This is a genomic window from Polaromonas sp. P3_B1, assembly GCF_056402935.1.
Genome location: NZ_JBFUGK010000001.1, coordinates 169,423 through 224,699 on the forward strand (window position 1 = coordinate 169,423; position 55,277 = coordinate 224,699).

Annotated in this window: 54 protein-coding genes (1 of these 54 running past the window's edge); 16 read left to right on the forward strand and 38 right to left on the reverse strand. The window is 65.5% G+C overall.

Going from position 1 to position 55,277, the window contains the following annotated elements:
- Both AC1DXS_RS00765 and AC1DXS_RS00770 read left to right on the forward strand, forming a co-directional pair.
- On the forward strand, window positions 1-1,386 hold the 3' portion of the coding sequence (locus tag AC1DXS_RS00765; RefSeq protein WP_477735689.1) for an IlvD/Edd family dehydratase. It extends 351 nt beyond the left edge of the window; the window shows 1,386 of its 1,737 coding nt (coding positions 352-1,737); its start codon lies beyond the left edge, outside the window; the stop codon is at window positions 1,384-1,386.
- A 53-nt stretch (window positions 1,387-1,439) separates the two neighbouring features.
- A complete protein-coding gene (locus AC1DXS_RS00770) occupies window positions 1,440-2,369 on the forward strand; it encodes a dihydrodipicolinate synthase family protein (protein ID WP_477735690.1) in 930 nt (309 codons plus the stop codon).
- A gap of 12 nt (window positions 2,370-2,381) precedes the next feature.
- On the opposite strand, the gene AC1DXS_RS00775 is transcribed toward AC1DXS_RS00770, so the two are convergent.
- The 14 genes from AC1DXS_RS00775 to atzF form a co-directional block, all read right to left on the reverse strand.
- Complete coding sequence (locus AC1DXS_RS00775) at window positions 2,382-3,122, reverse strand: GntR family transcriptional regulator (protein ID WP_477735691.1); 741 nt, start codon at window positions 3,120-3,122, stop codon at window positions 2,382-2,384.
- Window positions 3,123-3,131: 9 nt separating this feature from the next.
- Complete coding sequence (locus AC1DXS_RS00780) at window positions 3,132-3,818, reverse strand: cysteine hydrolase family protein (protein WP_477735692.1); 687 nt, start codon at window positions 3,816-3,818, stop codon at window positions 3,132-3,134.
- Window positions 3,819-3,844: 26 nt separating this feature from the next.
- A complete protein-coding gene (locus AC1DXS_RS00785) occupies window positions 3,845-5,452 on the reverse strand; it encodes an ABC transporter ATP-binding protein (RefSeq protein ID WP_477735693.1) in 1,608 nt (535 codons plus the stop codon).
- A 79-nt stretch (window positions 5,453-5,531) separates the two neighbouring features.
- Window positions 5,532-6,221, reverse strand: a complete 690-nt coding sequence (biuH, locus tag AC1DXS_RS00790) for a biuret amidohydrolase (protein ID WP_477735694.1) — start codon at window positions 6,219-6,221, stop codon at window positions 5,532-5,534.
- Between the two features lie 10 nt (window positions 6,222-6,231).
- Complete coding sequence (locus tag AC1DXS_RS00795) at window positions 6,232-7,152, reverse strand: ABC transporter permease (protein WP_477735695.1); 921 nt, start codon at window positions 7,150-7,152, stop codon at window positions 6,232-6,234.
- A 97-nt stretch (window positions 7,153-7,249) separates the two neighbouring features.
- Window positions 7,250-8,332, reverse strand: a complete 1,083-nt coding sequence (locus tag AC1DXS_RS00800; protein WP_477735696.1) for an ABC transporter permease — start codon at window positions 8,330-8,332, stop codon at window positions 7,250-7,252.
- Between the two features lie 12 nt (window positions 8,333-8,344).
- Window positions 8,345-9,466 (reverse strand): BMP family ABC transporter substrate-binding protein, encoded by a 1,122-nt coding sequence (locus AC1DXS_RS00805; RefSeq protein WP_477735697.1) that lies wholly within the window; start codon window positions 9,464-9,466, stop codon window positions 8,345-8,347.
- Window positions 9,467-9,507: 41 nt separating this feature from the next.
- A complete protein-coding gene (gene hpxZ, locus AC1DXS_RS00810) occupies window positions 9,508-9,894 on the reverse strand; it encodes an oxalurate catabolism protein HpxZ (protein WP_477735698.1) in 387 nt (128 codons plus the stop codon).
- Window positions 9,891-11,270 carry an AtzE family amidohydrolase gene (locus AC1DXS_RS00815; protein ID WP_477735699.1) on the reverse strand — a complete coding sequence of 460 codons (1,380 nt, stop codon included), beginning with the start codon at window positions 11,268-11,270 and terminating at the stop codon, window positions 9,891-9,893. The genes hpxZ and AC1DXS_RS00815 overlap by 4 nt, the downstream gene beginning before the upstream one ends.
- Window positions 11,267-11,476 carry an AtzG-like protein gene (locus AC1DXS_RS00820; RefSeq protein WP_477735700.1) on the reverse strand — a complete coding sequence of 70 codons (210 nt, stop codon included), beginning with the start codon at window positions 11,474-11,476 and terminating at the stop codon, window positions 11,267-11,269. Before AC1DXS_RS00820 ends, AC1DXS_RS00815 begins: the two co-directional genes overlap by 4 nt.
- A complete protein-coding gene (locus tag AC1DXS_RS00825; protein ID WP_457282331.1) occupies window positions 11,477-12,298 on the reverse strand; it encodes an ABC transporter ATP-binding protein in 822 nt (273 codons plus the stop codon). It abuts the gene before it with no gap.
- A gap of 151 nt (window positions 12,299-12,449) precedes the next feature.
- Window positions 12,450-13,289: an ABC transporter permease gene (locus tag AC1DXS_RS00830; RefSeq protein WP_477735701.1), complete on the reverse strand. Its 840-nt coding sequence runs from the start codon at window positions 13,287-13,289 to the stop codon at window positions 12,450-12,452.
- Window positions 13,290-13,294: 5 nt separating this feature from the next.
- On the reverse strand, window positions 13,295-14,314 hold the full coding sequence (locus AC1DXS_RS00835) for an ABC transporter substrate-binding protein (RefSeq protein ID WP_477735702.1): 1,020 nt from the start codon (window positions 14,312-14,314) through the stop codon (window positions 13,295-13,297).
- A gap of 65 nt (window positions 14,315-14,379) precedes the next feature.
- Entirely contained in the window at window positions 14,380-16,113 is a 1,734-nt protein-coding gene (gene atzF, locus AC1DXS_RS00840) for an allophanate hydrolase (RefSeq protein ID WP_477735703.1), read from the reverse strand.
- 214 nt (window positions 16,114-16,327) lie between these two features.
- On the opposite strand from atzF, the gene AC1DXS_RS00845 reads away from it, so the two are divergent.
- Window positions 16,328-17,035 carry a haloacid dehalogenase type II gene (locus AC1DXS_RS00845; protein WP_477735704.1) on the forward strand — a complete coding sequence of 236 codons (708 nt, stop codon included), beginning with the start codon at window positions 16,328-16,330 and terminating at the stop codon, window positions 17,033-17,035.
- 46 nt (window positions 17,036-17,081) lie between these two features.
- On the forward strand, window positions 17,082-19,334 hold the full coding sequence (locus AC1DXS_RS00850; protein ID WP_477735705.1) for a malate synthase G: 2,253 nt from the start codon (window positions 17,082-17,084) through the stop codon (window positions 19,332-19,334).
- 20 nt (window positions 19,335-19,354) lie between these two features.
- On the opposite strand, the gene AC1DXS_RS00855 is transcribed toward AC1DXS_RS00850, so the two are convergent.
- Entirely contained in the window at window positions 19,355-19,858 is a 504-nt protein-coding gene (locus AC1DXS_RS00855; protein ID WP_477735706.1) for a hypothetical protein, read from the reverse strand.
- A 371-nt stretch (window positions 19,859-20,229) separates the two neighbouring features.
- Between AC1DXS_RS00855 and AC1DXS_RS00860 the strand changes: the two genes are divergently transcribed.
- The 3 genes from AC1DXS_RS00860 (at window position 20,230) to AC1DXS_RS00870 (ending at window position 23,687) form a co-directional block, all read left to right on the forward strand.
- Window positions 20,230-22,815 (forward strand): DUF1631 family protein, encoded by a 2,586-nt coding sequence (locus AC1DXS_RS00860; protein ID WP_477735707.1) that lies wholly within the window; start codon window positions 20,230-20,232, stop codon window positions 22,813-22,815.
- Between the two features lie 122 nt (window positions 22,816-22,937).
- Window positions 22,938-23,375 (forward strand): OsmC family protein, encoded by a 438-nt coding sequence (locus tag AC1DXS_RS00865; RefSeq protein WP_477735708.1) that lies wholly within the window; start codon window positions 22,938-22,940, stop codon window positions 23,373-23,375.
- Window positions 23,376-23,408: 33 nt separating this feature from the next.
- Window positions 23,409-23,687 (forward strand): hypothetical protein, encoded by a 279-nt coding sequence (locus tag AC1DXS_RS00870; RefSeq protein WP_477735709.1) that lies wholly within the window; start codon window positions 23,409-23,411, stop codon window positions 23,685-23,687.
- Window positions 23,688-23,696: 9 nt separating this feature from the next.
- Here the strand turns inward: AC1DXS_RS00870 and AC1DXS_RS00875 are convergent, their stop codons facing one another.
- Both AC1DXS_RS00875 and AC1DXS_RS00880 read right to left on the reverse strand, forming a co-directional pair.
- Complete coding sequence (locus AC1DXS_RS00875; RefSeq protein WP_413327061.1) at window positions 23,697-24,032, reverse strand: hypothetical protein; 336 nt, start codon at window positions 24,030-24,032, stop codon at window positions 23,697-23,699.
- Window positions 24,033-24,073: 41 nt separating this feature from the next.
- The gene (locus AC1DXS_RS00880; RefSeq protein WP_477735710.1) at window positions 24,074-25,420 is read right to left on the reverse strand and encodes a zinc-binding metallopeptidase family protein; all 1,347 of its coding nucleotides are present in this window, start codon (window positions 25,418-25,420) and stop codon (window positions 24,074-24,076) included.
- A 215-nt stretch (window positions 25,421-25,635) separates the two neighbouring features.
- Here AC1DXS_RS00880 and AC1DXS_RS00885 point away from each other — a divergent pair, with 215 nt between their 5' ends.
- The 3 genes from AC1DXS_RS00885 to AC1DXS_RS00895 are packed head-to-tail and all read left to right on the forward strand — an operon-like array spanning window position 25,636 to window position 28,117.
- A complete protein-coding gene (locus AC1DXS_RS00885; RefSeq protein WP_092132274.1) occupies window positions 25,636-25,827 on the forward strand; it encodes a 4-oxalocrotonate tautomerase in 192 nt (63 codons plus the stop codon).
- 14 nt (window positions 25,828-25,841) lie between these two features.
- Window positions 25,842-27,320 carry an MFS transporter gene (locus AC1DXS_RS00890; protein ID WP_477735711.1) on the forward strand — a complete coding sequence of 493 codons (1,479 nt, stop codon included), beginning with the start codon at window positions 25,842-25,844 and terminating at the stop codon, window positions 27,318-27,320.
- Between the two features lie 2 nt (window positions 27,321-27,322).
- The gene (locus tag AC1DXS_RS00895; RefSeq protein WP_477735712.1) at window positions 27,323-28,117 is read left to right on the forward strand and encodes a class II glutamine amidotransferase; all 795 of its coding nucleotides are present in this window, start codon (window positions 27,323-27,325) and stop codon (window positions 28,115-28,117) included.
- A gap of 12 nt (window positions 28,118-28,129) precedes the next feature.
- Here the strand turns inward: AC1DXS_RS00895 and AC1DXS_RS00900 are convergent, their stop codons facing one another.
- The 3 genes from AC1DXS_RS00900 to AC1DXS_RS00910 are packed head-to-tail and all read right to left on the reverse strand — an operon-like array spanning window position 28,130 to window position 31,015.
- Window positions 28,130-28,762 carry a histidine phosphatase family protein gene (locus AC1DXS_RS00900; protein WP_477735713.1) on the reverse strand — a complete coding sequence of 211 codons (633 nt, stop codon included), beginning with the start codon at window positions 28,760-28,762 and terminating at the stop codon, window positions 28,130-28,132.
- 52 nt (window positions 28,763-28,814) lie between these two features.
- Window positions 28,815-29,771 carry a glutathione synthase gene (gene gshB, locus AC1DXS_RS00905; protein ID WP_477735714.1) on the reverse strand — a complete coding sequence of 319 codons (957 nt, stop codon included), beginning with the start codon at window positions 29,769-29,771 and terminating at the stop codon, window positions 28,815-28,817.
- Window positions 29,768-31,015: a benzoate/H(+) symporter BenE family transporter gene (locus AC1DXS_RS00910; protein WP_477735715.1), complete on the reverse strand. Its 1,248-nt coding sequence runs from the start codon at window positions 31,013-31,015 to the stop codon at window positions 29,768-29,770. Before AC1DXS_RS00910 ends, gshB begins: the two co-directional genes overlap by 4 nt.
- 302 nt (window positions 31,016-31,317) lie before the next feature.
- Between AC1DXS_RS00910 and sigJ the strand changes: the two genes are divergently transcribed.
- Together sigJ and AC1DXS_RS00920 are read left to right on the forward strand one after the other, a co-directional pair.
- Window positions 31,318-32,235, forward strand: a complete 918-nt coding sequence (gene sigJ, locus AC1DXS_RS00915) for an RNA polymerase sigma factor SigJ (protein ID WP_477735716.1) — start codon at window positions 31,318-31,320, stop codon at window positions 32,233-32,235.
- 41 nt (window positions 32,236-32,276) lie between these two features.
- Window positions 32,277-32,765, forward strand: a complete 489-nt coding sequence (locus tag AC1DXS_RS00920; RefSeq protein ID WP_477735717.1) for a carboxymuconolactone decarboxylase family protein — start codon at window positions 32,277-32,279, stop codon at window positions 32,763-32,765.
- Between the two features lie 12 nt (window positions 32,766-32,777).
- Here AC1DXS_RS00920 and fusA read toward each other — a convergent pair whose 3' ends face one another.
- The 3 genes from fusA to AC1DXS_RS00935 all read right to left on the reverse strand — a co-directional run bounded on the left by fusA (window position 32,778) and on the right by AC1DXS_RS00935 (window position 36,334).
- Window positions 32,778-34,883 (reverse strand): elongation factor G, encoded by a 2,106-nt coding sequence (gene fusA / locus AC1DXS_RS00925; RefSeq protein ID WP_477735718.1) that lies wholly within the window; start codon window positions 34,881-34,883, stop codon window positions 32,778-32,780.
- 137 nt (window positions 34,884-35,020) lie between these two features.
- Window positions 35,021-35,725 (reverse strand): glutathione S-transferase family protein, encoded by a 705-nt coding sequence (locus AC1DXS_RS00930; RefSeq protein ID WP_477735719.1) that lies wholly within the window; start codon window positions 35,723-35,725, stop codon window positions 35,021-35,023.
- A gap of 30 nt (window positions 35,726-35,755) precedes the next feature.
- Window positions 35,756-36,334, reverse strand: coding sequence for a methylated-DNA--[protein]-cysteine S-methyltransferase (locus tag AC1DXS_RS00935; protein ID WP_477735720.1), 579 nt, complete (start codon window positions 36,332-36,334; stop codon window positions 35,756-35,758).
- Window positions 36,335-36,467: 133 nt separating this feature from the next.
- Here AC1DXS_RS00935 and AC1DXS_RS00940 point away from each other — a divergent pair, with 133 nt between their 5' ends.
- On the forward strand, window positions 36,468-37,022 hold the full coding sequence (locus AC1DXS_RS00940) for a bactofilin family protein (protein ID WP_477735721.1): 555 nt from the start codon (window positions 36,468-36,470) through the stop codon (window positions 37,020-37,022).
- Between the two features lie 109 nt (window positions 37,023-37,131).
- On the opposite strand, the gene AC1DXS_RS00945 is transcribed toward AC1DXS_RS00940, so the two are convergent.
- From AC1DXS_RS00945 to purU, 9 genes are all read right to left on the reverse strand, one after another.
- Window positions 37,132-37,857, reverse strand: coding sequence for an LrgB family protein (locus tag AC1DXS_RS00945; RefSeq protein WP_477735722.1), 726 nt, complete (start codon window positions 37,855-37,857; stop codon window positions 37,132-37,134).
- The gene (locus AC1DXS_RS00950; RefSeq protein WP_477735723.1) at window positions 37,850-38,221 is read right to left on the reverse strand and encodes a CidA/LrgA family protein; all 372 of its coding nucleotides are present in this window, start codon (window positions 38,219-38,221) and stop codon (window positions 37,850-37,852) included. The genes AC1DXS_RS00945 and AC1DXS_RS00950 overlap by 8 nt, the downstream gene beginning before the upstream one ends.
- A gap of 12 nt (window positions 38,222-38,233) precedes the next feature.
- Window positions 38,234-39,397, reverse strand: a complete 1,164-nt coding sequence (locus tag AC1DXS_RS00955) for a serine hydrolase domain-containing protein (protein ID WP_477735724.1) — start codon at window positions 39,395-39,397, stop codon at window positions 38,234-38,236.
- 191 nt (window positions 39,398-39,588) lie between these two features.
- Window positions 39,589-41,091, reverse strand: coding sequence for an FAD-linked oxidase C-terminal domain-containing protein (locus AC1DXS_RS00960; protein ID WP_477735725.1), 1,503 nt, complete (start codon window positions 41,089-41,091; stop codon window positions 39,589-39,591).
- A gap of 111 nt (window positions 41,092-41,202) precedes the next feature.
- Window positions 41,203-42,411 (reverse strand): S1C family serine protease, encoded by a 1,209-nt coding sequence (locus AC1DXS_RS00965; RefSeq protein ID WP_477735726.1) that lies wholly within the window; start codon window positions 42,409-42,411, stop codon window positions 41,203-41,205.
- A gap of 36 nt (window positions 42,412-42,447) precedes the next feature.
- Window positions 42,448-43,119: a DUF2846 domain-containing protein gene (locus AC1DXS_RS00970; RefSeq protein WP_477735727.1), complete on the reverse strand. Its 672-nt coding sequence runs from the start codon at window positions 43,117-43,119 to the stop codon at window positions 42,448-42,450.
- 233 nt (window positions 43,120-43,352) lie between these two features.
- Window positions 43,353-44,135, reverse strand: coding sequence for a carbonic anhydrase family protein (locus tag AC1DXS_RS00975; protein WP_477735728.1), 783 nt, complete (start codon window positions 44,133-44,135; stop codon window positions 43,353-43,355).
- Between the two features lie 215 nt (window positions 44,136-44,350).
- Window positions 44,351-45,250, reverse strand: coding sequence for a LysR substrate-binding domain-containing protein (locus AC1DXS_RS00980; protein WP_477735729.1), 900 nt, complete (start codon window positions 45,248-45,250; stop codon window positions 44,351-44,353).
- 5 nt (window positions 45,251-45,255) lie between these two features.
- Window positions 45,256-46,104, reverse strand: a complete 849-nt coding sequence (gene purU, locus AC1DXS_RS00985; protein ID WP_477735730.1) for a formyltetrahydrofolate deformylase — start codon at window positions 46,102-46,104, stop codon at window positions 45,256-45,258.
- A 119-nt stretch (window positions 46,105-46,223) separates the two neighbouring features.
- Here purU and aptA point away from each other — a divergent pair, with 119 nt between their 5' ends.
- The gene (aptA, locus tag AC1DXS_RS00990) at window positions 46,224-47,564 is read left to right on the forward strand and encodes an omega-aminotransferase AptA (RefSeq protein ID WP_477735731.1); all 1,341 of its coding nucleotides are present in this window, start codon (window positions 46,224-46,226) and stop codon (window positions 47,562-47,564) included.
- A gap of 24 nt (window positions 47,565-47,588) precedes the next feature.
- Here aptA and AC1DXS_RS00995 read toward each other — a convergent pair whose 3' ends face one another.
- On the reverse strand, window positions 47,589-48,458 hold the full coding sequence (locus AC1DXS_RS00995) for a ChaN family lipoprotein (RefSeq protein ID WP_477735732.1): 870 nt from the start codon (window positions 48,456-48,458) through the stop codon (window positions 47,589-47,591).
- 50 nt (window positions 48,459-48,508) lie between these two features.
- Here AC1DXS_RS00995 and AC1DXS_RS01000 point away from each other — a divergent pair, with 50 nt between their 5' ends.
- Complete coding sequence (locus tag AC1DXS_RS01000) at window positions 48,509-49,621, forward strand: AbrB family transcriptional regulator (protein ID WP_477735733.1); 1,113 nt, start codon at window positions 48,509-48,511, stop codon at window positions 49,619-49,621.
- A gap of 135 nt (window positions 49,622-49,756) precedes the next feature.
- Here AC1DXS_RS01000 and AC1DXS_RS01005 read toward each other — a convergent pair whose 3' ends face one another.
- The 3 genes from AC1DXS_RS01005 to AC1DXS_RS01015 all read right to left on the reverse strand — a co-directional run bounded on the left by AC1DXS_RS01005 (window position 49,757) and on the right by AC1DXS_RS01015 (window position 52,130).
- Complete coding sequence (locus AC1DXS_RS01005; RefSeq protein ID WP_477735734.1) at window positions 49,757-50,038, reverse strand: BTH_I0359 family protein; 282 nt, start codon at window positions 50,036-50,038, stop codon at window positions 49,757-49,759.
- Between the two features lie 155 nt (window positions 50,039-50,193).
- Window positions 50,194-51,279 (reverse strand): DUF3108 domain-containing protein, encoded by a 1,086-nt coding sequence (locus AC1DXS_RS01010; RefSeq protein WP_477735735.1) that lies wholly within the window; start codon window positions 51,277-51,279, stop codon window positions 50,194-50,196.
- Window positions 51,276-52,130, reverse strand: coding sequence for an IclR family transcriptional regulator (locus tag AC1DXS_RS01015; protein WP_477735736.1), 855 nt, complete (start codon window positions 52,128-52,130; stop codon window positions 51,276-51,278). Before AC1DXS_RS01015 ends, AC1DXS_RS01010 begins: the two co-directional genes overlap by 4 nt.
- A gap of 142 nt (window positions 52,131-52,272) precedes the next feature.
- Between AC1DXS_RS01015 and AC1DXS_RS01020 the strand changes: the two genes are divergently transcribed.
- Window positions 52,273-53,256, forward strand: a complete 984-nt coding sequence (locus AC1DXS_RS01020; RefSeq protein WP_477735737.1) for a fumarylacetoacetate hydrolase family protein — start codon at window positions 52,273-52,275, stop codon at window positions 53,254-53,256.
- A 109-nt stretch (window positions 53,257-53,365) separates the two neighbouring features.
- On the opposite strand, the gene AC1DXS_RS01025 is transcribed toward AC1DXS_RS01020, so the two are convergent.
- Both AC1DXS_RS01025 and AC1DXS_RS01030 read right to left on the reverse strand, forming a co-directional pair.
- On the reverse strand, window positions 53,366-54,538 hold the full coding sequence (locus AC1DXS_RS01025) for a toxin-antitoxin system YwqK family antitoxin (protein WP_477735738.1): 1,173 nt from the start codon (window positions 54,536-54,538) through the stop codon (window positions 53,366-53,368).
- Window positions 54,535-55,140, reverse strand: a complete 606-nt coding sequence (locus tag AC1DXS_RS01030; RefSeq protein ID WP_477735739.1) for a MarC family protein — start codon at window positions 55,138-55,140, stop codon at window positions 54,535-54,537. The genes AC1DXS_RS01025 and AC1DXS_RS01030 overlap by 4 nt, the downstream gene beginning before the upstream one ends.
- Window positions 55,141-55,277: the final 137 nt, after the last annotated feature.

The following is a 55,277-nucleotide window of genomic DNA, read 5'->3' on the forward strand; positions in this document are numbered from 1 at the left end:
GTGGTGCTGCTCACCGGCTGCGACAAGACCACGCCGGCCTTGCTGATGGGCGCCGCCAGCTGCGACATCCCGGCCATCGTGGTGACCGGCGGGCCCATGCTCAACGGCAAGCTGGAGGGCAAGAACATCGGCTCCGGCACGGCCGTGTGGCAACTGCACGAGTCGCTCAAAGCCGGCGAAATCCAGCTGCACCAGTTCCTGGCGGCCGAGGGCGGCATGTCGCGCTCCGCCGGCACCTGCAACACCATGGGCACGGCCTCCACCATGGCCTGCATGGCCGAAGCGCTGGGCACTTCCCTGCCGCACAACGCGGCGATTCCCGCGGTGGATGCGCGGCGTTATGTGCTGGCGCAGATGTCGGGCGCGCGCGCCGTCGAGATGGCGCGCGAAGGCCTGACGCTGTCGAAAATCCTCACGCGCGAAGCGTTTGAAAATGCAATCCGTGTCAACGCCGCGATTGGCGGCTCCACCAATGCGGTGATTCACCTCAAGGCCATCGCGGGCCGCATCGGCGTGCAGCTGGACCTGGAAGACTGGACGCGCATCGGCCGCAACACGCCCACCCTCGTCGACCTGCAGCCTTCAGGCCGCTTCCTGATGGAGGAGTTTTACTACGCCGGCGGCCTGCCCGCCGTGCTGCGCCGCCTGGGCGAAAACGGCCTGCTGCCGCATCCGGGTGCGCTTACCGTCAACGGCAGTTCGATCTGGGACAACGTGCGCGAGGCCCCGCAGTACAACGACGAGGTGATCCGTCCGCTGGACAACCCCTTGATCGCCGACGGCGGCATCTGCATCCTGCGCGGCAACCTGGCGCCGCGCGGCGCGGTGCTCAAGCCTTCCGCCGCCTCGCCCGAGCTGCTCAAACACCGCGGCCGTGCCGTGGTGTTTGAAAACCTCGAACACTACAAGGAACGCATCGTCGATGAGAACCTCGACATCGACGCGAGCTGCGTGATGGTCATGAAGAATTGCGGCCCCAAGGGTTACCCCGGCATGGCCGAGGTCGGCAACATGGGCCTGCCGCCCAAGCTGCTGCGACAAGGCGTCAAGGACATGGTGCGGATTTCCGACGCACGCATGAGCGGCACCGCCTACGGCACCGTGGTGCTGCATGTGGCGCCCGAGGCCGCAGCGGGCGGGCCGCTGGCCGCCGTGCGAGACGGGGACTGGATCGAGCTCGATTGCGATGCCGGCCGCCTGCACCTGGACATCAGCGACGCGGAGCTGGCAGAGCGCCTGGCCGGGCTTGACGGCAAAGCCGCAACAGGCATGCGCGGCGGCTACCAGCGCCTTTATGTCGACCATGTTCTGCAAGCGGACGATGGTTGCGACTTCGATTTTCTCGTCGGCTGCCGCGGCTCCGAAGTTCCCCGCCACTCCCACTGACACAACTGAAACCGCTGGAGCACCCAGCCCTGAGCACCCAACCGGATCCCGCCATGATCATGTCCCGCCAGCCGCGCTACCGCGGCATCTTCCCCGTTGTTCCCACCACCTTCACCGAAACCGGCGAGCTTGATCTGCAAAGCCAGAAGCGCTGCGTTGATTTCATGATCGACGCCGGCTCCGACGGCATCTGCATCCTCGCCAACTTCTCGGAGCAGTTCGTGCTGTCGGACGAGGAACGCGAAATCCTCACCCGCACCATCCTCGAGCACGTGGCCGGGCGTGTGCCCGTGATCGTGACCACCACCCACTACGGCACGAAGATCTGCGCCGAGCGAAGCCGCCGCGCGCAGGAGATGGGCGCGGCCATGCTGATGATCATGCCGCCGTACCACGGCGCCACTTTTCGCGTGAGCGAGCCGCAGATCTATGAGTTTTATGCCCGGGTGTCGGATGCGGTGGACATCCCCATCATGATCCAGGACGCGCCCGCCAGCGGCACCGTGCTGTCCGCCTGCTTCCTGGCGCGCATGGCCCGCGAGATCGAGCACATCGCCTACTTCAAGATCGAGACGGCGGGCGCGGCGTCCAAGCTGCGCGAGTTGATCCGCCTGGGCGGCGACGCCGTCGAAGGCCCCTGGGATGGCGAAGAGGCCATCACGCTGCTGCCCGACCTCGACGCCGGCGCGACCGGTTCCATGACCGGCGGCGCTTACCCCGACGGCATTCGCCCGATCATCGAAGCCCATCGCGCGGGTGACCACGACAAGGCGTATTCCCTTTACCAGCAGTGGCTGCCGCTGATCAATTATGAAAACCGCCAGGCAGGGCTGCTGGCCGCCAAGACATTGATGAAAGAAGGCGGCGTGATCGCCTGCGAGGCGCCGCGCCATCCATTTCCGGCGATGCACCCGGACACACGCGCCGGGCTATTGGCGACCGCCAGGCGGCTGGACCCGCTGGTGCTGCGCTGGGGCCGATAAGGTACCGCGCTCTCAGCGCGGCGTTCCGGACCCGGTCTGGTGCGCCAGGTGCGCCATGTGAACCTGGTGCAGGGTGATCTTGCGCACCTCGGCCTGGCTGGTTTCGATGTGGGCGCGCAGCAGCATGGCGGCCTGGTCGCCGCGCTTGGCCTGTACCGCCTTGAGAATCTTGGCATGCTCCTCATAGGTCGCATCAATGCGCGGCTGCTTGATGAAGTCGAGCCGGCGAATGATGCGGATGCGGTCCGTCACGTCACGGTGCACGCGGGCCATCTCGGCATTGCCGGCGGCCGCCACCAATGCGCAATGAAAAGCCTCGTCCCACTGGGCCACCTGTACATGGTCGGCGCTGCGCAGCGCCGCCGGTACCAGCCAGATGGCGGTCAACTCATCAAGCAGCGCCGTGTCCACCGCCTGGCTGCCGGCGCACAGGCGCTGCACCGCAGTGGTCTCCAGCACCATGCGCAGATCGTAAAGCTGCTCGAACTTGTCGAAGTCAAAAGGCAGCACGCGCCAGCCGCTGCGAAACAGCACTTCGACAAAACCCTCTTGCTGCAGGCGAAACAGCGCCTGGCGCACCGGTGTGCGCGAAACCCCCAGGCGGTCACTGATTTCGGTTTCGGTGAAACGGTCGCCGGGCACCAGCTTGAACTGGGATACGTCGCGCTTGAGTTCTTCGTACACCTCGTCGGCTCGCGAACGGTGGGTGGGCGGGCCGGCAAGGCTCGCGGGATGGCTGGAGACTGTGTGCATGGCGAAACTCTAGCAGTGTTGGGGCCGTGCCGGCAGTGCCGCCAGCACAGGGAGCAACTCGGCGCTGGTGGCGGTCCAGCCGACAATGGCGCCCTGGGCGCGCATCATCGCCACGGCCGCCGACTTGAAGGAGGGGAAATAGCTTTCGGTGCAGTCTTCCAGCAGCAGGCTGTCGTAACCGCGGTCGTTGGCCTCGCGCATGGAGGTCTGCACGCAGACCTCCGTGGTGACGCCCATGAACAGCAGGTGCGTGATGCCGGCCTGCTGCAGCAGGTTGTGCAGCGGCGTGGCGTAGAACGCGCCCTTGCCGGGCTTGTCCAGAACGATCTCGCCGGGCATCGGCGCAAGCTCGTCGATGATCTGGTTGCCGGGCTCGCCGGTGACGAGGATACGGCCCATCGGACCCACGTCGCCGATGCGCAAGCTCGGGTTGCCGCGGTTGCGCTTGGCCGGCGGGCAGTCGGCGAGGTCGGCGCTGTGGGCTTCGCGCGTGTGCACCACCAAGCCGCCGGCGCGGCGCCAGGCATCGAGCACGCGCTTGCATGCGGGGACGATGGCTGCCAGCAGCGAGACGTCGTTACCCAAAGTCTCGCCGAAGCCGCCGGGTTCGATGAAGTCGCGCTGCATGTCGATGATGACGAGCGCGGCGGATTCGATGTCGAAGTCGAACGCGAAGGGTTGGGCGGCGATCTGCATTGTGGCTCCTGGTCCAGGGATTGCGGTCAAGCCGGCGATGGCATGGCTTCGGTCGCGACATCGGGTTCGTGGTGGCCGCCGCCCATGTGGGCACCCAGAACATGACGCTCGGCATCCGCCGCGAGCGTCTCGAAAACGACGCGGCCTTCGCTCATCACCACGATGCGGTCGGCCAGCTCCAGCAGTTCGTCCAGGTCTTCGCTGATCAGCAGCACGGCGCCGCCCTTGTTGCGCACGCCGCGGATGCGGGTGTGGATTTCCTTGACGGCCGCGAAGTCCAGGCCGAACACGGGGTTGGCCGCGATCAGCACATTGATGTCGCCGTCGAGTTCGCGCGCCAGCACGGCGCGCTGCACGTTGCCGCCCGACAGGCTCTTGATCGGTGCGTTCTCGCCTTGCGTCTTGACGCCATACGCGGCGATCCAATCCCGCGCGCGGCCGCGCCATTGGCCGAAGCGCAGGCGCCCGCCCTGGCACAGCGGCGGCCGGTCGAAGTCGCGCAGCGCCATGTTCTCGGCAACCGACAGATCGCCGACGCAGGCATTGCGCAGCGGCTCTTCAGGCAGGCTGCGCACTTTCAGGCGGTGGTTTTCTTCGCGGTGCGCGGCATACGGCTGGTCGAGTACGGCGACGCTGCCGGACGCGCGGTCGCGCTGGCCGACGAGGGCTTCGACCAGTTCGCGCTGGCCGTTGCCGGAGACACCGGCGATGCCGAGGATTTCACCCGGTGCGACTTGCAGATCGAGATCGCGCACGGCGAGGGTGCCGCGGTCGCCCATGACGTTGAGTTGCGTGACTTGCAGGTGCGGCGGCTCCTCGCCCCGGCCCTTCCCTCGGGGGCGAGAGGCAGGGACGTCCGGCTCTTCGGCGGCGGCCGACGCGTCGCCGACCATCGCTTGCGCCAGCTTGGCCGGATCGGTGAGCGGCACGCTCGTGCGGTGCACGGCCTTGCCCCGGCGCAGCACGGTCACGTCGTCGGCATAGGCCATCACTTCGCGGAACTTATGCGTGATGATGAGCACGGTGCATTGGCCGCTGCGCGCGAACTGGCGCACGTGGCCGAGCACTTCGTCCGCCTCTTGCGGCGTCAGCACCGAAGTCGGCTCGTCGAGGATCAGCAGGCGCGGCTTCAAGTACAGCTGCTTGAGCAATTCGAGTTTCTGCTTCTCGCCGGCGGCGAGCTCCTGCGGACGCGCATCCAGGTTCAGGCGAAACGGCGTGGATGACAGAAACTCTTCCAATTCCGCGCGCTTGCGTTTCCAGTCGATCACGCCCGGCGTCTTGCCGCCGGCAAGCAGCAGGTTCTCGGCGACGGTCATGCCGGGCGCGAGCGTGAAGTGCTGATAGACCATGCCGATGCCAAGCGTGCGCGCGACAACCGGATTGGCGATGTCCTGTTCGCGGCCGTCGGTGACCACGCTGCCTTCTTCCGGGCGATGGAAACCCGCGATGCATTTGACCAGCGTGCTCTTGCCCGCGCCGTTCTCGCCGAGCAGCGCATGCACCGTGCCGGCGCCGACTTTCATGGTCACGTGGTCGAGCGCGGTGAAGGGACCGAAGCGCTTGGTGAGGTCGTAGGTCTCCAACGACATCGCGCCGGTCGGCGCCGGCATAGGATCGACATGCATTGTCATGTGGCCCCCAGGCTTGTCACTCCGTGTACTGCGCTGTCCCCCGAGGGGGCCTTCGCGCCTTGGGGCGGCCCGGCGGTGCTCATACAAGCGCTTCCAGCACGGCGCCGGACGTCGCATGCGCACCGAACACTCCGCCCTGCATCGTGATCATCTTCAGTGCCGCATCGTGGTTGCCCTTGTCGGTCGCGGCCGTGCAGTCCGACAGCAGCAGGCATTCGAAGCCGCGGTCGTTGGCCTCCCGCATGGTCGTGTGCACGCAAACGTCGGTGGTGATGCCGGTGAGGATCAGGTTCTCGATGCCGCGCGTGCGCAGGATCAGCTCAAGATCGGTGGCGCAGAACGAGCCCTTGCCTGGCTTGTCGATCACCGCTTCGCCCGGCAGCGGCGCAAGCTCGGGGATGATTTCCCAGCCGGCCTCGCCGCGCACCAGGATGCGGCCGCACGGACCGTCGTCGCCGATGCCCACGCCGCCGGTGCCGACCTGGCGCGAGCGCCAGCGCTTGTTGGCCGGCAGGTCCGACAGGTCCGGGCGATGGCCTTCGCGCGTGTGGATCAGGTGGTAGCCGCTCTTGCGCATCGCGGCCATGAGCTTCTTGAGCGGCTCGATCGGCGCGCGCGTCATCGAGATGTCGTAGCCCATTTTGTCGACATAGCCGCCGGGGCCGCAGAAGTCGATCTGCATGTCGATTACGACCAGCGCGGTGTTCGCGGGCCGCAGGTCGCCGTTGTACGGCCAGAGATAAGGATGGGCTTGGACGAAACGTTGCATGGCGTGTGCTCTAGCGTGTCGAAGACAACTCGCCCGGACTGCCCGCGACCACGCTGCCGGGACGGCAGGTGATCACCAGGATCAGCAGGGTGAGAACGTAGGGGACGATGTTGAACAGGTGGTAGCCCCAACCAACGCCCACCGACTGCAGTGCCGGGCCGATCGCACCCGCACCGCCGAACAGCAACGCCGCCCAGACGCAGCGGATCGGGCTCCAGCGCGCGAAGATCACCAGCGCCACGGCGATCAGGCCCTGGCCGCTGGAGATGCCTTCGTTCCAGCTGCCGGGATAGAACAGCGTGAGCGACGCGCCGCCCAGGCCGGCGATCATGCCGCCGGCGGCGGTCGCGGCGATGCGGATGCCCGAGACCGAGTAGCCGAGCGCGCGCGTGGCATTGGCCGAATCGCCCGCCATGCGCACAAGCAAGCCGGCGCGCGTGTTCGCGAATGCCCACCACAGTGCGACCGCCAGCGCGACACCGATCGGCACCAGCGCGTTGACTTGCAGTGCCGAGCGCACGGCCGCCGAGTCGCTCCAGTTGCCCAGCGCGATCGCGGGCAGCTGCGGCGCCTGCGGCTGGATCAGCGGCTTGCCGAGATAGAACGCGAGCCCCATGCCCAGCAGCATGAGCGCGATGCCGGTCGCGATGTCGTTGACGCGCGGCAGCGAGCACAGCACGCCGTGCAACGCGGCCAGCAGCGCGCCGGTCGTGGCGCCGGCGAGTACGCCGATCCAGGGCGAGCCGCTCAGATACGACGCGCCGAAGGCCGACATGGCGGAGAGCACCAGCACGCCTTCGAGGCCGAGATTGATGCGGCCGGACTTCTCGGTGATGCATTCGCCCAGACTCACGAAAAGAAACGGTGCGCCGACGCGCAAGGCGCCGCCGACGATGCCGGAGGCGAAGATGAGAATCTGGTCGGCGGTCATCGCTTGTCATCCCGAACCCGATCCGGGATCCATGCCTCGAATGAAGCCGTGAGCCGGCGTAGATGCCGGGCCGAGCCCGGCATGACATGGTGTGTGTTCATGCGACTTTGTCCCCCATCGAGGGTTGCGCAGGGCTGGGTCCGGCGACACGCGCCCACAGCGCTTTCCAATCCATGTCGCGCAGCGCCTCGCTCGCGAGGATCAGCACGAACGCGATGCCTTGCAGCAACAGCACCGACGCATCGGGCAGGCCGAGCCGGCGTTGCAACAAGCTCCCCGCCGCGCCGAAACCGCCGAACAGAATTGCCACCGGAATGACCGCGATCGGATGCTGGCGCGCGATGAAGGCCACCAAAATTCCTGCGTAGCCGTAGCCCGCGATCAGCGAGGCATTCGCGCTGGTGTGCACGGCCGCAACTTCGATCGCGCCTGCCAGGCCCGCGCATGCGCCGCCCAATGCGCAAGCGAACAGGATCAACTTCGACGCCGGCAAGCCGACCAGTTGCGCCGTGCGCGGGTTGCCGCCGACCACGCGCACTGCGAAGCCCGACGGCGTCAGCTTGAGCCACAGGCCCGACGCGATGCACGCCAGCACGCCGACGATCAAGCCCCAATGCACGTCCGAGCCCGAGATGCCGCCGATGCGTATGCCTTCGGCCAGCGCGAAGGTCGACGGCTTGTTCAAGCTGCTCGGGTCGCGCAGCGCGCCCTCGACCAGATGCTTGAAGATACCGATCGCCACGTAGGCGAGCAGCAGGCTGCTGATGGTTTCGTTGATGCCGCGGTATTGCCGCAGCCAGCCCGCCAGCGCGATCCACAGCGCGCCGGCGACCGCGCCCGCGACACAGACCAGAATCGTCCCGGCCATGTTCGCGGGCAACGGAAATGCCTGCGCGAGCCACGCGCAGGCCAAGCCGCCCAGCACCAGCGCGCCCTCGCCGCCGATCACCGTCAGACCCGCGCGCGCCGGGATGGCGACGCACAGGGCCGTGAGCATCAAGGGCGCCGCGCGTTGCAGCGTGTTCTGCCACGAATACCAGTCGCCGAACGCGCCCTTGAACAGCAGCAGCCAGACTTCCACCGGACTCACGCCGGCGAACCAGACGACCACGCCGAAGATCAGCAGCGCCGCCGCGATGGCCGCGGTGGGCAGGAGGATGTTGGCGAAGTTGTTGCGCATGGTGCGGCGAAACTAGATCGAGCCGTTGACCCCCTCGACCAGATAGTTCATCTTCTCCAGCTCGATGTCGGTCTGCTTGAACGCCTTGCCGCCCGCGATGACTTCCTTGCCCTTGTTGTCTTTGAGCGGGCCCTTGAAGATGTCGAACTTGCCGGCCATCATCTGCGCCTTCACGCCGTCGGCCGCCTTCTTGGCCGCATCCGTCACGGCGGGGCCGTAGGCGGACATCTTCACGTAGCCGTCCTTCAGGCCGCCGCGGATGAAGTTGGGGTGCGGCTTGCCGCTGCGCGCCGCTTCCAGGAAGGTGGTGTAGGCGGTGAGCCAGTTCCACTCCGCGCCTGTAAGGTACGCCTGCGGCGCCAGCTTGGCCTGGCTCGCGTGGTAGCCGCAGACCATCTTGCCGCGCTTGGCCGCCGTCTCCACGATCACCTTGGGTCCGTCGACGTGCATGGTGAACACGTCCACGCCCTGGTCGGCCATGCTGTTGGTGGCCTCGGCTTCCTTGACCGGCATCGACCAGTCGCCGGTGAAGATCACGTTGGTGGTGATGCCCGGCTTGACGGAGCGCGCGCCCATGGCGAAGGCGTTGATGTTGCGCAGCACCTGCGGGATCGGCTTGGCGGCGATGAAGCCGATCTTGCCGCTCTTGCTCATGTGGCCCGCGACGACGCCGTTCAAGAACTGGCACTCGTCGATGTAGCCGAAGTAGCTGGCGGTGTTCTTCGGGTGCTTGCCCTCGGTCCACATGCCGCCGCAATGCGCGAAGCGCGCGTCGGGGAATTTCGCGGCCACGGCCAGCATGTGAGGGTCGAAGTAGCCGAATGAGGTCGGGAATACCAGCGACGCGCCGTCCTGCGCGATCATGCCGGTCATGGTTTTTTGCACGGCCGCGGTCTCGGGCACGTTTTCTTCTTCCACCACCTTGATGCCGGGCATCTTCTTGAGCTCGGCCGCCGCCTGCGCCTGGGCCTGGTTGTAGCCGTAGTCGTCGCGCGGGCCGACGTAGATCACGCCGACGGTGATCGGCTTCTGCGCGAACGCGAGTTCGCTGAACGATCCGAGCGTGCCGGCGGCGCTGAGCGCTGCCAGGGCCTTGAGTGAATCGCGGCGGTTGGGATGGTGCTGGTTGCTCATGGTGGACTCTCTCTCCGGTGGTTAAGTGGTTCAAGCAGGATTCATGCAAGCAGGCTGACGTGCGCGGCGACGACGCGCCAGCCGTCAGGCGTTCGCATCCAGGTCTGGCTTTGCCGGCCGGGCCGGACGCCGCCCGCGCGCTGGAATTCGAGGTTGGAAGTCGCGAAGTCACGGCCGTAGGTGGTGACGACATGGCGCGACACTGCGCGCGCGAGGCCCTGCGCGGGGCGCGCGGCCCGGAACGCCTGGATCGCCGCGTAGCCGTACAGGTTCTCGGTCGCGCCGTAACGCAGCGTGTGCGCGCTGTTCCAGAACAGCGCGTCGAGCACGGCAACGTCGTTGCCCACCAGCGCGTCTTCGTAGAGCGCGCAGACGGCCTCGACTTCGGCCATGACCTCGGGAAGATTGATCTGCGTGCCGTCGATCACAGCGATGGCTCCTTCAGGTGCGCGATGCCCTGCTGCTCCAGCACCAGCGCCGCGCGCAGGGCCAGGCCCTCGCGCCACGGCGCCGCGATCAGCTGCACGCCCAGCGGCAGGCCGGCGCCTGCCTGCGGCCACAGCGGCGCGGCGACCACGGGACAGCCGGCGAAGGAGACCGGCTGCGTAAGCAGGCCCATCGAGGGCCGGCAGGGCATGCGCTGCCCATTGATCTCCAGCCACTCGGTGCCGATGGCCGGCGCGCACACCGGCGTGGCGGGCGCGACCAGCACGTCCCAATCCTGGAACAGCGCATTGACGCGCTCGCGGTAGACGCGGCGAAAGCGCTGCGCGCGCACATACCAGGCCGCGGGCTGCAAAGCGCCCGAGATGAAGCGGTCGACCGAGAGCGGCTCGAAATCGTCGGCGCGCGTGCGCAGGTCGTCCAGATGCAGCGCGCCGCCTTCGCTCGCGCTCACGATGAAGGCCGCCGCCCGCGCCGGCGCGGGATGCGGCCATTCCACAAGCTCGACCACGCCCAGCGCCTTGGCGGCCGTGTTCGCCGCCTCGCGTGCGGCCGGACCGGCGTTCTGCATGAAGTAGCCGCCAAGCATGCCGATGCGCAGGCCGTCGATGCCGCGCCCGAGCTCGGGCACGGCCGGCTGAACGGCAAGCGCATGGCAGCCGGGATCGAGCACGTCGGGGTATTGCAGCGCATCGTAGGCCAGCGCCAGGTGCGCCACCGAATCGGCGAATGGTCCCAGGTGGTCGATGCTATGCACGAAGGGATAGCTGCCGCGCCGCGATAGCCGCCCGAATGTCGGCTTCAAGCCCCACACGCCGCACAGCGACGACGGCACGCGGATCGAGCCGTTGGTGTCCGACCCCAGCGCGAGCGGCACCTGCCGCGCCGCCACCGCCGCGCCCGAGCCGCCGGAGGAGCCGCCCGCGATGCGCGCCAGGTCGTGCGGATTGCGGCTGGGGCCGTAGTGCGTGTTCTCGGTGGTGAAGCCGTAGGCGTATTCGTCCATGTTCAGGCCGCCGACCAGCACCGCGCCGGCCGCCTGCATGCGCCGCACCAGCACCGCATCGGCCTTGGCCGGCGCGTGGCCGGCGTTGATCTTCGAGCCCGCCAGCGTGGGCACGCCTTCCACGTCGAACAGGTTCTTCACCGCGTAGGGCATGCCCGCGAGCCGCGGCAGCGGCTCGCCGCGCGCCCGCATCGCGTCGATGAGGGCGGCTTCGCGTCGGGCGCGTTCGCGGCCGATGTGCGTGAAGGCGTTGACGCGTGCGTCGGTGTCCTCGATGCGCGCGAGGCAGCTCTCCAGCACCTCGGCCGCACTGCGCTCGCCGCGCGCGATGGATCGCAGCAGATCGGCCGTCACGGCTGCGCCTCATCCGGGAACGGCGCCGGGCAATACACCTGCGCCGGCTCCGCATCCACGTCCATCGCCACGCCCTGCAGCAGCGCCGCCATGTCGGCCGTGCGCCCCATGTGCTCGGCCACGCGCTGCGCGCGCGCATCGTCCACGGGGATGCGCAGCATCGCGGCCGCGGCCTTGACGTAGGCGAGGACGTCGGCTTCTTCCATCTAGCGCCTCACCTCGCGCTGGAAGATTTCCAGGCTCAATTTCTTGGTGCTGATGAAGCTGGCCTCTGACAGCGTTTCCACCGTGCGTGGTCGTGCATCGCCATACGGCAAAATTTCGGCCACACGCGTAGGCCGCTTGGTCAGCAGCAACACCTGGTCGGCCAGGTACACCGCTTCTTCCAGGTCGTGCGAGACCAACAGCATGGTGGTGCCGGTCTGCATGAAGACTTCCTGCAGCTTTTCGCGGATGAACAGCGTCATCTCGAAGTCCAGGGCCGAGAATGGCTCGTCCAGGAACAGCACCTCGGGATTGGGCGCCAGCGCCCGCATGATGGAGGCCGTCTGCTGCTGACCGCCCGAGAGTTCATAGGGGTAGCGGTTCAGGTCGAACTTCACGTCGAAGGAGGCCACGAGTTCGGCCATGCGCCTGTCGACCTCGGCTTTGGATTTGCCTTCGAGCTTGAGCGGGTAGGCAATGTTGTCGATGGTGCGCATCCACGGGAACATGGCCTCGCGGTAGTTCTGGAAGACGTAGCCGATCTTGGTGTCCTTGAGCGACTTGCCGTCAAACAGAATCTCGCCCGCGTCGATCGGGATCAGGCCGGCAATCATGTTGATCAGCGTACTTTTGCCGCAGCCGTTGGGTCCGAAGACCGAGACGATCTTGTGCTTGGGGATGTCCAGGTTGAAGTCTTCGTACAGCGGCCAACCGGCGAAGTACTTGGTGAGGCCGCGTATGGTGATGTGCGTGCCGGCCGGACCGGGCTGGAACTCGCGCACCGGGACATCGGCGAAGACAGGGGCGTTGATTACAGCGGACATGACGCGCTCCAGCAAGTTTCACAATTGGAGAATAGGCAGGAAGACCTCCCCTTCAAGCAGGGGCCGCGGAACTGGCTTTGCCAGGTCGCAGGCGCAGCGGCCCCCTCGGGGGGCAGAGAGCTACACGCAGTGAGCGAACGTGGGGGCAACATCATCTTCCACTCCAATGCACGATGCGGCGTTCGGCGATGAGGAACAAAATATTCAGTGCATAGCCCAAGGCTCCCGCGGCCAGGATGGACGCGTACATGTCCTTCACGTTCATGACCTGCTGCGAGTTGATGATGCGGTTGCCCAGGCCGGTGTCGGCCCCGATGAACATCTCCGCGACGATCACGATGACCAGCGCCATGGACACCGCCGAACGCAGGCCGACAAAACTCGGCTGCAGGCTTTCCCAGATCAGCACGTCCTTGAACACCTGCCAGCGCGAGGCCCCCATGACCTTGGCCGCCATCACGCGCTGCTTGCGCGCGTTGATCACGCCATAGGCGCTGTTGAACACCACGATCAGCAGTGCGCCGAACGCGGCAATCGCCACCTTGTTGATGTCCGACACGCCGAAAATCATCAGAAACAGCGGGATCAACGCCGAGGACGGCGTGGAGCGGAAGAAGTCGATCAGGAACTCCACGCTGCGGTAGGCTTTTTCATTGCTGCCCAGCAGCACGCCCAGCGGCATGCCGACCGCAGCGGCGATCAGGAAGGCCTGCACCGTGCGCCATACGGTGACCGCGAAGTCCTTGAGCAGCGGCCCACCGGCCAGGCCGCTGAGCAGCGCGCTCAGCGCATCGATAGGAGGCGGCAGCAGGATGGCCTTGATGAAGCCCAGGCGCACCGCGAGGTCCCAAATGATGAAGAGCACCACCGGGCCGATGAAAGGCAAGGCCTTGTCGAGCGCGGGCTTGCGCTGCGCGGTGGCCGCCGGCGCGGTGTTTGGAGGCGTCCAGGGTTTGGCGGGCACTGCCGTCGCAGGGGAAGTGGTACTCATGACGTTCAGCCCTTGTAGAGCATGGAGTCCACCATGAGGCGCGAACTGAAGATGCCTTTTTCGGAGAACAGGTCGAAGAACTTCTGGAAGTGCGCAACGTCGGCCGGGGTGAATTCGTTGTACATGGTGTAGGCGGCCAGCGGCACCTCGCCCGTGAGCGGGCCTTCAATGGCGGTGTAGCCTTTGAGGTACTGGCGCGCCTCAACCGACTTGCTGCGCACGTAGGCCACGCCCTTGCCGTAGGCGGCGACGAACTTCTTCGCTGCGTCGGGGTTTTTCTTGATGAAGTCCGAGGACAGCGAGGCCGAGCCGCCGAACCACGGCGCCATCGGGTCGCCCAGCACGTAGCGCGCGATCACACCGGCTTCGAGCACGCGGGTGCTGCCGTTTATGCGGCCTATGGTGCCGGTGGGCTCCAGCGTGTAGGCGCCGTCGATCTGGCCGGCGGCGAGCGCGGCCACATGCTGGCCGATGGGCAGCTCCACCACGGTCGCGCCGGCGGCGCCGCCGCGTTCCAGCACGGTTTTGGCCAGCGTCACGTTCTGGATGCCGGGGCCGCTGCCGACGCGCTTGCCCTTGAGGTCGGCCATCACCTTGGCAGGACTGGCTGCCGGAACGATCACCTCGTCGAGCACGTTCTTCACATTGCTCGGGTTGGAGCAGAAGATCTTGAAGGTGCCGGGCTGGGCGATTTCGCCGATGGCGATGTTGGCCGAACCGGTGCCATTGGCGGTGCCGTCGGCACGGCCCGAGAGCACCGCCTCCATCACCTGCTGCGCGCCGGCGAACTTCAGCGGCTCGACGTCCAGGCCGGCATCCTTGAAGTAACCCAGTTCGATGGCCGAGTAGAACGGCAGACCGGCGGCGATGGGCCAGTAGCCGATGCGGATTTTCGGTCCGCCCTGCGCGTGCAGGAGGGCGGGCATGCCCAGCATTCCCAGTGCCGCGCCGGCGGCCGTGGTCTTGAGCAGCGTACGGCGTGCCGGGCCGGAAGAGGCGGATAGCGGTTTTGGAACGGGCTTCATGGAATGCTCCTGCGGGTGATGGATAAGCGGTGGATGAATGGGTTGGTAAAAAAAGAATGGCAAGTTCATACCGGTGCGGCCGGCTCCAGGGATGCGAGATAGGCGCGCCAGCCGCCCAGGTGCGTGATGTCCTTGGCACCTTGCAGGGCGTGCGGTTCGCAGACAAAGCCCTGGACGCTGCCGCCGTCCTCAAGTGCCAGCGTGCCTATGCCCAGCGGTGCGGGAATCAGCGCGACGAAGGAGCCGTAGTGCTGCACCGGCATCTCCCAGATTTCCAATGCGATGCCCGCGCCTTCGCCGGCTGCCACGCGCAGCAGCCCAGGCTTGGGTGGCACCGTGCCAGGCAAGGCGTAAAAGCGATAGTCCGGCGCGGTGCGCGCGGGACCGACCAGCGTGGCGCCGCGCGAGGTCAGCTGGCTGTTCAGCGGCATGCCCGACAGGTGCGCGCCCACAACGGCCAGCCTGACGGTGGCCGGCGGCTTGATGCCCGGCAATGCCGCGGGCGCGGGCAGCGCTTCGTTCGAGGCGCCCTGCGGCAAACCAGTGGCGTGGTGGTAGCGCTGGCCGAGTTCGGCCAGTTGCCAGTCGCTGCCCGCCAGCCCCACCAGCGTGATGCCGAAGGGCAGGCCGTCGGGGCGCAGGCTGCTTGGCACGGAAAGCGCCGCGTAGTCCAGCAAGTTGACGAAGTTGGTGTAGGTGCCGAGGTGGCGGTTCAGCGTGACGGGGTCGCGTTGCATGGCCTGCAGCGTGTAGTGCGTGGGCGCGGTCGGCAACAGCAGCACGTCAATGTCATGCCACATCGCGCCCGCCTGCTGGCCCAGCGCGCGCAATCTTGTCTGGGCCGCATACAGGTCGGCGGCGCTGTACTGCCTGCCGGCGCCGATGATGCTGCGCACCGGCTCAATCACCGCGTCTTCGTGTGCGTCGAAAAAATCGCGCACGGCGGTGTAGCGTTCGGCCACCAGCGCGCTTTCATACAGCAGCGCGGCCGCTTCGGCCAGCGGCGCGAAGTTGACGGGCACCGGCACGCCGCCCAGGGCCTGCATGCGCAGGGTGGCTTCGCCGAAAGCCTGTTCGGCCAGCGCATCACCGTAAAAGTCCAGCGTCGAGGGCACCCCGAAACGAAAGCCGGCCGGAAAGGCCGTGGTGGCCATCGCCAGCGTCCGCGAGTACGGATCCAGCGCGTCATAGCCAATGGCCGCTTCGAGCACCCGGGCGGCCGTGGCCACCGTGCGCGCGAAGATGGAAACGCAGTCCACGCTTTGCGCGGCCGGCACCACGCCGCGCGCACTGATCAAACCTTTGGAGGGCTTGAGGCCCACGATGTTGTTCAGTCCCGCAGGCACGCGCCCGGAGCCCGCCGTGTCGGTGCCCAGTGCGAAGTCCGCCTGCCCGGTCGCCACCACGTAGGCGGAGCCGGAGCTGGACCCGCCTGATATATAGGCCGGGTTGATCGCGTTGGGAACCGCGCCATAAGGCGAGCGCGTGCCGTTCAGGCCGCAGGCAAACTGGTCGAGGTTGGTTTTTCCCAGCAACCGCGCACCCGCATCGAGCAGCTTTTGCACCACGGCGGCGTGCACCGTTGGGGTGTAGGCAAAGGCGGGGCAGGCGGCGGTGGTGGGCACGCCTGCGACATCAATATTGTCTTTGGCGGCAAAAGACAGCCCGGCCAACGCGCCGCTGTCGCCGGGGGAGAAGGACGGTGTTCTGGTAATCCAGGCCTGCGGCGCGAGTGCAATGTCCGCGCCAGCATGCTGCGCCGCCAGCCCAGGCACGCCGGGCTGTGCGGAAGGATTCATTGTTGAGGAGATGTGCACCACTTGAAAGCATCCATACTTGTGTACAAGACGAGATGCAAGAGCTATGCCAATTTATTTAAATCTGTTTTCGGCGGCTTACGAGCGAACGGGTGGGGATATCCGGTTAATTTTTGGATTGAGCACGTTTAAGTCATGGATAAAGCGATTTCGCGTTGATTAATCGCGGTCCATGTATCAAATACAGTAGAGGGCCATGGAAAAGCCTCGCTCCCATCAACCCGCCGCGCTTCGCGCCGTGCTGTTCGACGCCTACGGCACGCTCTTCGACGTCTACAGCGTGGGCTTGCTGGCCGAGCAGCTGTTCCCTGGAAAAGGCGAAGCGCTCGGCCTGCTCTGGCGCGACAAGCAGATTGAATACACCCGCCTGGTGACCACCAGCAACGGCGGCGCGCACTACCAGCCCTTCTGGGAGCTCACGCGCGCCGGCCTGCGTTATGCCTGCAAACGCCTGGGGCTGGACCTGGGGCCCGGCCAGGAAGACCAGCTCATGAACCAGTACCGCCACCTGTCGGCCTTTCCGGAGAACCGGGAGGTGCTGCAGGCGCTGAAGGCGCGCGGCGTGGTCACCGGCATCCTGTCCAACGGCGACCCCTCCATGCTGGGCGTGGCGGTCCGCTCGGCAGGGCTTGAGGGCCTGCTGGACCATGTGATCAGCGTGGACGGCATCCGCAAATACAAGACCGCCCCCGAGGCCTACGCGCTGGGGCTTGCGGCCACCGGGCTGGAGGCCAGGCAGATCGCTTTTGTGAGCTGCAACGGCTGGGACGCACTGGCCGCCACCTGGTACGGCTACCGCACGCTGTGGGTCAACCGTTACCAGCTTCCGTTTGAAGAACTGGGCACGCAGCCCGTGTACACCGGCAGCAGCCTGCGCGACGTGCTCGCGCTGCCTTTCCAATAATCCGCTTTCATTTTTATTTTGGTTTTCTGAAAAAAGGGACAACACCATGAGCACCAGCATCGCCAACAACGCCGCCGACAGCACCGCGCGTACCGCCAGCCACCGCCTGCAGGTCGCGACCGGGCTTTACCGCTTCATCGAAGACCACGTGCTGCCCGGCACCGGCGTGGCCAGCAGCGCTTTCTGGAAAGACTTTGACGGCATCGTGGCCGACCTGGCCCCGAAAAACATCGCCCTGCTGGCCGAGCGCGACCGCCTGCAGACTGAACTCGACGCCTGGCACAAGGCCAACCCCGGCCCCATCGCCGACATGAAGGCCTACCGCGGCTTCCTCGAAAGCATTGGCTACCTGGTGCCACAGCCGAAAAAAGTCAGCATTACCACCGCCAAGGTGGACGACGAGCTGGCCCTGCAGGCCGGCCCCCAGCTCGTGGTGCCCATCCTGAATGCGCGCTACGCGCTCAACGCCGCCAACGCACGCTGGGGCAGCCTTTATGACGCGCTGTACGGCACCGACGTGATCGCCGAAACCGATGGCGCCGAAAAGGGCAAGGGCTACAACCCGGTGCGCGGCGCCAAGGTGATTGAATACGCACGCTATGTGCTGGACCGCACCGCGCCGCTCAAGAAGGGCTCGCACATCGACTCGACCGGCTATGCCGTCAAGGGCGGCAAGCTGGTCGTCACGCTCAAAGGCGGCAAGAAGGGCGCGGAAACCACGACGCTGGCAGACGCCGCCCAGTTCATCGGCTACCAGGGCAAGGCCTCGGCGCCCTCGTCGGTGCTGCTGCAGCACAACGGCCTGCACCTGGACATCCGCATAGACCGGGGCACGCCCATCGGCAAGACGGATGCGGCCGGCGTGAGCGACCTCGTCGTCGAAGCCGCGCTGTCGACCATCCTGGACCTGGAGGACTCGGTGGCCGTGGTCGATGCCGAAGACAAGGTGCTGGCCTACCGCAACTGGCTGGGCATTTTGCAGGGCACGCTGACCGAAAGCGTGACCAAGGACGGCAAGACCTTCACCCGCGGCCTGAACCCGGACCGCGAATACACCTCGCCCAAAGGCAAGCCCGTCGCGCTGCACGGCCGCTCGCTGATGTTCGTGCGCAACGTCGGCCACCTGATGACCAACCCTGCGGTGCTGTACACGGCGGCCGACGGCGCCACCCGCGAAATTCCCGAAGGCATCCTGGACGCTGTGGTCACCACCACCATCGCCATCCACGACCTTAAACGCAAGGGCAAGCCCGGCATCAAGAACTCGCGCAAGGGCTCGGTCTACATCGTCAAGCCCAAGATGCACGGCCCGGCCGAAGTGGCGTTTGCCGCCGAACTCTTCAGCCGCGTCGAAAAAATGCTGGGCCTTCCGGACAGCACCGTCAAGCTCGGCATCATGGACGAAGAGCGCCGCACCAGCGTCAACCTCCAGGCCTGTATTGCCGCCGCCTCCAGCCGCGTGGCCTTCATCAACACCGGCTTCCTGGACCGCACCGGCGACGAGATGCACACCGCCATGCAGGCCGGCCCCATGATCCGCAAGGGCGACATGAAGACCAGCGCCTGGATCGCCGCCTACGAGAAAAACAACGTGCTGGTGGGCCTGTCCTGCGGCCTGCGCGGCAAGGCGCAGATCGGCAAGGGCATGTGGGCCATGCCCGACCTCATGAAGGCCATGATGGAGCAGAAGATCGCCCACCCGAAAGCCGGCGCCAACACCGCCTGGGTGCCCAGCCCCACGGGCGCCACGCTGCACGCGCTGCACTACCACCAGGTCAAGGTCAGCAAGGTGCAGAAAGAACTCGAAAAGATAGACGCCAACAAAGAGCGCAACGTCCTGCTGAACGGCCTGCTGCAAATCCCCGTGACGCGCACGCCGGCCTGGAGCCCCGAAGCCAAACAGCTGGAGCTGGACAACAACGCCCAGGGCATCCTCGGTTATGTGGTGCGCTGGATCGACCAGGGTGTGGGCTGCTCCAAGGTGCCCGACATCCACAACGTCGGCCTGATGGAAGACCGCGCCACGCTGCGCATTTCAAGCCAGCACATGGCCAACTGGCTGCTGCACGGCGTGGTGACCCAGGCGCAGGTGACGGAAACCTTTGAGCGCATGGCGGCTGTGGTCGACAAACAGAACGCCGGCGACCCGCTGTACCAACCCATGGCCGGCAACTTCGGCACCTCGGCGGCTTACAAGGCGGCCTGCGACCTGGTCTTCAAAGGCCTGGAGCAGCCCAGCGGCTACACCGAGCCGCTGCTGCACGCCTGGCGGCTGAAGGTGAAGGCCGGCGCGGCCTGAGCCTGAGGATGGTTGCCGGCCTAGAGCTCGCCGGCATCCACCAGCTGCCGCTGCTTGATCACGACGCGCAGGCTGGGATGGCCCGGCCGGCCCGAGCGGAACAGCATCACGTCGGCGTCCGCGCTGACCCATGATGCCGTGTCGGCCACGGCGCCCGGCGCGGCGCCGAAAGCCGCCAGTTCGGGGCCCAGCCTGGCGCGCAGCGACTGCAGCAAGGCCGCCTGGGTCTGGTTCAGCGCTTCGTCGGCGCCGGGGCCGGAAGCGGGGTTGAGCAACACCAGGTCTATTTGCGTGAGCTTTTGCTGCGCAAAAAACAGGGTCTGCTCGAAATGGGCACCCTCGAAAGCCGCGTCCGGCACGCGCAGCGATCCCAGTGCGCCGGTGGGCAAGCGCCGCGGTGACCGCACCGGTTGCGCATCGGGCAAGCTGGCGGTGACCTGTTCCGGGCTCATGCCCAGCAAGGCCGTGTTTTCCAGCGCGGTGCGGGACCAGGCGGCGGAACACAGGCACAGCGCGCCGGCCAACAGCCATGGAAGCGGGAAACAGGAACCAACAAGCCGCGGTGACACCAAACCATGCTCCGTGGGAAATGACGGCTATCTGGACGCCAAAGTGTTGCGCCAAACCGACCTTTACAAAGAAGCGCCGATCTTACAAAAAACCCTCCTGCAGTCGTGCGTTAAGGGGGTTTAAACGGCAGCTTGCGCCGAGTTGCCGGAAGAGCGCGGCATAAATCATATGTGTGCAGGCGAAACCAAGTGAAACACTTTGCAAGCTTCTCGATGAAAACACGGTTGCGCCTTACGCTAGGGATCTCTCTAGCCCCGGCACGTATGGTTGCAAGCTGGCTGGCTGAGCGCTTTCTCATTATCTATTCCTGAAATCCTGGCTCCAGATGGCTTCGCAACCTGACGTTCTTCAATCCTGTCTTCAGTCGGCGGCCACAGCGGCAAAGTCGGCTTTGGAAAAGTGCATGGAAGATGCCGTCGCAGGCCTGCAGGTGGCCGAAACCCAAAGCATGAAGGTGGCCGAGCGCGACGAGCTGGCCACCGCCTGGCGCGAGCTGCTCAAAAACAAGGCCGCCTGGAGCGCGCAGTACCCCGCCGACCTGACGGTCCAGTTCAAGGCCAACGTGGCCGCCGCGGCGCTGGCGGCCCGGGCCCCGCAGGCTGCAGGCGAGCAGCCGGCCGCTCCGGTCGCCCCGGCCTCGGGCTCCTCCAGCGCCTTCGCCGCTTTGGGCCATGCGAGCTTTTCCCTGGTTGACGACCAGGACGTGTCCAAGGCGATTGAATCCTCCCGTCTGCTCCAGCAGGTGCTGCCGGCCGTGGACCACGTCCTGGCCGAACTCAACAAGCTGATCAGCACGGTGCAGGGCCTGCCCAACGTGAGGCCCGACCTGAATCCGCTGCGCCCCGAAGTGTTTGCGCAAACGTTGCGCGAGATGGCGGTGGCGAGCAAGGCCGAGCCGGCGGTGGTGTCGCTGTGGCTCAAATACATGGCCGACCCGCTGGGCCGCGAGCTCAAGCGGCTTTATGAGCGGCTGGTCAACCAACTCGAGCTCGCCAACGTCCAGGGCGCCAGTTACCGCGTGCTGCCTACGCCGGCCAGCGCGGGCCACGGCCGTGGGCGGGGCGGAAACGGTTCGAGCATGGCGGCGGGCTCCGGTTCAGGTGGTGGCGCCGACGGCGACGGAAGCGGCGGCGGTAGTGGTGGTAGCGGCGCAGAAGGCGGCTTTGGCGAGGGCGGCGCTGCGCCGGTGCCGCAATACGCCGACCTGTCCAATTACGAAATCCGCGACGAGCTGTTCCAGGACTTCCTGTTCCACGGCGGCAGCAATGCCCACCATGGCCTGGCGCCCTCGTATTACGAAACCGTCGAGGAAGAACTGGTCGCGCTGCAGTCCGCGCCCGACTCCGGTTCCGCACCGCTGGCTGGGGCCTACAGCGCGCCGCATCCGGGCTACCAGGACATGCCGGCCGTGGACCGGCCGCAGCGACTGATCGACGAGCGCAGCCAGCTCAGCCCGCAGGTCTGGGGCTCCTATGCCAAACCCCGCGAGCGCGCCATCGTGCGCACCCAGCTCAAAAAGGAAGCGCGACAGGTCGGCCAGGTTTTGGGCCTGGAAGTGGTGCGCAAGCTGGTCAACCAGGTGGCGCAGGACCCTCGCCTGCTGGTGCCGGTGCGCGAAGCCATCGTGGCGCTGGAGCCTTCGCTGCTGCGCCTGGCCATGGTGGATCCGCGCTTTTTCAGCGACGAAGGCCATGCCGGCCGCCGCGTCATGGAGCGGGTGGCCCAGCGCAGCTTCAAGTACAACGACGAGTTCAGCCCCGAATTCCTGGCCTTCTTTGAACCGGTCACGCGCGCCTTCATCGAGCTCAACGGCCTGTCCATCGAGGATGCCCAGCCCTTCGCCATGGCGCTGGCCACGCTGGAATACGGCTGGGACGAGCAGGACCAGCGTGAGGCGGAAAACCGCAACAACGTGCTGCAGGCCCTGCGCTTTGCCGAAGAGCGCCAGACGCAGGCCGACCAGATCGCCTTTGAACTCAGCACGCGCTCGGACCTGGACAAGGTGCCCGGCCTGGTGCTTGATTTCCTGTTCGGCCCCTGGGCGCTGGCTATGGCCCACGCCAAGCTGATCGACACTCGCAACCAGATCGACCCCATGGGCTTCGGCTCGGTGGTGCCCGACCTGCTCTGGAGCGTCAAGCGGGAGGTCACCCTCAAGCGCCCGGCCAAGCTCATCGAAATGATCCCCGGCCTGCTGGCCAAGCTGCACGAGGGGCTGGAGCTGCTGGGGCAGGACCCGCGCGAGAGCGAACCCTTTTTTGAAGGCCTGATGAAACTGCACCGGCCGGTGCTCAAGCTGCGCCGGCTCAAAAGCCAGCGCGATGCCGAAGAGTCGGGCGCCGCACCGCTGGAGCCCGAGGAGCTTCCGGCCACGCCCGAGCAGCGCCTGGCCAAAGCGGCCGCCCACCCCTGGCTGGCGCGCGACGAACTCGATGCCGCCGGCTTTGAAGACACGCTGCCGACGGCGCCGGGCGAGCTCATGCCGCTGGAGGAAGAACACGAAACATCCTCGGGCATGGAGACCGCAGACTCTGTGGGGGAAGAGGTCGACTCCTCCCATGCCGAGCTGATCGCCGAGCAGGAGGCTTCGGCCAACGCCGCGCCGGCCCTGGCCCAGGGCGATGCCGAGCGCCTGTTGATGAGCCTGCGCGCCGGCCACTGGGTCGACCTGTATTCACGCCGCCGCTGGTTGCGCGCCCAGCTGATCTGGGCCAGCACCAAAGGCACGCTGTTCATGTTCGTGAGCCACGGCGGCCAGCCGCATTCCATGACCAAACGCAGCTGCGAACGCCTGATCCGGGAACGCCTGCTCAGGCCGGTCGACAGCCAGGGCGTGGTGGCGCAGGCGCTGGACGCGGTCGCTTCGGAAGTCGCTTCCCCGGCCGACCAGGCCGAGCCGGAAACCGCGTAAGACCCCAGGCCACTGTAGGAAGCGTCCGGCGTGCGCCACGCGGCGCCGTCCGACACCCCTGCGGGCCGCCGGCGCGCACATTGGTGAATTCGCTTTCACGCATTCACCTTCAAGGGGCCTCCATGATTGAAAAAAACGCTTCCGTTCACTGGGAGGGCGCCGGCAAAAAAGGCCAGGGCCGCATCAGTACCGACACCGACGCGCTCAAGGACTATCCCTACGGCTTTGGCAGCCGCTTCGAAGACGACCGCAGGGGCACAAACCCCGAAGAGCTGCTGGGCGCGGCCCATGCGGCCTGTTTCACCATGGCGTTTTCCTTTGCCTGCGACAAGGCCGGTTTTGCCACCACGTCTGTCGACACCCGTGCCAAAGTTCGCCTCGTGCCGCAGGGCGACGGTTTTCTGATCGACCGCATCGCGTTGACGCTGGAGGCCGCCATTGCCGATATCGACGAGGCGAAATTCCAGGAAATCGCTGAAGGCGCCAAGAAGGCCTGTCCGCTGTCAAAGGCCCTTGCCGGCGTGCCCGAGATCACGCTTGTGGCCACCTTGCGCAAATAGCGTTTCATGGCTTTCAGACCCGAACCACCCAGCATGAATCCCAAAACCAACTTTTCATTTGAAGTGCAGTACACCGACGAAAGCGGCGCCGGCAGCAAGGAGCGTGAAGGCGTGATGGCCGCGCTTGGGCCGTCGCTGCAAAAACTGCTGGCCGTGAGCGATCCTTCGGCTACCGTGGCGGTGAGCGACAGCCACAAGGGCGACGGCAACAAGCTGGTGGAACTGGTCACCACCCTGCAGGACGCCGAAGTCGCCGGTGTGCTCCAGGCTTTCTCCCGCCAGCACGGCGTGAGCGTGAGCGCGCTGGAATAGCCGCCGCGCTCAGGCCTGCCAGACCCCGTAGCCCGCCTCGCGCAGGCCTATGCCGAGCTCGACCTCCATGTCGCGCGCCGCGTCATACGGCATGGGGTTGTACATCTCGTAAAGCCGGGGCAGCAGCCGCACGCCGAAATCGCGCGCGAAGCGGTTGGACTGTATGCCGGCCTTGTGCTTGTCAAAGCGCACGTCCGGGTCCAGCCCGGTCATGCCGACATACACAAACGGTTTGCCCAGCTGGTAGTCCGGATTGGCGCGGCGAAAGCGCGGCACGTCCCACACCTCGGGCGCGAGTTCGATCACATAGACGCTGTAGTGATGGCTTTTGGGGCGGCGCGGCATGGCGCCACCACTGTAGCGCACGCGCCGCGCCCGGCCCGCGTTTACCCCGCCGGCTGCGCTTGCGGCACCTCTTGTGTCTGCTCCTGTCCCTGTGCCTGAACCGCCTGGCTTGCCTCCTGCTCACGCCAGCTACCCGAGCTCACCAGCAGGTGAATGAATTGCAGCTTGCCCACCGCGTCCAGGGGCAGCACAAAGGGATAAAAGTCGGGCTGGCCCATGCTGCGCGACATCTCGTTGAGCATGGTGGTCAGCCGGGTCCAGTGGTTGATGAAGGCCAGGAACTGCGCCGCATCCGGGTGCTCGGGCTGGTACAGCGCATCCAGCGTGAAGGGCGTGAATTCGAGGTCGAAGCGGTCCACGCTCAGGCCGAAGCTCAGTGCGGTGTCTATGGCGTCACGCATGTGCATGTAGTGCGCCCAGCACTCGGCCCAGTCTTCCCAGGGATGGGTGCTGGCATAGGCGCTCACGAAATGCAGCGGCCAGTCGGAGGGCGGGCCTTCGTCGTAGTTGCGCTGCAGAGCGGCCTTGTAGTCCAGCGCTTCGTCGCCGAAGAGCTGGTGAAAGCCCTCCAGCCAGGGCGTGCCGGCCACCAGCCGGTCCCAGTAATAGTGGCCTACCTCGTGGCGCAAGTGGCCGAGCAGGGTGCGGTAGGGCTCGCGCATGGCTTTGCGCACGGCCTCGCGCTTGGCGTCGTCCGCCTCGTCGATATTGAGCGTGATCAGGCCGGTGCTGTGCCCGGTCATGATGTGCGGCCCATTGACCGGTGAACGCAGGAAATCGAACATCACGCCGCGCTCCGGGTCCTCGCTCATGCGCGAGGCCACCGGCAGCCCCAGCAGGATCAGCGAGGACACCAGCCGCCGCTTGGCCAGTTCTATGCGCCCCCAGAGGTAACCGTTGTCGGGCTGTTCCGGGTTCGTCAGGTCGGGAATCGTGCGGTTCAGCCTGCAGGCCCGGCACATGTCCGCGGGGTCGTGCCAGGCCACAAGCCAGTTGCAGGAGGCGGGGGTGGAGAGATTGAGGCAGCGCTTGTAGGTCGGCACACCGTCGTCGTCGGCCTCGCTATCCGGTTCGGCGGACGGCGCCGGCGCGGCGTCGGGCGCGGATTCCTGGCCGGGAATCTCATCCAGCGAGGGGGGCTGCGCCTCGTCGGGCGGCGGCGTGGTCGGCGCGGTGCCCGCCTGCCATTCGCGCCAGCTGCCTTTGCGCGGTCCCGGCATCAAGGGCAGCAGCAGGCCTCGCTCGCAGTCATAGCCCAGCGGCGTGCCGCAGGCCAGGCATTTGCTGTTGCGAAAGAACACCGGCTGCCCGCACTGGCAGTGGTAGTTGCGACCTGCCAGGAGGGGCAGGGGCGGCTCGGCGGAGGTGGACGGGTTGGTGAAAAACAAGTGCTTGCCCGGAAGAGGCCTGCGGGGAGCGCGCGGAGCGCCCGGCAGGCCGGAAAATGCAGTGTCCCATGGTTTGCCGCGCGGGCCTGCGGCGGCACTACCCGTCGGCCTGTCAGCGCAGGCCGACAAATCCGCCCCCGGCGCTTGCTTTTATCATCGGGTATTCACGTGCCCTGCGGCAATCCCGCTGCAGGCACTTCATTCCAGAGGAACCCATGCCCACTTACCACGTCGAAATGATGGAAGGCCGCACCATCGAGCAGAAGAAAAAGCTTGTGGAGGCCATTACCCGCGTCAGCGTTGAAATCCTGGGCGGCCAGCCCGAATCGGTGGACATCCTGATCACCGACATCAAGCGCGAGAACTGGGCCACCGGCGGCAAGCTCTGGTCCGAGCCCAGGGACTGAGCCCGGCCGAGCGCATGTCCGCTTCCCTCGCCGACCTGCAGGCGCGCCACGGCCCGCGCTACCGCTGGCTGCTCCTGCTGTCGGTCATGATCGGCACGATGGCCTCCATCATGTCGTCGACCATCGTCAACGTGGCGATTCCCGACATGAGCCACCACTTCACGCTGGGGCAGGAGCGCGCGCAGTGGGTCAGCTCGGGCTTCATGGTGGCGATGACCGTCTCCATGCTGACCACGCCCTGGCTGCTGGCGCGCTATGGCTATCGCCGCACTTACGCCGGCACCATGCTGCTGCTCATGGCCGGCGGCATCGTCGGCGGCCTGTCCAACCATTTCAGCCTGGTGCTGGGCGCGCGCGTGGCCGAGGGCCTGGCGGCCGGCGTGGTGCAGCCGATTCCCGCCATCATCATCATGCGCGCCTTCGGGCCGCATGAGCAGGGTCGCGCCAGCGGCCTCTTCGGCATGGGCGTGGTGCTGGCGCCGGCCGTGGGGCCCAGCATAGGCGGCGTGCTGGTCGACCTTTTCGGCTGGCGCTCGATTTTTTTCATGGTCATCCCGCTGTGCCTGGTCTCGCTCTGGATGGCTTACCGTTATGTGCCCGACACCGCACCCGGCGGCGTGGCGGCGAACCGCAACACCGCCATGATCGACTGGCGCGGCCTGCTGCTGGGCGCGGTCGGCACGCTGTGCCTGCTCAACGGCATGGTCCAGCTGCACGGCGCGGGCGGCGGTGCGCAGGCGCTTGTGCTGCTGGGTGGCGCGGTTGCCGCGCTCGCAGCTTTTGTCTGGTGGCAGCGCCGCCTGGCCGCGAACGGCGGCGCTCCGCTCATGAACCTGGCGCTCTTCGGTTACCGCCCTTTCGCCATGGGCAGCATCGTGGCCTTCATCTACGGCACAGCCTTGTTTGGCTCGACCTACCTGCTGCCGGTCTATCTGCAGCTGGGGTTGCAGCTCTCGGCCTCGCACGTGGGCACCATCCTGCTGCCGGCAGGGCTGGTGCTGGCCGCCACCATCGCCGGCGTCGGCCGCCTTGCTGACAAACACCCGACTTGGCTGCTGGTGAGCACAGGCCTTGCGCTGCTGGCGGCCTCTTTCGCGCTGATGCTCACGGTGAGCCTGGCCTCGGGCCTGTGGATGCTGGTAGCCTGGGCCACGCTGGGCCGCATCGGCCTCGGCTTCATCCTGCCGTCGCTCAATCTCGGTTCGCTGCGGCCGCTGCATGAGCACCTGTTGTCGCAGGGCGCCAGCGCCATCAACTTTTTGCGCATGCTGGGCGGCGCCATCGGCGTGAGCCTGTGCGGCATCGTGCTCGAATGGCGGCTGGCCGCCCATGGCGATTCATTGGCCAATACCAGCAGCAGCCCGGCGCGTCTGGCCGCCTTCAACGAAGCGTTTTTGATGCTGGCCGCGCTGTGCCTGCTGGCCATGGTGGCGGCCTGGCAGCTTCGCGCGCCGGTGGCCGGCATCCCCAACGACCCACAGAAAGCAGGCTGACCATGTGCCAACTCCTGGGCATGAACTGCAACGCGCCCACCGACGTGACCTTCAGCTTTCGCGGTTTTGCGCAGCGCGGCGGCCACACCGACCACCACGCCGATGGCTGGGGCATCGCTTTTTTCGAGGGCGACGACAGTGTGGCCGGCGCCGGCGACAAGGGGCTGCGCCATTTTGTCGACCACCAGCCGGCCTGCAGCTCGCCGGTGGCCGAGCTGATCAGCCGCTACCCCATCAAAAGCCGCAATGTGATCTCGCACATCCGCAAGGCCACACAGGGCCGCGTGGCGCTGGAGAACTGCCATCCCTTTGTGCGCGAGCTCTGGGGCCGCTACTGGGTGTTCGCGCACAACGGCGATCTGAAGGATTTTTCGCCGCGCCTGCATGGCAGCTTCCGGCCCGTGGGCACCACCGACAGCGAGCGCGCTTTCTGCTGGATCATGCAGGAGATGGCCAAGTCGCATGCGGGCGTGCCCAGCGTGCGCGAGCTCAGCATCACGCTGCGCGAACTCGCGGCGCAGATCGCCAGTCACGGCACCTTCAACTTTTTGCTCAGCAACGGCCAGGCGCTCTGGGCCCATGCGTCCACCCATCTCTATTACGTGGAGCGCAAGCATCCCTTTGCGCACGCCACGCTCAGCGACGAAGACGTGAGCGTGAACTTCGCCGAGCACACGCGCCCCACCGACAAGGTGGCGGTGGTCGTTACCGCGCCGCTGACCACGAACGAGCAATGGACGGCCTTCGCGCCCGGTGAGCTCAAGGTGTTTGAGGACGGCGCGCTGGCAGCGGCTTAGTCCTGCCAGGTCCTAAGGTTTGGGGCAGCTTGCGGCTTGCCCGTCGAGCTGCTGCTGCTCATGGCGAAAGCTCGCGACGGCCTTGCCGCCATCACGCTGCACGGTCAGCACATAAATGCTGTCGAAGTCGCTGCCCTTCCAGTGCGGCACGTCGCCGGGCTGGCCGCCCATGCCCGCCAGCATGGCCTTGACCATGTCCTCAAGTTTTTTGTGCTCCCAGGCCACCAGCACCACGGCATTCTGGTAGCGTGGCGCCGCCAGCTCCTGCTGCAGCCCCTTGATGTTCTCAAAGCCGAAAGAGGTGTTGATCGGCAAACCGGCCTGCACGGCCGTGGGCGCGACGGTCAGCAGCGGCCGGACGTAGTTGTAGAGCGCATCGCCGTCGGGTTTTTTCTCGTGCGGGTCGGACGCGAACACAAAATCCGGCTTGCCGAACTTCGCCAGCAGCACGGCCGGCAGCGCCAGCGCGCGGTTCAGGCCCTGGCAGTTGAGCTGGCCCAGGCCTTGGGCGGGCTTTTCCGCATGGCGGATGAAAATGATTTTCTGCTCGGCCGCCTGCGCCAGCAGCGGCAGCGCGGTGCAGGCGAGCAGGGCAAGCGGCCGCAGCGCGCGGCGCAATGAACGGAGTCGGATGGCTGGTTTCATGATGCAGGCGTCGTGGAACGGGCCTGCCAGCTTAACCGGCGCGCCGGCGGCGTCAAGCCTTCAGCGCCGCCTCCAGCGCATCGATGAACATGGCCGCCACGTCAAAGCCGGCCTGGTCGTGGATTTCCTGGAAACAGGTTGGGCTGGTGACGTTGATCTCGGTCACGTAGTCGCCGATCACGTCGACACCTGCCAGCAACAGGCCGCGCGCGGCCAGCACCGGGCCCAGCGCCTCGGCGATTTCAAAGTCGCGTTTGGACAGCGGCTGCGCCACGCCCAGGCCGCCGGCCGCCAGGTTGCCGCGCACCTCGCTGCCTTGGGGAATGCGCGCCAGGCTGAAGGGGACGGGCTTGCCGCCGATGACCAGCACGCGCTTGTCGCCCTTGGCGATCTCAGGCAAAAATTTCTGCACCATCACGCTCTGCGCGCCGTCGCGATTCAGCGTCTCGGTGATGCTGCCCAGGTTCAGGCCGTCTTCCTTCACGCGGAAGATGCCCATACCGCCCATGCCGTCCAGCGGCTTGAGGATGATGTCCTTGTGCTCGGCATGAAAGCGCTTGATGTCCGCGGCGCTGCGCGTGACCAGCGTCGGGCCGCTGAACTGCGCGAATTCGAGGATGGCGAGCTTTTCCGGGTGGTCGCGCAGGGCCCGCGGCTTGTTGAAGACTTTCGCGCCCTCGCGCTCGGCCTGCTCCAGCAAGTGTGTGCTGTAGAAGTACTCGCTGTCGAAGGGCGGGTCCTTGCGCATGATGACCGCGTCAAAACCGGCGATGGCCTCGCGCGCATCAGGGCGGCCGGCGTCGGCCGTGAACCATGTTTTGGGATCACCGGTCAGCGTGATGTGGCGCACCTGGGCCGTGACCTTGGAGCCCGTCTGCCAGCTCATGTCGGCGGGGAGGCAGGCGCTGATACGGTGGCCGCGCTTTTGCGCTTCGCGCATCATCGCGAAGGTGGTGTCTTTGTAGATTTTGAAGGACTCTAGCGGGTCGGCGACGAAAAGGATGTTCATGGTTTGGAAATGGTTCGGGCGTCCGGCGCCGGGGCGGACGGGGATTCACGGCTTTGTTGGCCGTATTGTTGTACAAACAGCGCCAGCGCGCCCGCGACCACCCCCCAAAAGGCCGAACCCACACCGGCTATTACCACGCCCGACAAGGTGACGAGAAACGTGATAAGCGCCGCCTCGCGGTGCGATTCGTCCTTGACCGCAGCCGCCAACCCGCTGCCTATGGAGCCCAGCAGCGCCAGCCCCGCGATGGCCACCACCAGCTCCCTGGGGAACGCCGTGAGCAGGCCGGTGATGGCCGCGCCGAAAATGCCGATCACGATGTAGATCACGCCGCAGGAGACCGCCGCCGTGTAGCGCCTGGCCGGATCCTCATGCGCCTCCTTGCCCATGCAGATGGCGGCGGTGATGGCGCCCAGGTTGAGCGCGAAGGCGCCGAAAGGCGCCAGCACCAGCGTGGCAAAACCACTCAACGTGATGACTTTGGAGATCGGAATGCCGCCGTCCGCGCTGTCCGGCCCGTAGCCCGCCGCATAAATGGCCGCCACGCCCGGCAGGTTTTGCGAGGCCATGGTCACCACAAACAGCGGAATCGCCAGGCTGACGATGGCCGCGAAGCTGAACTTCGGCATCACGAACACCGGCATGGCGAAAGAAAAAGCCACTTCCGACCAGGCCAGCTGCCCGCGCGCGGCCACAAAAACAATCGCACCGACCAGCGTCAGCACCACGGCATAACGCGGCAGCAGGCGCTTGCCCAGCAGGTAGATCGCCAGCATCAGCAACACCAGCGGCAAGGCCGTCTGCGCCGCCGCGAAAGCCTGGATGCCGAAGCGCGCCAGCACGCCCGCCAGCAACGCCGAGGCAATCGCCACGGGAATGCGGTTCATGGCTTTTTCAAACCAGCCCGTGATGCCGAACAGCGTGATCAGCGCGGCGCTGACCATAAAAGCAGCCACCGCCTCCCCCATCGAAAACCCCCCGGCCAGCCCGGCCGTGGCCAGCACCGCCGCCCCCGGCGTGGACCAGGCCACCATCACCGGTTTTTTGAGCCACAGCGAGGGGATTACCGAGCACAGCCCCATGCCGATGCCGAGGGCCCACATCCACGAGGAGATTTCGGCCGGCGTGGCGTTGAAGGCCAGCGCGGCCTGGAAAACAATGGCCACCGAACTGGTGAAGCCGACCAGCATGGCCACAAAGCCTGCGGTGAAGGTGGAGAGGTTGAGGTCTTTGAAGAATTGCATTTGGGGGATTTTGGCAGGGGTTGGATTGCCGGGTCTTGCTCCGGCGGGAGCGCGCTCTTCTCTCCTCTGCTCTTTTTCGGTCTCTTTTGTTCTCTGCTGAGGCTTGCTGGCCGGGTCTCGCCCCGGCGGGCGACTTACTTTCTTTTGGCGAAGCAAAAGAAAGTTACTGGCCGCCGGGCCACTCCCGGCCAGCAGAAGTCAGAGGAGAAAACAGGAGCGCGCACCCGCCGGAGCAAGACAAAAGTTGGATTATTTCAGCGCCCCTTGTCACAATCAACCAGGCCCATACGTCTTGCCGGTATATGGACAACGCTTCCTCCCCTTCGGCCGAAAACTTTAACGCCCACCGCCCACGCCTGCTGGGCATTGCCTACCGCATGCTGGGCTCGCATGCCGATGCCCAGGACGTGGTGCAGGACGCCTGGCTGCGCTGGAACAGCGCGCGCCCAGATGATTTGCGCAGTGCCGAGGCCTGGCTGGTCACCACGGTCACACGCTTGTCCATAGACCGGCTGCGCGCCGCCAAAACCGCACGCGAGCACTACACCGGTTTCTGGCTGGCCGAGCCGATGCTGACCGATACCCAGGACTTCCAGGATTCGCCCGAGCAGATGCTGGCGTTCGCCGGCGACATCTCGCTGGCCTTTCTGGCGGTGCTGGAGCGCCTGACGCCCGACGAGCGCGCCGCCTTCCTGCTGCGTGAGGTGTTCGACGCCGACTACGCCGACATGGCCCGCACGCTGGGCAAAAGCCAGGCCGCCTGCCGCCAGCTGGTCAGCCGCGCCAAGGCGCAGGTGCGGGAGGGAAAAAAGCGTTTTGCCGTCAGCCGCGAGGAGCACCTGCGCCTGCTGGAGCGCTTTGCCGCCGCCGCGCGCGAAGGCAAGCTGGACACCATCAAGGGCCTGATCAGCGAAGACGCCAGCCTGGTCAGCGATGGGGGCGGCGTGGTGCCGTCTTTCGGCCAGGTGCTGCGCGGCGCCCAGCGCCTGGCCCAGCTCTATTTCGCCACCGCGCTCAACCACGGGCCGGCGCAGCGCCTGGAGATCGCCGACATCAACGGCGTGCCCGGCCTGCTGCGTTTTGTGCACGGCCGGCTTGAATCGGTGCAGTCGCTGTATTTTGAGAACGGCCTGCTGGCCGAGATACACACCCAGCGCAATCCGGCCAAGCTGGTGCGCGTGCTGTCACAACTGGAAGAGGCCGGCCGTCTTAAGGGGTGAGGCTTCCCGGTTGTCGGGAGGCTGAATCAAAGGAGTTTCCCATGAGCACGATTTCCATGCCCTCGGCCAACGGCCGCCTCCAGCACCGCAAGGTGATTCCCGAAGCTGTGGGCGCCTTGGGCGCCGTCAACGCCACGCTGGAGGACTCCACCCTCGGCATGCGGCTGATAGACCTGGTGCGCCAGCGCATCTCGCAGATCAACGGCTGCGCCTACTGCGTGGACTCGCATGCGCGCGACCTGCTGGCCGGCGGCGAAGACCTGCAGCGGCTCAACAGCCTCAGCACCTGGCGCGAAGTCACGCTGTTCACCGAACGCGAGCGCGCCGCGCTGAACTGGGCCGAAAGCCTGACCCTGCTCACGCAGACACAGGCACCCGACGAGGACTTCGACGCCTTGGCCGCGCATTTCAACGAGCGCGAGATCGCCGAGCTGACCATGGCGGCGGCCTTGATGAACGCCTGGAACCGCATAGGCGTGGGCCTGCGTTTGCCGGTGCGGGCCATGCCTTTGAAAGTGCCGGCGGCTTGAAGAGGCCCTGGTCTAAGCGCCCTTGCCGCGCATGATGGCCGCGGCCACGTCGGCCGTGGTTTCGGCATAGCGTTTGAACTCCATGGTGTAGGTCGCGCGGCCCTGCGTGAGCGAGCGCAGGGTGGTGGAGTAGCCGAACATTTCCGACAGCGGCACCTCGGCGCGCACCAGCTTGCCGCCGCCGCCCGCGATGTCTTCCATGCCCTGCACCATGCCGCGCCGCGACGAGAGGTCGCCCATCACGTTGCCCATGAAGTCTTCGGGCGTTTCCACCTCCACCGCCATCACCGGCTCCAGCAGCACGGGTTTGGCGCGGCGCATGGCTTCCTTGAAGGCCAGCGAGCCGGCCATACGGAAGGCGTTTTCGTTGGAGTCCACGTCATGGTAGGAGCCGAATACCAGCGTGGCCTTCACGTCCACCACCGGGTAGCCGGCGAGCACCCCGGCTTTCAGCGTTTCCACAATGCCCTTGTTGACGGCGGGAATGTACTCGCGCGGGATCACGCCGCCCTTGATGGCGTCGACGAACTCATAGCCCTTTCCCGAAGGCTGCGGCTCCAGGTTGAGCACGGCATGGCCGTACTGGCCGCGCCCGCCCGACTGCTTGATGAATTTGCCTTCGACGTCGTTCACCGCCTGCCGGATGGTTTCGCGATAAGCCACCTGCGGCTTGCCGACATTGGCCTCGACGCTGAACTCGCGCTTCATGCGGTCCACCAGGATTTCCAGATGCAGCTCGCCCATGCCCGAGATGATGGTCTGGCCCGACTCCTCGTCGGTGTGCACGCGAAACGAGGGGTCCTCCTGCGCCAGGCGGTGCAGCGCGATGCCCATTTTTTCCTGGTCGGCCTGTGTCTTGGGTTCCACCGCCTGCGAGATCACCGGCTCGGGGAACACCATCTTCTCGAGGATGATCACGTGGGCCGGGTCGCACAGGGTGTCGCCGGTGGTGGCTTCCTTCAGTCCCACGGCGGCCGCGATGTCACCGGCCCGCACTTCCTTGACTTCGTTGCGCTCATTGGCGTGCATCTGCAAAATTCGGCCCAGCCGCTCGCGTTTTCCCTTGACCGGGTTGTAGACCGTGTCACCGGCGCTGATCACGCCGGAATACACGCGAAAGAAAATCAACTGCCCGACATAGGGGTCGGTCATGATCTTGAAGGCCAGGGCCGAGAAAGGCTCGTCGTCTTTCGGGTGGCGTTCGGCTTCGCCGTCGTCCTCGGTGTGGCCCAGGATGGCGGGCACGTCCGCCGGCGAGGGCATGTAGTCGATCACGGCGTCCAGCATGGCCTGCACGCCCTTGTTCTTGAAGGCGCTGCCGCAAAGCATGGGCACGATCTCGTTGGCGATGGTGCGCTGGCGCAGGCCCTGCTTGATCTCGTCTTCGCTGAGCGGCTCGCCCGCCAGGTATTTGTTCAGCAACTCGTCGTTGGCTTCGGCGGCCGCTTCAATCATTTTGGTGCGCCATTCGTTGGCGGTCTCCAACAGATCCGCCGGGATCTCGCCGTATTCGAAATGCAGGCCCTGGCTGGTGTCGTCCCAGATGATGGCCTTCATCTTGACGAGGTCCACCACGCCCTGGAAATGATCTTCCGCGCCCACCGGGATCTGCACCGGCACAGCCACGCCCTTCAGGCGCTCGCCGATCTGGCGCTGCACGCGAAAGAAATCGGCGCCCACGCGGTCCATCTTGTTGACGAAGGCCAGGCGCGGCACCTTGTACTTGTTGGCCTGGCGCCAGACGGTTTCCGACTGCGGCTGCACGCCGCCCACCGCGTCGTAGACCATCACGGCGCCGTCGAGCACGCGCATGGAGCGCTCCACCTCGATGGTGAAGTCCACGTGGCCCGGCGTGTCGATGATGTTGATGCGGTGCTCGGGGTAGTTGCCCGCCATGCCCTTCCAGAAGGCCGTGGTCGCCGCCGAGGTGATGGTGATGCCGCGCTCCTGCTCCTGCTCCATCCAGTCCATGGTGGCCGTGCCTTCATGGACTTCGCCGATCTTGTAGTTCACACCGGTGTAGAACAGGATGCGCTCGGTCGTGGTGGTCTTGCCGGCGTCGATGTGCGCGCTGATGCCGATGTTGCGGTAGCGCTCTATGGGGGTATGGCGGGGCATGGCGAACTCCTTTATGACCCGGTCCGCGCGTGTTGGAGTTGTGGCGTGGCCGGGCCTGTCAGTTTGCGCCAAAGTATCGTTTTTTGCTTGGCTCATTTGCAGCAGCCACATTGACGGCAGGCTTAGGGCTGAGGTCTTCAGCCGCTTTGCAGCATTTGTGCCATGAAGGCAGGCAAGGGCCGGCCATCGGACAGCAGGTATTTCGCCATGGGGATCACCACCTCGCGCACCGAGGCGCGCGCGCTCATCCGGTCGCGCCAGGCCAGCAGCCGCGGTGTCTCCGGCGTGAGAGGGGCGCCCATGCGCTCGCCGAAAATCATGGCCATGTACAGGGCGATGTCGGCATTGGAAAAATCCCTGAGCATGTAGTCCTGCTCGCCCAACAGTGGTTCGAGGTAGAAGTAAAAATCCCGCGCGCCCTGCAGTGCCGCGACGGCCTGCGGGTCGTCCAGCCTGTCCTGCAGGCCCATCAGCTTGATGACGTGCGGAAAGTAGACCTCGTCCGAGCGGTGCTCCAGCTGACGAGCACGGGCACGGTTGTTGATGCCGGTGAGCCACAGCACCGGCTCGGGCTTGAGGTCTTCGAGGTATTCCAGGATTTGCGTCGAGTCGAAGATCTCCACGTCGCCATGCACCAGCACCGGCACCTGCTTCTTGGGGTTGATGCGCACCACCTCCGGGTCTTTGGGCGAATAGCCCTGGGCCTGCGTGAACGGCACCATGACGACGTCCAGGGCAATGCCTTTTTCGATGGCGGCAATCTGCACTTTCGCGCCGAACATGCTGAGGCGAGCCGAGTACAGGCGGATGGACGGCGATGCGGCGTTGGAGGCGGAGGGCATGGGTAGGGGGATTCCGTGTGAGGTCAAAAATCAGTGCGTGGAAATCGGTGGTTCGCGGTCGAACAGGCCGGGTGCGCCGCCTATCTCGGCGCCTTCGATCAGCAGCATACGCAACTTGGTCGAGACACCGCCGGGCGCCGAGAAGCCGCCCGAGCGCGCGCCCGAGGCCAGCACGCGGTGGCAGGGCACGATGACGGGAAAAGGGTTGTGCCCCAGCGCCTGGCCCACGGCGCGCGACGCGCCGGGCTCGCCCAGCAGGGTGGCGATCTCGCCATAGGTCTTGGTCTTGCCCGGCAGGATGTCTTGCGCGGCCGCATAAACGCGCCGCTGGAACGGCGGCGTGCGGCGCAGGTCCAGCGCGCAAAAGCGCAGGTCGCGGGCCTCGCCTTCGAACAAGGCCACCATGGCGTCTATGGCTTGCTGCATGGCGGGCGGCGGCGTGGCTGCCTCCAGCATCGGGAACCGCCGGTGCAGGCGCGACAGCATGCGGCCTTCGGTCTGCTCGGGCAGGCGCACGGCGGCGATGCCATGGGCGTTCCACACCAGTGCGCACCGTCCTATCGTGGTGCCAAAAAGCGTGAAGCCGTGAAGTTCGCTGTCGGCGGTCATGGTGCGCTCATGCTACACGCGCGGCGTCGTCGCTGCTGAATGTAAGAATTAATTTCGTTACCTCTCTTGCATGCTGCCCGAGCTTTTAATTTTTCACGGACGTACCATGCCTTCTTTTTTGAAGGAACTCACAATGGCAACACCGTTCTTTGGCAAGCGAGAAAATGAGACTCCGACAGGCCTGCGCAACAGCCCTGGAAACGGCTACGGCAACTCGGGTTCGGCCAGCACGCTGCATTCCTCGCCGCTGTCCGGTCAGCAGAACAATGCCGCCAAACCTGTGAACGAAGCCGCGCCTTCCACCACTGTCGCCAAGGAAGGCGGCAGCAAGCTGACGGTGGGCCCCAACATCAAGCTCAAGGGCGTGGAGATCACCGACTGCGACACGCTGGTCGTCGAAGGCCTGGTGGAAGCCACCATGGATTCGCGCGTGATCCAGATCGCCGAGCAGGGCGCTTTCAAGGGCTCGGCGGAAATCGACGTGGCGGAAATCCGCGGCGAATTCAACGGCAACCTCACGGTGCGCCAGAAGTTGGTGATCTACTCGACCGGCAAGGTCACGGGCATCATCCGCTATGGCAAGCTGGTGATTGAAGAGGGCGGCCAGCTCTCGGGCGAGATTTTGTTCGGCGCACTGGCTGCGGCGAAACCCGCCAGCGTGGTGAAGCCGGGTTTGCAGGCGGTGTAGGAGACTTTTAAAGCAAGGATAAGGCGCGGTTCAACCGCGCCATCAAAAAAGCCACATCACCTCCCTGTCGTTCGCGGCAGGAAAGTGATGCGGCATTTTTGCGTGCGTCTTACAAAAAGCGAAACGCCAGTGGTATCAGCGCGGAGGCCAGCACCACCTGCAGGCCCAGCGCCAGCCCGGCATAGGCACCCGCGTCGGCATTGACCTGCAGCGCACGGGCCGCGCCCAGGCCGTGGGAGACAGTGCCCAGCGCGAAGCCGCGTGCGGCCCAGCCCTCTGCGTCACGCGGGATGCGCAGGGCGTCAAACAGGTATTTGCCGCTGAGCGCACCCACCAGGCCGGTGATCACCGCGAACACCGCCGCCAGCGCCGGAATGCCGCCTATCTTTTCTGCGATGCCCATGGCGACCGGCGCGGTGACGGATTTCGGTGCGAGCGACAAAGTCACTTCCGAAGGCAGGCCCAGCGCCCAGCCCATCAGCAGCGCAGAACCACTGGCCGCGATGCCGCCGGCCAGGGCCGCCAGCAGCAGGCGGCCCCAGCGCCGGCGCAATTCCTCGCGGCGCAGCCACAGCGGCCAGGCCAGCGCCACCACCGCCGGGCCCAGCAGGAAGTGAATGAACTGCGCACCCGCGAAATACGTGGGGTAGGGCACACCGGTGGCCAGCAGCGCGCCGGCCAGGCACACCACCGTCCAGAGCACCGGGTTGGCCCAGGGCGCTTGCCCGAGGCGGGTATAAACCGCTTGCGCCAGCACATAGACCACCAGTGTGGCCGTCAGGCCGAACAGCGGCGTGGCCGACAGGTAGACCCAGAGTTCGACGAATTTAGGCATGGGGCGGCTCCTTGGGGGCGGTCTCGCCGCGGTCCCGCAGCAGGTGCAGGGTCAGCACGGTGACCGCCAAACCCGCCAATGTGGACACCACCACGGCCAGCAAAATGCGCACGCCATACTGGCTTACCAGTGAAAGATGGGTCATGACGCCCACGCCGACAGGCACAAAGAGTAACGAAAGGTGCGCGAGCAGGAAGTCTGCGCACACTGACACAGGGCCTCGCACCAGCTCTGCACGCAGGCCGATCAGCAGCAAAACCATGCCAATCACGGGCCCTGGAAACGGCAGGGAGAAGCCGCGCGACAGCAGTTCCCCCATCGATTGAAAAACCAGTAACCAGGCCAATCCGCGCAGCGCTGTCATGGCGTCAAGCCTTTAGGGGTTGTTGGCAAAAAGATCTCCTTGCGGCCATTCCTTGACCGCATTGGCCGCGCCCCACAGCGCCTGGTCTATGTCCTTGAAGAAAGCGCGGCGCTCGGCATGCTCGGGCCTGGAGTTGAAGGCCACTACCCAGGCATAACCCTGCCGTGTCCTCAGTGCCAGGGTTTGCAGGCCCGGCTGGCTGCCTGTGTGCCACCAGTTGTCGCCCTTGTCGCTTCTGACCACATGGATGCCCGCTCCATAGAAGGCGCGCGGGTTGACTTCTTTTGCCAGCACAGGTTCGCTGCGCATGGCTCGCAACGATTCGTCATTGAGCAGGCGCTTTCCCCGGGTGCCGTCGATCGCCAGGAAAAATTTCAGGACATCCGTCGGCGTTGCAATCCATGCGCCCAGCGCATCCATGTTTTCGACGGAGTAGGAGCCATAGGGGCTGGGCACATTCGCGTTCGAGATGCCGGGCGCGCCGCGTTGCAGGGGCTCGCCGGGATAGGGGTAGTACTTCGTTTCGCCGGGACGGCTTTCTGTGCTGTTTGCGGCCTGAAAGCCTTTGCCGATAGTGGGCTGCAGAAGCTCCCTGCTGCTGAAAGCCCGGTAGGACTCTCCGGTGACGATTTCCACCACCCTCCCAAGCATGCAGTAGCCGGTGTTGGAGTAGGCGAAGCGCTCGCCCGGTGCGAAGTCCAGTTTTTCCTGCAGCGAGTCCCGGATGATGGCGTCGCAGCTGACGGGCGAGACGCCTTGCCGGCGGGCAACTTCCCTGAGCCGCGGCTGGAAAAACGGATCACCCGAGCGCTCGCGGTCAAACCCGCCCGAATGCTGCAGCAGGTGGCGGATGCGGATGTCCTTTGCGCGCGGGTCGGTGGGCGAAGCAGGGGCTATACCGGCCTTCTCGAACAGGGGCAGCACCGGGTCGTCCAGTTTCAGTTTCCCGTCCTCCGCGAGCTTGAGCACCATGACGGCCGTCAAGGTCTTGTTGATGCTGCCCATGCGCGTGAGGGTTTGCGGCGTCATGGCTTCCTGTTTGTCCTTGTCGGCATAACCGTAGCCTTTGGCGAGCAGCAGCCTGCCGTCCTTGGCTACGGCCAGGCTGGCGCCGGGAATGTCGTGTTTCCTCATGACCTCCAGCACGGCCTTGTCGAAGGGCTCGAGGTTGGGCAATGAAGAACCTTGCTGGCAAAGCCCCGATTGCGGAAGCCACGCGAGCAAGATGCCTGCGAGGCCGTAAAGAAGCCGTCCAGGTGTGGTGAAAGAAGTGCTGGCGCCGCTGGACCGTGTTGTGTGCATGACCTTGCCCCGGGGTTTTTCGCGCAGTCTACGTGATCCCGATCCGGCCGTGCCCCGGCCCTTGTTTAGAACCGCGGCAAGTCAGGATGCTTGATCTGGCCGGCCCGCACCAGCATCTTTCCGTATTCCGCGCAGCGGTTCAGCGTGGGGATCACCTTGCCGGGGTTGAGCAGGCCCTTGCTGTCGAAGGCGCGCTTCACGCCGAACATCTGTTCGTTTTCCTCGGCCGAAAACTGCACGCACATGGAGTTGAGTTTTTCCACGCCCACGCCGTGCTCGCCCGTCACCGTGCCGCCCATGGCGACGCTGGTTTCCAGGATGTCGGCGCCGAAGAGTTCGCAGCGGTGCAGCTGGTCGGGGTCATTGGCATCGAACAAAATCAAGGGGTGCAGGTTGCCGTCACCCGCGTGGAACACATTGGCGCAGCGCAGTTGGTATTTTTTTTCCATCTCCGCGATCGCGAGCAGGATGTCGGCCAGGCGCTTGCGCGGAATCGTGGAGTCCATGCACATGTAGTCGGGGCTGATGCGCCCCGATGCCGGGAAGGCGTTCTTGCGGCCGCTCCAGAAGCGCAGGCGTTCGGCTTCGTCGCGGCTCACCGCGATCGCGGTGGCGCCGCTGCGGCGCAGCACCTCGCTCATGCGGACTATCTCTTCCTCGACTTCCTCGGGCGTGCCGTCGCTTTCGCACAGCAAAATCGCTTCGGCGCTGAGGTCGTAGCCGGCATGCACAAAATCTTCTACCGCAGCCGTCATCGGCTTGTCCATCATCTCGAGCCCGGCCGGAATGATGCCGGCGGCAATCACGGCGGCCACCGCATCGCCGGCTTTGCGCAGGTCGTCAAAGCTGGCCATGATGCAGCGCGCCAGCCGGGGCTTGGGCACCAGCTTCACGGTCACTTCGGTGGTCACGGCCAGCATGCCTTCGCTGCCGATGATGATGCTCAGCAAATCCAGGCCGGGTGCGTCGAGCGCGTCACCGCCGAACTCGACCTCTTCGCCTTCAATGGTGAAGCCCTTGACCTTGAGCACGTTGTGCACCGTCAGCCCGTACTTGAGGCAATGCACGCCGCCGGAGTTCTCGGCGACGTTGCCGCCTATGGTGCAGGCGATCTGGCTGGAGGGATCCGGCGCGTAGTACAGCCCCAGCGGCGCGGCCGCTTCGGAGATTGCCAGGTTGCGCACGCCGCCCTGCACCACGGCCGTGCGGCTGGCGGCGTCGAGCTTGAGGATTTTGTTGAACTTGGCCAGCGACAGCGTGACGCCCAGCTTGTGCGGCATGGCACCGCCGGAAAGCCCGGTGCCGGCGCCGCGTGCCACCACCGGCACGTCCAGCGCGTGGCAGGTCTTGAGTACGGCTTGGACCTGCGCGTAGGTTTCGGGCAGGGCAACGACCAGCGGCCGCTGGCGGTAGGCGGTCAGGCCGTCGCATTCGTACGGTGTGGTGTCTTCGTTGTTCCAGAGCAGCGCGTGAGCCGGCAGCACGGCTTGCAGCGCGCCGACCACCTGGACCTGGCGTTCACGACGTTCAAGCGGGTGCTGTTGCCAGGCTTCAGCGAGTGCGTTCATGGGGGGCCTTCGGGGATGAAACCGGTCCTCGCCGGTGATGAAGGCACTTTAATGCAAAGGCGGGGCTGGGTGCGTGAAGAAAATGAAGGTGTTTTGTGAAAACGCCTGCGGTCACTCCTTGCGGATGTCGGCAAGTTCCAGCGCCTCGTCGACAAGAAAGGAATGGATGCCGATTCCGCCGCGCGTTTTTGCATCAAATCGCACTATGCGGCCAAGCTCGGGCGCGTACCACGCATTGGCGGTATAGACCGCGTATGTCCTGTTGGAGCCTCGTTCTGTCGAGCCCTTGAACTCGACCCGCATGATGCGAAGTTCACGCTCGCCAATGCGCATGGTCGACTCATCCGTTGCGCGGGCCGTAACGTTCATTTTGATTCGCTGGTTTTGCCTCAGGTTTTCGTACCGAAGCTGCCATGTCTGCCCGGGCTCCGGTGTCTTGGTGATCCAGCCGCGCGGCGGCATTGCCAGCTCATACTCTCCGGCGATGGGGCTGATGAGGGTGACAACTTCGCCACCGGCTCTCTCCACCCGGCCCCCTTGGTTGAAGATCAGCTGGTCTCCATCCGTGCGGTCCAGCCGGTACCTGATGTTCTGCGTCAATCCGGTGGTTCGATCGCGCAGCCGATATTCAAAGACCTGCGCACCTGCTGCCTGAGTGGCCGCCGCGGGTTTGCTGCGTTCACTGCGTGCTGCCAGCGCCGCCGCTGAGCGCGCAGGGACTTCGGAAATCCAGCTGGCCGGCAAGGCGAAATTCAGGTTCTGCGAATCGCGAAGGGCAAAGGTGGTGATACCAATCAGACGGCCTTGGGCGTCGAAAAGGCCGCCGCCGCTGGAGCCAGGCGAAATGGGGACGGTGACCTGCAGCGCGACGAATTCGTCGTTGTCTGCACGTCGGATGCCGGACAGAAGACCATCGCTGATGGTCGTTTCCAGCCCGCGTGGATTTCCAATGGCATAGACCCGGGAGCCGATTTTCGGTGTTTCTGCCGCAATGGTTACCGGCGGCGCAGTGAAGTTGGCTACCTTGAGCTGGCACAGGTCGCGCGCGGTGTCTGCGTGTTCCAGGGTGGCGCCGTAAGCGATGTTGTCGCGTGTCACCGAAACCTTGCGTGCCTTCGCCAGCACATTGCAATTGGTGATGAGCGTGCCGGTTCGGATGACCACCGCGCTGCCCGAAGCAACTGGCCTTCCCGCGTCATCAAAGGTCTTGACGACCCAGATGCTGGGGGACAAGCGTTCGAAGAGCTGCTCGGCGCTCGGTGTGGCGTTTTGCGCAAGAACATTGCCGAAAACGAAAAACAGGCCTAAGCCGCGAAGCATGGATTGAGATATCACAGTGCACCTTTGGGGCGTTGGTTATCGTGCGGCTGGCAGCAGGCCGCTCAGGTCGTCGAGCGTCGCTGGGCCGGATGCGCGGGTTCGTTCATTGGTGGTGCTGCGTCCTGGGGTGTTGTTCGCGGTACCGGCGGGCGGTGCGCTTGGCAACAAGCCGCTCAGGTCGTCGAGCGTCACGGGGCCGGATGGGCGGGTTCGTTCATCGGTGCTGCGTCCTGCGGTGTTGTTCACGGCAATGGCGCGCGGCTTGCCCGGCACGAGTGGAATTCCGCCGGTATAAGCCAGCCGAGGTAGTTGCGGTACTGCCGTGCTTTCGCTTTGAAGGGCCAGGCTGGGATGGCCTACAAAAAGGCCCATCGTGATGCTGGTCTGCACGTAGGTCGTGCGGCCTTCCACCAGCTCGGCGTCCAGGGTCGTTTCGATTTCGGTGCGAGCACTGACTGTGTATCTGCCTGCCGTGCGGTCAACAAAGAAGAAACCTTGGGGTTGCGACTTGCCGATAACCTCGCCGTTGAGCTTGATGTCCGGCTGGACTGCCGGCCCCAGGCCGCCCGAGCGGTAGACCACCAGCCGCCCATAGCCTGAGCGCAGGGCAGGAAAGCTGGCTTCGACTTCGGTGTATCGGGGACCTTTGGCCGCACAACCAGTCAGAAAAATTGCTGCCGCGATGACAAGCAGTCGAAAAATCTGCATCCATGCCCTCCGGTTTTGTTGTTAGAGTCGCGCGAGTCTAGCATTCGGTCGGCTTGGAAAATGGCCAGGGGAAGGCCTGCCTGGCGATGGCTCGGCGGCAACAAACGCAGGTGAGGACGGTGTCGCGCGCGGCCACGCCTCCAGCAGGAGGGGCACCTGCCCCGTCAAGCCGATCACGGGTGGCGTCGGTGACCGGTGCAGGGCCAAAGCCCGTTCAGGCCCTCAACAGATTGTCAGGTCTTGTTGGCCGGAGCCTTGCTGGCGCCGGGCGTGTCATAGAACTTGACCTTGCCGGTCTTCACGTCGTACATGGCGCCGACGATCATGATTTCGCCTTTTTGCTCCATCTCGCGCAGGATGGGGCTTTTCTCGCGGATCGTTTCCACGGTGAGGCGCACATTGCTTTCGGCCACCATTTCGACGAAGGCATAGTTCTTGGACGTGCGGTCCTTGATGTCGCCGGACACCAGGTCCACGGCCGGCTTGATCTTGCCGATGAGGCCGGTCAGGTTGCCAAGCTGGGCGTCGTCGCACGCGCCCTTGATGGCGCCGCAGCTGGTGTGGCCCATCACCACCAGCAGTTTGGCGCCCACGACCTTGTGCGCGAATTCCAGGCTGCCCAGGATGTCTTCGTTGACGATGTTGCCCGCCACGCGCGCATTGAAGAGGTCGCCTATGCCCTGGTCGAACACGATTTCGGCCGGCGCGCGCGAGTCGATGCAGGACACCACGCTGGCCAGCGGGAACTGACCGTCGGCCGTGGCCTTCATTTCCTTGAGGTAGTTCTGGTGGCGCGGTTTGCCGGAGACGAATCGCGCATTGCCGGCCTTGAAGCGCGACAGTATTTGCGCGGGCGTCACAGCGTCCTGGCAGGCCTTGGCATCCTGGATGGTGCAGAAGGTGCCGGGTTTGACGGATTTGCCGGCCGCTTTGCCCTCGGCGTGAGCCAGGGGTGAAAAGGCCAGCATGGAGAGCAGGATGCCGGCCACACCGGCGGCTAATTGATTTTTTCTCATGAGAATTCCCCTCGTTGAACAAGTTGATTTTTTGACCATGCGCCGCTGGCCGCGTCCTCGTACGGTGCCATGGCCAGCCCATCATAGGCATGCGCCGGTATGGGCGCAAAACCACTTGTCGGACGCATGGGATCCGTTAACGCTATCGGCGTACGCAAAATGCGCTACAAGTCAAAAAGGGTTTGCACGCCGGGTAGGGGCGCCGGGTTGCAGTACTAGCCCAGGCTTTTGCGCAGCCAGTCGGCAAACGCCGCGCATTCCCAGCGGTCCATGGTGCCGGTGCGCCAGCACAGGTAGTGCGCATGCGGGCTGGGGACATTGCCGGCGAAGACGGCGTTGCTGCCCAGGCGCACCAGCGAGCCGTTTTCCAGCCAGGGCGCGCCCAGCTTGAGGCGTATCAGCGCGATGCCCATGCCGGCCGCGGCGGCGTCGCACATCAGGCCTATGTCGTTGAACTGGGAGCCGTCGGCCGGCTCGGGCCAATCGAGTTTGTGGGCGGCAAACCAGGTGCGCCAGGGCTCCAGCGGCGAGCGCAGCAGGCTTTCGCCTTCCAGGTCTTCGGCCGCCTCGAAGGGGCCGTGCTCGCGCACAAACGCGGGCGAGGCCAGCGGCGCGACTTCGTCCTTGCTGAGGCAGACGTGCTCCAGGTCCGCATAGCGGCCTGTGCCGAATCGCACGATGAGGTCGGCATCCTCGGCGACCACATCAAGGAGCGGAATCGAGACTTGCAGCGTGAGGTCGATCTCGGGGTAAGCATCGGTGAACTGGCGCAGCCGCGGAATCAGGATGGAGCGCGCGAAGGTCGGCGTGACCGCCAGGCGCAGCTTGCGCTTGCCGGGCGTGGCGCTTTGCCCGGCCGCACCGGGAAATTTCTGCAGCGTGGCCAGGCCCTCGCGCACATGGGCCAGGTATTCGCTGCCCTCGGTGGTCAGCGAAAAATCGGCGCGCCCGAACAGCTTGGTGCCAATGATCTGTTCGAGCTGCTTGACGCGGTGGCTGACCGCGCTGGGCGTGACACACAACTCCTCGGCCGCCTGCGTCACGCTGCGCAACCGCGCCAGCGCCTCGAAGGTCAGAAGACACTGGATCGGAGGAATGCGCGCCGGCGTGGCCATGGCGTTTATTTAAAGATGACCGTCTTGTGGCCGTTCAAAAGCACGCGGTGCTCGCTATGCCATTTGACGGCGCGGGCCAGCACCTGGCTTTCGGTGTCGCGGCCCATGGCGGTCAGGTCTTCCACGGTCTTGCTGTGGTCGGCGCGCGCCACGTCCTGTTCGATGATGGGGCCTTCGTCGAGGTCTGCCGTCACATAGTGCGCGGTCGCGCCTATCAGCTTCACGCCGCGGTCATGCGCCTGGTAGTAAGGCTTGGCGCCCTTGAAGCTGGGCAGGAAGGAGTGGTGGATGTTGATGGCGCGGCCCGAGAGCTTCTGGCACAGCTCGTTGGACAGCACCTGCATGTAGCGCGCCAGCACCACGAGTTCGGCGCCTTCGGATTCGATGATCTCCAGTTGCTTCGCCTCGGCCTGAGCCTTGGTGGCCGCCGTGACGGGGATGTGGTGGAAGGGAATGTTGTAGCTGGCCGCCAGCTGGTAGAACTCGCGGTGGTTGGAGACGATGGCGCGCACGTCGACGGGAAGCAGGCCCGACTTGCAGCGAAACAGCAGGTCGTTGAGGCAGTGGCCTTCCTTGCTGACCATGATGACGGTGCGCATGGGCTGGGTGGTGGCGTGCAGCTTCCAGTTCATGCCGAAGGGCTCGGCGAAGGCCTTGAGCCGGCTGGAAAGTTCCTCATGGCCCAGCGTGTCGCAGGCAAACTGCACCCGCATGAAAAACAGGCCCGTGTCGTGGTCGTTGTATTGCGCGGCTTCTTCGATATTGCCGCCGTTGTCCAGCAGGAAACCGGACACGGCATGAACAATGCCCATACGGTCCGGGCAGGACAGGGTAAGGATATAAGCGTGATTCATAGGGGATGAATTGTCGCAGGTGGGGCCGGCCTTTGCCGGGAAGTGCCAGAATGCAGAAACACCCCTTATCGCTTCACCCTCCCCCTTCCAGACCCGGACCCAGACGCAGGAGACACGCCATGGCCTATCAAGACTTCAACATGGAGCACCACTGGCTCCCTTTCACGCCCAACCGCAGCTTCAAGAAGGACCCGCGTGTGTTCGTGGCCGCCGACGGCATGCACTTCACCACGCACGACGGCCGCCAGGTCATCGACGGTATTTCCAGCCTGTGGTGCGTGGGCGCGGGCCACAACCGCAAGCCCATCAACGACGCCATCAAGAAGCAGCTGGACACGCTGGACTACGCGACCGCCTTCCAGGCCAGCAACGACCAGGCCTTCAAGGCCGCCGAAGTCATCGCCGGCATGGCGCCAGGCGACCTCAACAAGGTGCTGTTCTGCAACTCGGGCTCGGAGGCGGCCGACACCTCGCTCAAGGTTGCGCTGGCTTACCACCGCGCGCGCGGTGAAGGCCACCGCAACATCTTTATAGGCCGCGAAAAGGGCTACCACGGCGTCGGCTTCGGCGGCATGAGTGTGGGCGGCATTCCGGCCAACCGCAAGGTCTACGGCGCCGCGCTGCTTCCGCGCGTGGACCACATGCGCTTCATCCACGACCCGGTTAACCATGCCTACATCAACGGCGCCGAGCCGGTGTGGCAGGAAGACCTGCTGCTGGAGCTGGAAAACCGCATCCTGCCGCTGCACGACCCGAGCAACGTGGCGGCCGTCATCGTCGAGCCTGTGGCCGGCAGCGCAGGCTGGTATCTGCCGCCCAAGGGCTACCTCAAGCGCCTGCGCGAGATCTGCGACAAGCACGGCATCCTGCTGATTTTCGACGAGGTCATCACCGGCTTCGGCCGCCTGGGCACGGGCTTTGGCGCCGACTACTACGGCGTGGTGCCCGACATGCTGAACTTCGCCAAGTGCGTGACCAACGGCGTGATCCCGATGGGCGGTGTGATCTGCTCGGACCGCATTTACGACGACATGATGAATGCCAACAGCGCCGCGCCCGAGCATGCCATCGAGTTCTTTCACGGCTACACCTATTCGGGGCATCCGGTCGCCTGCGCGGCGGCCATCGCGACGCTGAAGCTGCTCAAGGACGAAAAGCTCTACGAGCGTGCCGGGCAAATGGGCAAGGTGCTGGGCGACGCGATGCACGGCGGCCTCATGGGCCTGCCCAATGTGATCGGCCTACGCGCCCTGGGCCTGGCCGGCGCGGTGGAACTGGCGCCCGTGGCCGGCGCGCCGGGCAAGCGTGCTTACGACGTCTTCATGGAGTGCTTTCACCACGGCGTGCTGGTGCGGCCGGCGGCCGACAACATCGTGGTCTGCCCGCCCTACATCGTCGAGAAAGAGCACATAGACCGCATCGTCAACGTGGTGGCCGACGCGATCCGCAAACACGCCTGAGGTCGTTAACGCGCGCAGTAGCGGTCAGGGCCTGGACGGCTGTTGCAATTGTTTGTCCAGGCCTTCGCAATAGTCTTTCTCGGGCAGCGCTGGCGTTTCCCAGACGGCATCGAAGGCCTCGGCTGACTCCTTCGGCGCGGCGCCGCCGGCGCGCAGGCGCACGGCTTTGGTCTTCACATCCGACGGCAGGTGCTGCGGCACGCCCAGCTGGCGGTCCGCATGGCCGCTGCCGGCCAGCAGCACCACGGTTTTGCCCGGCAAGGCGGCCTGGGTCAAGGTGTTGGCCATGCTGATGTCCTTGGCGATCTGGATACGCGCCATGGGTGTGACCTGGCTTTCGGGCAGCAGGTTGCAGTGGCCGATGCGTATGAGTTGCTGCTGCGCCTTCAGAGCCGGCCCCGGCAACTGGAGGTCCAGCTGGCGGTCGGCCATGCGGTCCCGCATTAGCGCGCGCGGCAGGTTGGCGCCCAGCACCGGCACGCCGGCGCGCACCGCCGTCATCACGGTGGGGCCGTAGGCGGCCCAGGGCCAGCCTTTGTCGTTCCAGGCCAGCGCGTTGCGCACCTGTTGCTCGGTGGCGCTGGGTTTGAGCGCCGAGGTGCTGGCGCCGGTGTCGGCCATTTCCAGCGCCAGCGCGGCCAGCGCGCCGCGGGCGGCGAGCAGGGCGACGACCTGCTGCTGGATCTGCTGGTGCTCGGCCGCGTCGTGCTGTTCGCCGAGGATGAGGATTTCCGCGGGAAGAACGGCCTCCAGCCAGGCTGAGGTTTGCGTGCTGTCGCCGCCGGGCGCCTGCACGATGGGTGCCTCGGGCCGGCCCGCGCAGCCGGCGGCCAAAGCCATCGCGGCGGTGCACAGCAGCCATGCCAAAGGACGAGGGGCGGCAAAATAGGGCATCAAGGGATACTACTGCCTCCGGCCGGTTTTTGTTGGCCGCGCCTTAAGCCATGCCATTCTTTCCCCTCTACGCCCGCGTCTTTGCGACGCGCGTCATGCTGACGCTGCTGCTTGCCTGGGCTGCCGCCTCTCTGTGCGTCTGGCTGCGTACGCCGCTGCCCTGGATGATCGGCCCGCTGCTGGCGACCGCCGTGGTCTCCATGCTGGGCGGACCGACCGCCAGTTGGACGCCGTTGCGCAACACCGGGCAATGGGTCATCGGCAGTGCGCTGGGGCTGTATTTCACGCCGCAGGTGGTCGGCCTGCTTGCGGGCCTGTGGTGGGCGATCGCGCTGAATATCGTCTGGGCATTGGCGCTGGGGCTGGTGTTTGGCCAGTGGCTGTACCGGGTGCACCAGAGGCCCGGGCCTTTTCATGTGAAAGGCCTGTCGCGCATCACGACCTACTTTGCCGCACCCATAGGCGCCGCATCGGAAATGACGCTGATGGCCGAGCGCCACGGTGCGCAGACCGACCTTGTGGCCTCTGCCCACAGCCTGCGGGTGCTGCTGGTCACGCTGGTCATCCCCTTCGGTTTTCAATGGGCCGGGCTGCACGGGCTTGACGCCACCTTGCCGGGCGCGCGCGTGGTGGATTTACCCGGCCTGGCCCTGCTGGCTGTACTGACCGGCGTGGGTTGCTGGACGATGCTCAAGCTGGAGCGCACCAACCCGTGGTTCATAGGCGCATTGCTGGTGTCTTTGCTGCTGACGGCCTTCGGCGTGACGCTCTCGGCCTTGCCGCAGTGGATGACCAACGCCGCGCAGCTGGTCATCGGCATCAGCCTGGGTGTGCGCTTTACCAGCGGCTTTGTGCACATGGCGCCGAGATGGCTGGGCTCGGTGGCGTTGGCCACGCTTGGAATGATTGCACTGTGCGCGGGGTTTGCATGGTCGCTGGCGCAATTCACCAGCCTGCACTGGGCCACGCTGCTGCTCGGAACCTCACCCGGCGGCATCGCCGAAATGGCCATCACGGCCAAAGTGCTGCAGCTCGGTGTGCCGGTGGTCACGGCCTTTCACGTCACGCGGCTGGCGGCAGTACTGTTGCTGGTGGAACCTGCGTACCGCTGGATTTACCAGCGACGCTCAAGGGCTCAAACCGAGAGCCCGTCGGCCGAATAAGAAGAAAAAAAGAAGAGGCGATGCGAAGCGAGCCGCCCCAGGCCAGCAGGGGCCGCGGAACCGGCTTTGCCGGGCCGCAGGCGCAGCGGCCCCCTCGGGGGGCAGCGCATTACACGAAGTGAAAAGCGTGGGGGCCTAATGAAGCGACATCGGGGTGTTAGCGAGCCCGCTATACCCTTCAAGCGTATCTTCGATTTCCTCTTGCGTAGGGGTGTTCTGTGCCCATGCGCTCAGGCGTTGCTGGAACATTTCGGCCCAGGAGCCGTCCAGGTAAACCTCTTTGCCCGAGCGTTTGTCCACGATTTCGAAGCCGTGGCGTGCCAGCTGGGGAACGGCCGGTGTGGGTGCGGATTCCTCCGGCGCATTCGCCAGGATCTGCAGAACGGCAAAAGAGTCGGAGTCGTAAAGCATTTGCATGGTGGATTCCTTTCTCGTCAGATAGCTACGATGAGGCCAAGTTCAAGAGTCCGCACTATCTGGCATGCAAGTGTTCGGTAAAGACGGGCGACATCGTGTGAAACCACACATAAAGCGCTCACCAGCGTGCGGCAATCACAACGCATGCCGCGGCATTAACCCTTGCTGACCGCGCTGAGTTGCTGGTCGATGAAATTCCCGTTCGACTGGGTGATTTTGGTGCGCACCGGCAGGTAACCCAGTGACGGTGCGTACCAGACCTCTACCTTCTGGTCGAACTCGCGCCGCGGCTGGCGGGTGAGTTTGACCGCGGCGATTTCGCCGAAAGGCAGGGCAAGTTTTTCCTCGGCCTCGACCAGGAAGGTCCAGGTGTCCGCATCGCGCGGCCCGACGGTGTAGATCGAAATCGTGGAGCCCGTGGGGAAGCCTGCCGGGTTGCCCGCCAGCATGCCGGCCAGTTGCATGAACACGCTGACCCGGTCCTGTGCGCCCTTGACCCATGGCAGCGTGGGCGTGTTGGCGCTGAAACTGATCTGGTTCTTCTCGGGCTCGAAATGCGCGGCCACTTCGGTTCTGGACTTGTCCGAAAAGCGCTTGGGCGCCAGGCCGTCGGGGTCGAGCTGCCCGGTGCTGGCCATGCTGCGCGAGCCGAGGAAGAGCGCACTGACGCGCATCGAGGCCTCGTAGGCATCGCCAGTGTTTTGCCAGCGCAGTTCGGCGTTCGCGTAGTAGTTCATACCCTTGTCGTTGCCGGTCATTTTGTAGTCGAGCACCACGCTCGCAGGCACGGCCAAGGTGGTCACAGCTGCCTGTGCGGGGCCGGCGGGCACCGCCTCGGACGCGCTTGCGGCGGGCGCTTCGCTGCGGGCCTGCTCCGCCAGCAGGTCCGCCGGGCTGGGCGCATCGGGCAGGTAGTCGGCGGGCCGGGGCTTGGGCACTTTCACCGGCTCGGCGTCTTCGAAATCTTCCGCGGGTTTTGCCCTGACCGGCTTGGGTTTCGGCGCGGCCTCCGGCAGCGCAGCCGGTGGGGGCTCCGCCGGCTTGGCCGGCTTGGGCGGCGGGATGCTGCGCGTCACGAAGGCCGGTGTGGCGTCCGAAGACGGCGGACGTTCAGGGCCGAAGCGCGCCGGCACGGAGGTGAGCACCAGCGTGTGCGCGACCAGGACCAGCACGGCCAGCAGGGCCAATACGCGCCGGGACGGCGCGTATTGGGGGGAATGGGGTGCCGGGAGGGTGCTCATGCCGCTTCGAAGCCCAGGTCGCGTGAAAGTTGCCGCGCCGCCGCCGCCAGGGGCGTGGCCACCGCTCCGTCCCAGTCGGCATCGAAGGTGGCCAGCGATCCCAGCGCCACCATGCCCAGGGCCAGGTGGCCGTCGGCATCGAAGACCGGTGCGCAAAAGCCGGCCACGCCGGGCAGCAGCGTGTTGACGGCGCGCGCCATGCCCCGGCGGCGTACTTCCTCCAGCACATCGGCCAGGCCGGCCAGGGTGGTGGGTACATCCTGGCGCGCCAGCTTCTGGTTGCGCGCCAGCTCGTCCTTGAGCAGCAGCGCCAGTCGCCCTTGCGGCCTCGTAGTGGCGGGGAGCAGGCGCGGCGATGAAAACGCGGTAAAGCACAGGCCTGTGGCGGAAGACAACAGGGGCATCACGTCGCCCAGCCGCAGGTTGACCGTCACGGCCCGCGGTGATTCTTCCCAGTGCACCAGCGTGGGCCCCTGGTTGCCCCAGACCGCCAGGGCCAGGGTCTGGCCGGTTTGCGCCATCAGGGGCTGCAGGCGTTGCCGGGCCAGCTTAACGCTGTCCAGCCTGGAAAGGGAAGCAAGCCCTAACTTGAGGGCCGCCGGGCCCAGGTCGTACAAGGTGGTGGACGGGTCCTGAACTACCAGTTCCAGCCGCTGGAAGCTCACCAGGTAGCGATGGGCCTTGGCCGCGCTCATGCCGGCGGCCGCCGCCAGGTCGCGCAGCATCAGGGGGCCGGGTGAGGCGGACAGCACCTCCAGCAGGGCGAAGCCGACTTCCAGCGACTGTATGCCAGCGCGCTGCGGCGCCGGGCTGCGGCGTGCGGAGGCGGTGGGGCCGGGCTTGGCTTTCATGGGCTTGACTAAAATTTCGGGTGACCCGTCGGGCTGAGGAATGCATGGATCGTAACGCGGGTCCGCAAGGCGCCGGCCGCCACGGCGCACACGGCACAATCAGGCCTGCGCCGCAAACCGGCAGCCACCCAACAGGATATTGATGAAACTCGCCACTTACAAAGACTCTTCACGCGACGGCCAGCTCGTCGTGGTGTCGCGCGATCTCTCCACGGCCCATTACGCGACCGGCATTGCCGGCAAGCTGCAGCAGGTGCTGGACGACTGGAACTTCATGTCGCCGCAGCTGCAGGACCTGTATGAAACGCTGAACGGCGGCAAGGCCCGCCACGCCTTCCCTTTCGAGCCTTCGCGCTGCATGGCGCCGCTGCCGCGCGCCTACCAGTGGGCCGACGGCTCGGCCTACATCAACCACGTGGAGCTGGTGCGCAAGGCCCGCAACGCCGAGGTGCCCGAAAGCTTTTACGGCGACCCGCTGATGTACCAGGGCGGCAGCGATGACTTCATCGGCCCCTGCGATGACGTGGTCGTGGCCAGTGAGGACTTCGGCATCGACTTTGAGGCGGAAGTCGCCGTGATCACCGGCGACGTTCCCATGGGCGCCACGCCGGCCCAGGCGCTCGAAGGCGTGCGCCTGCTGATGCTGGCCAACGACGTCTCGCTGCGCAACCTGATTCCCGACGAGCTCGCCAAGGGCTTTGGTTTCTTCCAGAGCAAGCCGGCCACGGCATTCAGTCCCGTGGCGGTGACGCCGGATGAGGTGGGCGATGCCTGGGACAAGGGCCGTTTGCACCTGACCCTGCAAAGCACCTGGAACGGCCGCAAGGTCGGCATGTGCGAGGCCGGCCCCGAAATGACCTTCCATTTCGGCCAGCTGATCGCCCACATCTGCAAGACCCGCAATGTGCGCGCCGGCAGCATCGTGGGCTCGGGCACCGTCAGCAACAAGGACTGGAGCCATGGCTACAGCTGCATCGCCGAAAAACGCGCGATCGAAACCATAGAAGACGGCAAGCCCAAGACCGAGTTCATGAAATACGGCGACACGATTCGCATCGAAGCCAAGGGCAAGGATGGGCAATCGGTCTTCGGTGCTATCGACCAAAAAGTTGTCGAGGCTGTCTGAGTCACCCTGAATAAATCCAGCAGGGGCCGCGGAACCGGCTTTGCCGGGCCGCAGGCGCAGCGGCCCCCTCGGGGGGCAGGGAGCTACACGCAGTGAGCGACCGTGGGGGCTATCTTGTATAGGCTTTTCTTGAGCCGTCCTCAAAGACCGCATCGTCGCTGAGCAGCTTGCCCTCGCCGTCCCAGCTTTTCTCGCGCGTGATGCGGCCGCGCTCGTCGTAGCTCGATTCGGCCACCAGCTTTCCGGTTTCGTTGAAGCGCTGGTGAATGCCAAGGGGCAATTGCCGGTAGCGGTTGGCGCTGTAGCGGCCGGTCGAGGCGACCTTTCCGTTGTCGAAGTAATCGGTGGCCTGCAGCCAGGCGCCGTCGCCCTCGCCACCGAACTCGTTTTTGCTGCGCGGCTGGCCGTTGAGGTAATAAGACTGGTCGCTCACGAGTTTGCCTTCGGACCATTTCCTGTCGCGCGTCAGGGTGCCGCTGTCGGCAAATTCCTGCTCCCGCTCCTTGAGTGAATTCCTGGCATTTTCGGTGTCCAGCTTCCATTGGATTTCACGCCGTTTGATGCCGGCATTGTTGAAGTGGCGCTCGATGCGGGTGCTGCCCGATACTTCATCCAGGTAGTCCGGCTTGCCGTTCTCGCCCAGCGTTTCATGGCGTATGCGTTTTCCCGCCAGGTAGCTGCTGCTGCCGTTCAGCGCACCCTTGCTGCTGAAGAGTTCGACCTTGGAGGCGCCACCCGAGAAGCCGCACCAGCGGGCGTCGTCGGCCGGCGCTGCCAGCAAGGGTTTGTCGCCGCAGCGCAAGGCCTGGAGCTGTCCGCGGTCATTGAATTCGGCATAGGCCTGCTCGATGCTGCCGCCCGCGCGCGGCCCGTAAAACACGATGCGCCGCAATTGTCCGTTGGCGTGGAAGCTGCGCGCCAGGCCCGCTTCGGTGCCGTTGTCGTAGACGGCGTCGCGCAGCACCTGGCCGCTAGGCGCGAATTCGCGCGCGCGGCCGTGCCGGTTGCCGCGCTCGTTCTCGCTGTACTCCCGTTGCAGCTTGCCGTTCTGGTAGAAGCGCATCAGGCCCATGAACTTGCCACCCTGCAATTCCTGCTCGCGCATCAGCTGGCCCGAGTCCCTGTCTTTGCAGCGCATGATGCCGGTCTTGCCGGCCGTGGTGTTGCCATTGTTGGGGTTGACGCTTTCGCCGTTGACTTCGCAGTCCTGCACGGCGTGCGCCCAGGGCGAGGCCAGCAGGCAGGCGCAAACAAAGACAAGGCGTTGTGCGGATGTTTTCATGCCGCAGCCCCGGTTTGCGTGATGAACAGCCGTATGCCGCGCAGCAACATCTCGACCGATATCGCCACGAGGATCAGGCCCATGAGCCGCTCGAAGGCCATCATGACGCGGTCGCCGGCCACGCGCTGTATGCGCTCGGACAGCACCAGCACCACGGCGCAGACCGCCATGGTGACGCACAGCGCGGCAATCCATTCAAGCCGGCGCTCCGGTGCCTGCGACACCAGCAGCATCACGGTGGCCAACGCCGACGGGCCGGCCAGCGCGGGAATCGCCAGCGGCACGATCAGTGGCTCGCCCCGCATCGGCGCGGCCTCGGGCTGGTCCGAAGGGAAGATCATGCGCAGCGCGATCAAAAACATCACGACCGCGCCGGCGATCTGCAGCGACAGGTCGCTGAGGTTCATGAGGCGCAGGAAGCCGTCACCGACGAACATGAAAGCCAGCAGCAGCAAAAAGGCGATCAGCACCTCGCGCAGGATGACGAACATGCGCCGCTCGGGTGCGACACCCTTCAGGGCATTGACAAAAATCGGGATGTTGCCGAAAGGGTCGGTGATCAGCAGCAGAAGCACCGTGGCGGAGGCAAAGGTGTAGGCCATGGCCGCAAGCTTATCAGGCTGTTTGCGCCGCTGCGGGCCCTGGCCGCGCGCCTTGCCCTGCATGCGGAAACAAAAAGCGGTTGACGTGCCGTCCCAGCGTTGCACAATGAAGACGCGAGCCGGGCTGCCCTGCCGCC

Coding starts and splice junctions, on each gene's coding strand:
- AC1DXS_RS00770 (WP_477735690.1), top strand. CDS start 1,440: ATGATCATGTCCCGCCAGCCGCGCTACCGCGGCATCTTCCCCGTTGTT.
- AC1DXS_RS00775 (WP_477735691.1), bottom strand. CDS start 3,122: ATGCACACAGTCTCCAGCCATCCCGCGAGCCTTGCCGGCCCGCCCACC.
- AC1DXS_RS00780 (WP_477735692.1), bottom strand. CDS start 3,818: ATGCAGATCGCCGCCCAACCCTTCGCGTTCGACTTCGACATCGAATCC.
- AC1DXS_RS00785 (WP_477735693.1), bottom strand. CDS start 5,452: ATGACAATGCATGTCGATCCTATGCCGGCGCCGACCGGCGCGATGTCG.
- biuH (WP_477735694.1), bottom strand. CDS start 6,221: ATGCAACGTTTCGTCCAAGCCCATCCTTATCTCTGGCCGTACAACGGC.
- AC1DXS_RS00795 (WP_477735695.1), bottom strand. CDS start 7,152: ATGACCGCCGACCAGATTCTCATCTTCGCCTCCGGCATCGTCGGCGGC.
- AC1DXS_RS00800 (WP_477735696.1), bottom strand. CDS start 8,332: ATGCGCAACAACTTCGCCAACATCCTCCTGCCCACCGCGGCCATCGCG.
- AC1DXS_RS00805 (WP_477735697.1), bottom strand. CDS start 9,466: ATGAGCAACCAGCACCATCCCAACCGCCGCGATTCACTCAAGGCCCTG.
- AC1DXS_RS00820 (WP_477735700.1), bottom strand. CDS start 11,476: ATGGAAGAAGCCGACGTCCTCGCCTACGTCAAGGCCGCGGCCGCGATG.
- AC1DXS_RS00825 (WP_457282331.1), bottom strand. CDS start 12,298: ATGTCCGCTGTAATCAACGCCCCTGTCTTCGCCGATGTCCCGGTGCGC.
- AC1DXS_RS00830 (WP_477735701.1), bottom strand. CDS start 13,289: ATGAGTACCACTTCCCCTGCGACGGCAGTGCCCGCCAAACCCTGGACG.
- AC1DXS_RS00835 (WP_477735702.1), bottom strand. CDS start 14,314: ATGAAGCCCGTTCCAAAACCGCTATCCGCCTCTTCCGGCCCGGCACGC.
- atzF (WP_477735703.1), bottom strand. CDS start 16,113: ATGAATCCTTCCGCACAGCCCGGCGTGCCTGGGCTGGCGGCGCAGCAT.
- AC1DXS_RS00845 (WP_477735704.1), top strand. CDS start 16,328: ATGGAAAAGCCTCGCTCCCATCAACCCGCCGCGCTTCGCGCCGTGCTG.
- AC1DXS_RS00850 (WP_477735705.1), top strand. CDS start 17,082: ATGAGCACCAGCATCGCCAACAACGCCGCCGACAGCACCGCGCGTACC.
- AC1DXS_RS00860 (WP_477735707.1), top strand. CDS start 20,230: ATGGCTTCGCAACCTGACGTTCTTCAATCCTGTCTTCAGTCGGCGGCC.
- AC1DXS_RS00865 (WP_477735708.1), top strand. CDS start 22,938: ATGATTGAAAAAAACGCTTCCGTTCACTGGGAGGGCGCCGGCAAAAAA.
- AC1DXS_RS00870 (WP_477735709.1), top strand. CDS start 23,409: ATGAATCCCAAAACCAACTTTTCATTTGAAGTGCAGTACACCGACGAA.
- AC1DXS_RS00875 (WP_413327061.1), bottom strand. CDS start 24,032: ATGCCGCGCCGCCCCAAAAGCCATCACTACAGCGTCTATGTGATCGAA.
- AC1DXS_RS00885 (WP_092132274.1), top strand. CDS start 25,636: ATGCCCACTTACCACGTCGAAATGATGGAAGGCCGCACCATCGAGCAG.
- AC1DXS_RS00890 (WP_477735711.1), top strand. CDS start 25,842: ATGTCCGCTTCCCTCGCCGACCTGCAGGCGCGCCACGGCCCGCGCTAC.
- AC1DXS_RS00895 (WP_477735712.1), top strand. CDS start 27,323: ATGTGCCAACTCCTGGGCATGAACTGCAACGCGCCCACCGACGTGACC.
- AC1DXS_RS00900 (WP_477735713.1), bottom strand. CDS start 28,762: ATGAAACCAGCCATCCGACTCCGTTCATTGCGCCGCGCGCTGCGGCCG.
- gshB (WP_477735714.1), bottom strand. CDS start 29,771: ATGAACATCCTTTTCGTCGCCGACCCGCTAGAGTCCTTCAAAATCTAC.
- AC1DXS_RS00910 (WP_477735715.1), bottom strand. CDS start 31,015: ATGCAATTCTTCAAAGACCTCAACCTCTCCACCTTCACCGCAGGCTTT.
- sigJ (WP_477735716.1), top strand. CDS start 31,318: ATGGACAACGCTTCCTCCCCTTCGGCCGAAAACTTTAACGCCCACCGC.
- AC1DXS_RS00920 (WP_477735717.1), top strand. CDS start 32,277: ATGAGCACGATTTCCATGCCCTCGGCCAACGGCCGCCTCCAGCACCGC.
- fusA (WP_477735718.1), bottom strand. CDS start 34,883: ATGCCCCGCCATACCCCCATAGAGCGCTACCGCAACATCGGCATCAGC.
- AC1DXS_RS00930 (WP_477735719.1), bottom strand. CDS start 35,725: ATGCCCTCCGCCTCCAACGCCGCATCGCCGTCCATCCGCCTGTACTCG.
- AC1DXS_RS00935 (WP_477735720.1), bottom strand. CDS start 36,334: ATGACCGCCGACAGCGAACTTCACGGCTTCACGCTTTTTGGCACCACG.
- AC1DXS_RS00940 (WP_477735721.1), top strand. CDS start 36,468: ATGGCAACACCGTTCTTTGGCAAGCGAGAAAATGAGACTCCGACAGGC.
- AC1DXS_RS00945 (WP_477735722.1), bottom strand. CDS start 37,857: ATGCCTAAATTCGTCGAACTCTGGGTCTACCTGTCGGCCACGCCGCTG.
- AC1DXS_RS00950 (WP_477735723.1), bottom strand. CDS start 38,221: ATGACAGCGCTGCGCGGATTGGCCTGGTTACTGGTTTTTCAATCGATG.
- AC1DXS_RS00960 (WP_477735725.1), bottom strand. CDS start 41,091: ATGAACGCACTCGCTGAAGCCTGGCAACAGCACCCGCTTGAACGTCGT.
- AC1DXS_RS00965 (WP_477735726.1), bottom strand. CDS start 42,411: ATGCTTCGCGGCTTAGGCCTGTTTTTCGTTTTCGGCAATGTTCTTGCG.
- AC1DXS_RS00970 (WP_477735727.1), bottom strand. CDS start 43,119: ATGCAGATTTTTCGACTGCTTGTCATCGCGGCAGCAATTTTTCTGACT.
- AC1DXS_RS00975 (WP_477735728.1), bottom strand. CDS start 44,135: ATGAGAAAAAATCAATTAGCCGCCGGTGTGGCCGGCATCCTGCTCTCC.
- AC1DXS_RS00980 (WP_477735729.1), bottom strand. CDS start 45,250: ATGGCCACGCCGGCGCGCATTCCTCCGATCCAGTGTCTTCTGACCTTC.
- purU (WP_477735730.1), bottom strand. CDS start 46,104: ATGAATCACGCTTATATCCTTACCCTGTCCTGCCCGGACCGTATGGGC.
- aptA (WP_477735731.1), top strand. CDS start 46,224: ATGGCCTATCAAGACTTCAACATGGAGCACCACTGGCTCCCTTTCACG.
- AC1DXS_RS00995 (WP_477735732.1), bottom strand. CDS start 48,458: ATGCCCTATTTTGCCGCCCCTCGTCCTTTGGCATGGCTGCTGTGCACC.
- AC1DXS_RS01000 (WP_477735733.1), top strand. CDS start 48,509: ATGCCATTCTTTCCCCTCTACGCCCGCGTCTTTGCGACGCGCGTCATG.
- AC1DXS_RS01005 (WP_477735734.1), bottom strand. CDS start 50,038: ATGCAAATGCTTTACGACTCCGACTCTTTTGCCGTTCTGCAGATCCTG.
- AC1DXS_RS01010 (WP_477735735.1), bottom strand. CDS start 51,279: ATGAGCACCCTCCCGGCACCCCATTCCCCCCAATACGCGCCGTCCCGG.
- AC1DXS_RS01015 (WP_477735736.1), bottom strand. CDS start 52,130: ATGAAAGCCAAGCCCGGCCCCACCGCCTCCGCACGCCGCAGCCCGGCG.
- AC1DXS_RS01020 (WP_477735737.1), top strand. CDS start 52,273: ATGAAACTCGCCACTTACAAAGACTCTTCACGCGACGGCCAGCTCGTC.
- AC1DXS_RS01025 (WP_477735738.1), bottom strand. CDS start 54,538: ATGAAAACATCCGCACAACGCCTTGTCTTTGTTTGCGCCTGCCTGCTG.
- AC1DXS_RS01030 (WP_477735739.1), bottom strand. CDS start 55,140: ATGGCCTACACCTTTGCCTCCGCCACGGTGCTTCTGCTGCTGATCACC.